Source organism: Polaribacter sp., from assembly GCF_051251875.1.
GTDB lineage: Bacteria > Bacteroidota > Bacteroidia > Flavobacteriales > Flavobacteriaceae > Polaribacter.
The window spans coordinates 57672-115342 of the sequence record NZ_JBPOGL010000008.1; the positions used below are offsets into that span (position 1 = coordinate 57672).

Sequence of the window (57671 nt, forward strand, 5' to 3'; positions counted from 1 at the left end):
GTCTAATGGCGTTGGAGCTTCAATTGTTGAATTGTTACTGCTTCTTGTTAATATTAAACCACCTCCGTCTGACCAGCCATTTGCTGCAGTTTCATCTTGTACTGTACTTGCCATTTGAAAACCATTTGCCCAACCTTCAAGATCTGACTCAAAATTGTACGTTTGCGCATTCATCTGAGCACTTAAAAAGCCCAAAATCGCAAAAAATAGTTTCGCTTTGTTTTGTAAATTTTTCTTCATAATTTTAATAATTTATTAATTTATTTTGTTAAAATAAGTTTACTGTAAAACTACTAATCATGAAGACCTATTATTAGTAAGTTTTTACCACAACTTGGTAGTATTTTAACATTTTTATATGTTAAATTGATATTTTTTCAACCAAGTTAGCTGGTATTCTATTGCCTTAAAATAATCAATAGTGCTCCTATTTCTTAACAGTTTTACCTAAACTTATACTGCAATAGTATCCTCTTTTATAATAATTTTTGTGGTTCTACATCATTTTTATGTAGCTATACGTCTTTTTCTAAAAATTAGGGATTCCTACATACACTCCTTTGCCATTATCTTACCAGTTTACTTAGTTCATTGTAATTTCATGAAATAAATTAACAAGATTAAAAGCAACTTTCAATAACCTAGTTTAATCTCTTATATTATTAAAAAAATACTAAAAGCTAAAAAACCCAACGCCGGATTTAAACCTATGTATTAGATTTAAAACCAACATTGGGAGAATTATCATCATTTGGTAATCTGGACAGAGGAAAACCTTATGCGAACCTGTAAACGCTTCTGTTAATGGGAAGACGGCAATAATTTTAGGTCATTCTTTACTTATTGATAAAATATTTCTATTGAAAGAAAAGTCTAAAAATTTAATATGTCCTTTAATAAATTAAATTTTAATTATTTTCTTTGTTAAAAAGTTTTTGGCTGTTTTTATTTTTACAATATAGATTCCGGTTGGTAAATTGGAAACATCTAATTTTGAGCTACTGGTGTTTGTTTCTTTTACTTTTTTAACTGACTTGCCTGATACTGTGAAAATTTCTATTTCTAATTTTTGAAGTTTCTCTCTAAGGTTTAGATATAAATAATCTTTTATAGGATTGGGATAAACACTAATATTTGAAGAACTTACATCTGATAAACTTAAAGTACCTGCTGTACCAATGTCTCCTGAAACATTATTAGAAGTTTTAGCAAAACTCCACAATTTGTATTCTGTATCTTCAGAAAATGACCAATTACTAACATCGTTAATACTTGCTTTTAATTGTGAAGGTGTACCAGACAAAGCACCTATATACACTCCATAATCATCTTTTTCTCCTACATCATTAGCGTTTACGCCATTTGTTAACGCCGTTGGTAATTCACATGCAGAATTTCCACCACCGTTGCCCCATCCCAGCGCAGTATTAATACCTGTTATCCATGCAGTTGAATTTGCATCTGTAGGTAGCACAAAAGGATCTGCTTGAAAAATTAAAATTCCTTCTCCATTTACAGAAAAATCAAAATCTCCATCACTAGATTCAGCAGTTTTACCTGTATAATCATGAGACGTTGTACCTGCCACTTCTTCTGTATTGTTTACAACATGTTTAATAAGTCCATCATCATCTAACACAAATATGTCTCCAACACTAAAGGCAGCACCTGCAGACCAGGTCCAAATATCATCTACACTATAATCTCCAGTAAATGCATTGGAAGAATTACTCCATGTTCTATTAGAAATTGATACCTTAGTTGTTGCACTAATGTCTTTTAAAAGCATAAATGCTAATTTCCCTTTTCCAGATTTCCATCCAACAATTGCAATATCTCCTGCGGTTAATACTGTAGGTTCTATAACATCAAAAATAGTTATTTCAGCAGGTGTAGTTTCTACAGTTCCAAAAGTTGTTGTTGCTAACGTAATAATAACAGATTCGCTTATTTCATCCAATCCATCTTCTGTAGCAACAATATTAATTTCTGCTGCATTTGTGCCATTTGTAATTGTAACTGTACCAGATAATGCAGTATAATCTGTACCTTCTGTAGCAGCACCACTAACTGTATAGGTTATGTTTATATCTTCAGTAGCCGTAACACCTTCTGGCAAACTTACAGTAAAAACACCATTTACAGTACCTTCTATTGCATCTGTAGTTCTAGCAATTGAAATTCTACTAAGTTCTCCTTCTAGTTTTAATAATGGAGTTTCAAAAAGTCTGTCATACCCTGGTAAAGTACCATCATCCCAAAGAAAACTATGAACATGACCGTCACCTTCACCATCGCCATCTACATCTTCATTATCATTATCATACCAAGCAGGTTTTACGTCTTTAAATTCAACCACTTTTGCTATTGCCTTGTCTAAAATAGTTTGTACAATTTCCTCTCCGTTTGATAAACTATTTCTTATGTTATTTTCTTCACCTGGGTCCGTAGATATATCAAATAAATTCCATTGACCTCCATTTGCGGTTTTTACTATTTTCCAATTTTCATAAGCAATTCCACCATTATGAAATCCATTCTGTGGTCTTAATATAATTAAACCATCATCTGGTCTTGCATCCTCACCTGCAATTAGTTTATCCATAAAATCTACACCGTCAATTACTTTTCCTTCAGGCACTGTTGCTCCTGCTAAACCAACTAACGTTGGATAAATATCTATAGAACTAATTTGATGATTGTAATTAGGTCCGCCTGCTGCAATTTTATCTGGCCAACTTACAAACATAGGCACTTTATGACCACCTTCTTTTACACTTCCTTTTCCTGCATCTAACGGCCAGTTTACAGCACCTTTACTATGTGTATACCCACCATTATCACTTAAAAAGATAAAAACAGTATTGTTAAATTTGGTCATGTCTTTTTTTAGCTCTGCTACAAGTTTACCAATGTTGGTATCCATATTGGTTACCATGGTTGCATAGGTAATACGTGCTTGTACAAACTTTTCTATAAGTTCAGCTTTCTTATCAGGATCAGACTCCTTATTTACGGGGTTAGATTCTGTAATGTATGGGCTATTTCTTATTAATTCTTCAAAATCTGGATTGTCTAATTTAAACTGTGCTTCTTCAGCTTCTGGAGCTTGCAAAGGTGTATGGGGTGCATTGTAAGATAGATACATAAAATATGGATCTATAGACGTCTCTACACTTTTTGCATATCCAATAGCTTCTTCGGTAAGTAAATCTGTTAAGTAATCTTCATTTTCTGCATTACTAAATTCATCTCTAGCTACATACCCTCTATCTCTCCAAAGAGGATCTTGATATTCATTTGTTACAGGATTAGACCCTCCTAATCTGTTGTAAAAACCGTCTTCATAAACATTTTCAAAGTAATTTTTACCACCTCCTAAGAAACCAAAGAAATAATCAAATCCTCTATCTAAAGGTTGGTATGAACCATCTTGAAAACCTAAATGCCATTTACCAAATGCCGCTGTATTATAATTGGCATTTTGTAATACTGTAGAAAAATAAGTTTCGTTTACAGGCACTCCTAAAGTAGATGTAATATCATTAGGTAAATTATATTGAGCGCCAATTCTATGAGGCATCATACCTGTTAAAATTGCAACTCTACTAGGCCCGCAAAAAGGATGGGCAACATGTGCGTTTTTTAAGACAACTCCTGAACTTGCCAAAGCATCAATATTGGGCGTAGGAATTACTCCTCTATCTACAGGGAAACTTGCGTCTCTATTAAAACCAACATCACCATATCCTAAATCATCGGCTAGGATTACAATTATATTTGGTCTTGATCCATTGGTGGTTTGTGCATAACTATAAACTGATATAAACGCAGTAAATACCAATGCACAAAGTTTAACATATTTTTTTTTCATGATTTCTATTTTATTATGATTTTATGGGTTTGTTTTAAATTTTCTGATTTAATTGATAAAAAATAAATTCCTGCTGATAGGTTAGAAACATCTATTCTGGCAGCACTAACAGTACGCTCTTTTATTTTTTTAACAGATTTTCCTAAAGTTGTAAAAATCTCTATTTCTACTGTAGACTGACTTTCTTCAAATTTTATAGCAAAAGAATCTTTTACCGGATTTGGGTAAATAGTTAATTTGTTAGAAGTTAGATTGGCAACATTTAATGTACCTGCAACACCTATATCACCTGGCGTATTGTTTATTGTTTTGTTAAATGCCCACAAATTATATTCAGTAACTTCAGAAAAAGTCCAGTTATTTACATTATTAATACTTGCTCTTAATTCTGCAGGAGTTCCTGTTAAAGCACCTTTATAAACTCCAAAATCATGTTTCTCTCCAACATTATTTGCATTGATTCCATTTGTTAAAGCGGTTGGTAAATCGCATGCAGAGTTTCCGCCTCCAACACCCCAACCTAGGGCTGTATTTATACCTGTTATCCATGCTGATGAATTTGAATTTGTCGGCAACACAAAAGGATCTGCTTGAAAAATTAAGATTCCTTCTCCATTTACAGAAAAATCAAAATCTCCATCACTAGATTGGTCTACTTTACCTGTATAATCATGAGAAGTTGTCCCAACAGTTACTTCTTCATTACCCAAAACTTGTTTTATTTTTCCGTCTGCATCTAACATAAAGATATCTCCCGAATTATAGGCGGCTCCAGCGGTCCAGGTCCAAATATCATCCACAGAAAAATCTCCAGAAAATTCATTTAGAGAATTATTCCAAGTTCTATTAGAAATAGATATTTTAGTTGCTGCTGTAATATCTTTTAAAAGCATAAATGCAAGTTTACCACTACCAGATTTCCAACCAAGAATGGCAATATCTCCTGTGGTTAATTCTGTAGAATCTACGTAGTCCAATATCATAATACTGGCTTCAGTAGTATTCACTATTTTAGAGCTAGAAGATTGTAAAGTAATGGTAACTGTTTCTGGAGTTTCTTCTATACCATCTTCAGTGGCATCAATTCTAATTTCCGATGAATTAGTTCCGCTAGCAATAGTAACCGTTCTTGATAATGAGCCGTAATCTGAACCTTCTGTTGCATTTCCGCCAACAGTATAGGTAATATTTATATCTTCTGTTGCAATTTCTCCGTTAGATAAAGCTACGGTAAAGATTCCGTCGGTTTCTCCTTCTATAGCATCCGCACTACCAATTACTGATAGTTCACCTGATTGTTTTTGCCAAACTCTAATGTATTCTATTTGATATTCTGCTGGTGTTTGTAAATCTGACGCTTCTGGCAAACCTAACCAAGGAAACGTTTCTGAATCGAACCAAACCCAATAAGGAACATCTGTTACCCATCTATCTGGTTCTGTACCATTATTAGTAAGCACAGATTTTAAGATAGTGCCATCTGGATGTAAAACACCATCAATATACACTTTTATATACTCTGCAGTCCATTCAAAACCATACACATGAAAATCGTCTGCGGTATTGTTAGCTGCTTGTATATTTCTTGTGTGTGTGGTTCCTATTTTACCAAGTTCTTTTTGTTCTTTATATATTTCATTATTTGGATCCCAACTAATCATATTAAATTTTAGTCTTTTTTTCCAAGCATCATTGCTTTTATGACCACCAAACATTTCAAACATGTCTAATTCCGATGCTCCACCGGGTACTCCTGGCCCAGGACCTGTAGTCCAAAAAGAACTTGTTATTTCTGCATTTGCTGCTTTCGATTTAATTTCCATATAACCATATAGAAATTGTTTTTTACTTATTACAGCTGCTGTAGTTATATTTTCATAAGGAGCTCCGCTAGCATCATGCGTTGGATTAAAATTATAATCAGGCTCCCATTTTGTTAAGATTTTTAATTTTCCATCTTCTAAAATGGCATTATTTGTAGAAAACTGGGAGGGTGCTCTACCTTTAAAATTCGATTGATATTCTCCGTTTCTACCTTGTATTAACCATTGGTCTTCATCTAAAGAATCGGCTTCAAATTCATCTGAAATTTCAGAATTTAAAATCCAATTTCCCACATTTTGCTGATCTGAAAATGGTAAGACTTGAGAATTACTAGTAGACGTAAAAGCACATAAAAGCATCATTATAATGACACTAAGATTGGCTGTTTTACAATAATGTAATTTTGTTATATGCATGTATCGTTTTTATTAAGTCTAATGTTAGACCTCAAAACTACATGATAATTTAGCATATAATTAAGTCAATATTAACCACAACTAGTTAACTATTATCATACTGCATTTAAAAATAAAGTGGGAATTAAAAGGATGACTTAAAGCTATAAAACACATTAAAAAACTAATTATCAGTTAGATAAGAAAAATATAATATTTAAGGTTTTAAAATACTATAAACAGAATGCGCTTAAATTTTAAAAAAAAGTAATAACCAATTTAAAGCATTTTACCTGTTTAGGTTGATAAAATTTAAAATATAGACAATCGTATTAAATATCTTCTCTAAACTTTTTGGGAGTAGCGCCCATTATCTGTTTAAATTGTTTATTGAAATTTGTAATTGAATTAAAACCTACAATATAACAAACCTCAGAAACTGGTAAGGATTCTTGCACTAATATTCTAGAGGCATTTCTAATACGTATTTCATTTAAAAATTGCGTAAAAGATTTATTAGTCATTTTTTTAAAAAACCTACAAAATGAATTTGTCGTCATACAAGCAACATTAGAAATATCATCTAAACTAATACTAGATGCATAATTATCTGAAATAAATTTTAAAACTGTATCTATTCTTTCGGAACTTTCCGTTGTGCTTTGTCTCATATCTGAGGATGATAAAACAACCCTAGATTTTTTATCAACCAAAGACAATCTATGTAAAATACTTAAAATTCTTATATGTTGTTCTGTAGAAGATAATTTTGGCAGTTCCATAATATCTTTATGAAAATGCTTACTAACTTCTTTACCAAAAGACAAGCCCAATTTACAGTCTTCAATAAGTTTTTTAACTCCATAAAAGTCAGGAATTTGAAATAAATCATTCCCCAAAAAATCTCCAGTAAATTTAGTAACTATTGTTTGTACTTTTTGCGTACTTTCATTTTCATAATAAGAAGGGTCGTTACGCCAAAGGTGAGGTAAATAAGAGCCCACCAACACTAAATCTCCAGGAAAAAAAGGGGCAACGCTATCCCCTACAAATCGTATTCCGTTACTTTGCGAAATATAAAGCAATTCAAATTCTTTGTGATAATGCCATGCAGCATCTAAACAAGGAACGTTTCTTGTATAAATATTTAGTTTTTCACTAACTGGTGTATCTGATTTTTTTAAAACTAGCTTCATTAAAACAAATATAACAATAAATTCATATACTTAAAATTCACGATAGTTATTTAACATATTTTATCTAATTCCTAAATTAAATTAGTGAATTATAAGTAAAATGGAAAATTATACTATAATATCAAAAAATAATTTATTTACTATAGCTGCGCAAAATAATAGTAGTCCATCAAAAAAAAAAAAATCCATATAATATAAAACTTTAGGTAGCCCATACATAATATTTTAATGAGATCATTTAGACCGTTTTGCTATTTTATCAACTAGTAAAAAACTTTAAATTTGTTTTTAAATTATAATATTTTCTCTCTAAACATTTTTGGCGTTACCCCCATAATTTGTTTAAATTGTTTGTTAAAGTTGGTTATGGAATTAAAACCAACATTGTAGCAAACTTCTGAAATAGGACTATTTTGTTGAATTAAAATTCTTGAAGCATTTCTTATTCTAATTTCGTTTAAAAACTGTGTAAACGACTTGTTGGTGGTTTTTTTAAAAAAACGACAAAAAGAATTTGTTGTTAAACAAGCTACTTCAGAGATTTCTCTTAAATCTATTTTAGAGGCATAATTATCTGAAATATATCTTAATACGTTGTCTATTCTTTCTGAACTTTCTTTTGTAGATTGTCTCATATCTGAAGAAGATAAAACAACTCTGTCTTCTACGTCTACTAAAGATAATTGATACAACAAGTCTAACAATTTAATATATTGCTCTGTTCTGGGTAATTTTGGTAATTCTATAATGTGGTTATGCAATCTTTTACTAACTTCTTTACTAAAATATATTCCAAATTTAGCCTCTTCTAAAAGTTTATTTATTTTTTGAAATTCATGAATTTTAAAAAAATCTTGCCCTAAAAAATCTTCTGTAAATTTGGTTACAATTGTTTTTACACAATTAGTTTTATCTGGATTTTCTGGGTCATAATAACTAGGATCACTACGCCAAAGATGTGGTAAAAGCGAACCTACAAGCACTAAATCTCCTGGAAAAAAAGGTGAAACATTATCTCCTACAAATCTTATTCCATGACTTTTTGTAATGTATACAATCTCAAATTCTATATGAAAATGCCACGCCACATTTAAAGAAGGAATTACTCGTTCTTCTATTTTTACTTTATTTCTGAACATATTTCTAAAAATAATAATGCCAATTTTAATTTTTAAATTCTTTTACTTTAAGCTCTTTTTTTTAAATCAACCTTTTCTAAAATTGCTAAGAGGAATTTAAAAATTTAAGTGCTATTGATTTTCTTTTATAGTATTTATAATGTCTGTTAATTTCTCTATAAAAAAATGTATAGGCTCTTATTGTTTTTTATTGAATCAAAAAAATCACCCTAAAAATATATACTATTTTTAGGGTGATTTTTAAAAATAGAATTTAATCAACTTTAAAAGTAACATCAAATTTTGGCATTCCATCTGCTTTCCAATCTTTACCCGTTTTTTCATCATGCCACCAATAAGGCTGAATATGAGAGTTGCTCCAAGTAGCCGCTTCTTTAACCATCTGTTTTAAAATAGCAGGATTAGCGCTACTAATATCGTTTTCTTCAGAAATATCAACATCAATATTAAAAAGTTTCCATTTCTGTTGATACGCTTTTACCGCTTTCCAGTTGTTTTTTCTAACACCTACATCACTAAAACCGTTTCTGTGTCTTAACACATAAATATTTTCATCTGCATGTGTGTTTTTACCTGATAAGAAATCATCCCAAATATTCTTTCCATCCAATTCTTTTCCGGCAGGAATTTTAGCATTTGCTAACCTTGCAAGTGTAGGATAAAAGTCTATAGCCTCTACAGGATTGTCTGATTTTTTACCAGCAGGCACAATGTTTGGCCAATGCATAAACATAGGTACTCTAAAACCACCTTCATAAACACTTCCTTTTCCTTCTTTTAAAGGGTAATTGTTTGCACCCGCTGTTGTTTTTCCGCCATTATCACTCATAAAAATAATTAAAGTATTTTCTAGTTGATTTGTTTCTTTAAGTGTTTCTGTAATCTTTTTTACACCTCTATCTACCGCATATACCATTGCTGCATACGTTCTTCTTTTTTTATCTTTTATGTGAGCAAATAATTTTAAATCTTCTTCTTTTGCTTCAAGTGGTGTATGAGGTGCATTGTACGCAAGATATAAGAAAAAAGGATCTTTGGTTTTTCCAGCATCTGTAATAAAACGAACTGCTTCTCTAGAAAATGCATCTGTAACATAGGCTGTTTCATGCAATTCTTTACCGTTTTGCTCCATAGGATGTAGGTAATCCCAAATTAATTTATTTCCGTTTGCTTTTTGTTGTGCGTACGCTTTTCTATATTGTTCTGGAAAATAATTATGACCACCGCCTAAAAAACCATAAAAATCGTCAAAACCTCTAACATTCGGGTGAAATTCTGGGTTAGATCCTAAATGCCATTTACCAATAATACCTGTATTGTAACCTGCTTCATCTAAAACTTTACTAATAAAAGTTTCCTTTAAAGAAATTCCTTTTTTAATCGTTTCTCCACTATTAGGCGGTAAATTAAATTGCGATCCAATTTTATGAGGATATCTCCCAGTCATTAAAGCGGCTCTACTTGGCCCACAAAATGGATGTGCCACATAAGCAGATGTAAAAATGGTACCATTATTTGCCAAAGCATCTAACGAAGGTGTTATAATATCTTTAGAACCATTAAAACCAACATCAGAATATCCTAAATCATCACAAAGAATAAATAATATATTTGGTTTTTCTGGTGTTTTTGTAGTTTGGGTAATGGCAGTTTTTGTTTTATTTTTTGTGGTTGTACAACTAATTACAATAAGTAAAGCGCAAAGTATAAGTCCTAAAATTGAAGTTTTTTTCATTTTAAATTTATTGGTAAAAGAACGTTATTATTTTAGTTAATTTTAAAGTAAAAAAGGTGTATTCTAAATTAATAAAACTTTAGAAGACACCTTTTTCATTGCAAATAAAATGGTTATTTTACATTTTTAAGCTCATCTCTCATTCTCTTAAAAAACGGAGCCAATTCTTTGTAATTTTTTCCTGTTAATTTAATAACTCCGTTATTAAATGCTTTGCTTGCTGTACCATTTTTAGCCTGCTTTTCTTCTTTAGTAATTGTACCTGCTTTAAATTCTTTTTGCGATTCTCCATAGGCTAGTACCATAACGGTTCTAATTTCTGCAAGCTCTTTTTGTTGTGCTTCATCTAACTTATATTCTTTAGTTGCGGCTTCAACAAAATACTTATTTTGTCTTTCTTGATATTTATTCTGCCCATAAGTTGTTGCAAATGATACTACTAATAATAATGTTAAAACTATTTTTTTCATGATATTTAATTTAAATTTAATTGTTAATTACTGCTATTTTATTTTTTTTGCCAAATTCGTACATACTCTATTTCATAGTCTACTACTCCATCTTCTTTTTTACCTTCAGGACTATTTAATTCTAAATCTTCTTTACTATCTGGAACTCCATGCCAAGGAAAAGTCTCTTGATCTAACCAAATTGAAATTGCAACGTCCATAACCCAACCATTAGGATACCCTTTTTCTTTTGCGTATGCATCTACTTGTTCTTTTGTAGCACCTGTTTTATATACGCCATCTACGTATAACTTAAGTTCATTTTCATTCCATTCAATTCCATATACATGAAAATCATCTGCCACTCTAAAACCATAATCTAAATGTTCTGTATAAACACTTTTTCCTTTGCCTTCTTTAGACCAATCATGTATAGACCACCAAAGCTCTCTATCTTTACCATTTGCTTCTTTAATAGGTTGTCTATGATCTCCAAATTGCTCAAAAATATCTAATTCAGTTTTATTGCCAATTGCCCAAAAAGCACTTGTAATTTCTGCGTCTGCTGCTTTACTTTTAATTTCCATATAGCCGTATTTAAAAAACTTACGACCAATAAAACAAGCTGTGGTTAGGTTTTCAAATTTTGCAACTTCTCCTTCTTTTTTACCCCAAGGTTTTTGTACTTCATCAGAGAAAGGAAAATCGGGTTCCCAACGTGTTTCTAAAATTAGTTTTCCATCTTCTAAACGATAATTTCTTCCAGAAAACTGAGAAGGAGCACGTCCTTTCCAAACTTTTTTATTTGGTAAATCTGGATGTTTGTAAAAAGGCTTACCATCTTTATCAAATTTACCTACAATATACCATTTGTCTTCATCTATGGTTTTTGCGTCAAATTCATCTGAAACATCCGTATTTAACACCCAATTACCCGAGTTAGTAGGATCTGAAAAAGGAAATACTGTAGTTGTTTTTTCTTTAGAAGTGTTCAAGGTACTTTTTTGATTTCCGCAAGCTAGAAATAAAAGAAGTGTACTAAGAAAAAATATTCTTTTTACATTTTTAATTACCATTTTTATTTTTTTTATTAAAACTTAGTTCTTACAAAGAAAAATAAATTTAACGTATACCATTTATTTAAAATTACCCACTTGTAATAAGAATTTATCCTTTAAATGTAATATCTAGATTTCGTTTAAAGGATAAATTATAAGAGAATAAAAGTTAAAAGTACTACTTGTAAAGTGCCTACATAATTAGAATATATCTACTACAAGACAGAATAAATTTGTTGCAAAAAAGTTTCTTTTTTGGTAAAACGTCTTAAAAAAATTTATTGAAAACTATAACTGTTAGATTTCAATTCTTTTGCTACTGCAGAAACAGTTCCGTTTAAAGAATTACCAACTCTTAATAAAACTGTTGCAATACCAGCTTCTGCTTCTATCTTATCCGGATTCATAATTTCTAAATCACCCTTTACAGTAACATTTATTACTTCAGAAAAATCAGGATTTATAGTTCCGTTTTCATCAACAGCTGCTATGTAACAAAAAACAACATCATTAACACCCGGTTGTGGTTTTTTACCACTTTCATCTATCCAAATTTTTAATTTAGTTGGCGCTTGTGGTGTGGTAACTGTCTCTTCAGAAACTTGTTTTCCGTTTACAAAACCAACAGCCTTAAGTGTTCCTGGCATAAACGTTGGAATTTTAAAAGTAAACGGCGGATGACTTAACTTATTGGTATTTTTATCTTGATCTGGTTTTTGAGTAGCAATGAGTTTATCATTCAAATATAATTTAACTTCATTCGCATTTGAGAAAACTTTTACAGCCAATGGCGATTTTTCATTCCAATACGTTGCAATTTCTAAAACATTTCCATCACTAATATCTTTTTGACTTTGGTAAAAATAATATCCAAATTTTGGCAATCTAAAAATATCCATCATTCCAGAATACTCAATATTTGGGTGATATCCTCTATTGTAATCGTACATAACCCAATAACTATCTGAATACGCAACCGTATTTAAATTGTCATTATGAGATTCTTGTAAATTAAAAGCCATATTTAACAACCTTTTTTCGCCAAATGCCCTTGCTTGACGGCTACTTAATTCGGCACGTAAATCGTTTGGTAAGTTATCTTGGTTTAATCCTCCGTTTTTAGAATGATATTCCCAATCTCCATACTCTGAAACAGAATAAGGTTTGTCTTTTAATTCATGCGGATGTAAAATTCTATGCTGGCGCGCTTGTAAATAAATGTCATAAACATCATCCATCCATCCACAAGAAAACACATTTTCTCCAGGATACTCTGCATGCACAATTCTATTTAATTCCTCCATAAAGAAAATTGGCATTTGCGTTTCATTTAAAGAAACTTCCCAAGCCAAAACAGAAGGCCTGTTTCTATCTCTTCTTATTAATTCTGATGCAGAACGGTAACAATATTCTCTAAAAGCATCTGTATCATTATAAAATTGCCAACCCATAATGGCATCAATTACTACAATTCCTAATTCATCACAAGCATCTAAAAATGCTGGCGACTGAGGATAATGTGATAATCTGATATAATTAAATCCGCCTTCTTTTATCTTTTTGGCATCTCTATATTGTGCATTATCAGACAAAGCATATCCTATAAAAGGGTAATCTTGATGACGATTTACACCGCGTAAAAAGGTTTTTTCTCCGTTGATAAATAACTGTTTTTTCTCATTAAAAGTAAATTCTCTAATTCCGAAACGCGTTGTTTTTTTATCTACTTCGTTTTCTCCAATAAAAACAGTGGTTTCTAAATGGTATAAATGAGGATTCTTTGGCGACCATAATTTTGCGTCATTTATACTAAAAGATTCTTTAATTTCAGTATCATTTTGTGCCTCAATTGTAATGGTTGATGATTTTTCTTGCACCAATTTTCCGTCATAATAAATACTATTTACAAGGTTAATTTCCTTTTCAGATTTCTCTTCGTTAATAATATGTGTTTTAATGGCAACTTCAGAAACAGCTTCAGAAACTTTAGGAAAAGTGATAAAAATACCACCTCCTGCTACTTTTTTAGCCAAAACCGCATCAGAAATATATACTTTATCAGAAAAATGCAACCATGCATTTCTATACAAACCACCATACATATTAAAGTCTAATCTCTTTAATGGTTTTGGACCCGTAATTTTATTATCCGTATTGTCTAATCTAATGGCAACAACATTATCTCCTTTATTTACATATTTAGAGATGTCTACTTTTACAGGTAAATACCCGCCATGATGTTCTGAAACCAACATTCCATTAATCCAAATTTTAGAAAAATTCATGGCTGCTTCTAATTCTAAAAACACTTTTTTGGTTGATGGATTTACAGGAATATTAAAATTTTTTCTGTACCAAGCAACACCTTGCCATTGGTTATTTACGGTTTGTGGTTCTATATTTGTTGTGTGAGGCAAACTTACCGATTCCCAAGAGGTAGTGTTAAAATTTGGCTTGCTTAAATCTGTATCAGAAGCAATGGTTTCATCTAATTTTAAAAATTTCCAATTTTGATTGAAATTTACCTTTGCTTCATACGCTTCTTCTTCACAAGAAGTGAAACTGATAGCAATAAAGAGTAAAAAGAAATACTTTAAGATATTTTTTAAATTTGTTTTCATGGGGTTCTTTTTAATTTTTGGTTATTGAATTAAGACTGATTAAAGTTAGACTTGATAATCTTAAATTATTGCAATTCTATATAAATCAATCTTATATTTATTTGTTTTTGCTGTGAACTACTGCTGCAAACTTATTTATGTTTTAACTGTTTTTTATACTCGCTGCTGTACTTTTTATAGCCAACTTCTACGCCATTTTTCATATTTTGATAGGCTCTTGGATGTACTTTACGAAACCATTTTACAAAAGGCTGACCAGGAACATCAACAGGATGATATGCATTGCCAACAGGAGTCATTTCTTTATCAAACTGATTTGTTGCTACACGTAATTTTTCTAAAACATCCGTATACTTGGCATTTGTAGCCAAATTATGTAATTGATACGGATCTTCTTTTAAATTGTATAATTCCTCTTTTGGTTTTGTAGGTTCAAAAAATGGTTTCTGATTCTCATTTAGTTTGCCTTCTTTGTATAATTTTCTCATAATATGCACTGCAGGTCTGTAAAATTCTAAATACGCTTGTTGTGCATCATAAGGTACTTCTGGCTTGTCATTTCTTATATAAGACCAATCTCCGGATGTAACAGCTCTTGATTTTTCTTCAATTTCATCCCATAAATCTCTTGCGCCATACACAAATTTTCTATCAAAATTTTTATCAAAAATTGGTTTTCCGGTCATATAATCTGGAACATCAATTCCTGCAAAATCTACAATAGACGCGGTAATATCTGTTGCAGAAACTACATCTTTTCTAACTTGCCCTCCTTTAAATTGTTCTGGATAATACACTATAAAAGGAATTCTTAAACCTGGATCTTGTAAATATCCTTTTCCTCTAATATTACATCGCCCATTATCACCTATAAAAATTACAATGGTGTTGTCTGCCATTCCTTTTTCTTCTAATTCTTTAAAAATCATTCCAACCTCATTATCCATATATTCAATTTGATCTAAATACTTAGCCCAATCTAATCGAATAGCAACATCATCTGCCATATAAGGTGGCAATGTTACTGTTTTAGGATCTACAGGATGTTCAGATTTTTCTCTTACTTCATTCCACCAATCTCCTCTATGGGTTACTACTAATTGAATTTGCGCAAAAAACGGTTGGTCTTCTTTTGTAAACGTATCATATTTATCAAAAAGACCGAATTCAGTTTTTCCATCCCAATTACCAAGAGGTTCATGTTTAAAATTTACATCAATCTTACGCCCTTTTTTCATTACCCCATGGTTTCCTAGAATAGTGGTATAACCTGCATCTTTTAGTAATTTTGTAAACGGTTTAAATTGTGCATCTAAAGGAACATCTCTATTACTTCTGTGATTGTGTGAGTTTGTTTTAACTTGATGTGTACCAACCATCATTGCAGATCTACTTGGCGAACAAATTGGGTTGGTTACAAATGCATTGTCAAAACGAATTCCTTGGGAAGCCATTTTATTTAAATTAGGCGTTTTTACATTTGGCATTCCATAAACCTCCAAATCTGTACTCATATCTTCTGCCATCAACCAAATAATATTTGGACGCTCTTTTTTAGCTTCAACTTGAGCTACTTTTTCTGGAGTTTTTTTACAAGATACCAGTGTAAAAATGATACAAAGACTAAAAACAATGTATTTTACTAATTTCATAGTTAACTATTTTACGTAATTTTTATGTATTGCATGATAAAAATGTTTTGTTATTCTTAAACACTATTTATTCTTTTTTTTAATTATTTAAAGACGCCTCCAGAATACGGAAAATGTATATTTTTTACACTTTCTCTTTTTAATATTTCATTGGCTTTTTTAACCAATTCTGGATGCTGTTTAGAAACATCATTTTTTTCATATACATCTTCAGATAAATTATACAATTCTGTGCGATAATTATTTCCCATTCTTACCGCTTTCCAATTTCCAAAACGTGTAGCTTGTTTAAAACCTTTTACACTTCTTCCTTCTTGAATTTCGAAATATAAAAACTCATGTTCTGGTTGACTTCCGTTGTCTAGTAATTCTGGTAAAATAGAAATTCCGTCTGTTTTATTTGGAGATGTTGTTCCTGCAACTTCTGCAAATGTTGGCATGATATCATAAAAAGTAGCCGGGTGATTTGAAGTGGTTCCTTCGGCTATTTTATTTTTCCAATAACTTAACATTGGCACCCTAACACCACCTTCATACACATCTCTTTTAAAACCTTTTAAATCTCCAGAACTATTAAAGAATTTATAATCATGATGATTTTCACCAGTTGGTCCATTATCACTAGAAAAAACAATTAAGGTGTTTTCTAATTCGCCACTAGCTTTTAATTTATGAAACAGTCTTTTAATTTGTGCATCTAACATGGTAATTCTTGCCGCATGTCTTCTTTCTATTTCTGGCCACTCTTCTATTCTATCGGCATATAAATCGGTTTTACTTAAAAACAACTCATGTGCATGTGGTGTTCTATAAGACATGTAGAGAAAGAACGGCTTGTCACTAGACTTTTTATCTAAATAATCTAGTGCAAAATTGGTTCTAAACTCATCTAAACACTTGTGCTTATTATAATTGTAAAAAATAGAATCTTGGTTGTTATTTACCCAATGTACACGCTCATCAATCTCTCTTCCATTTACATCTTTTCCCCATTGTTCTTGCACAGCATAATCAAAACCACGCCCTTTTGCCCAGGTAGAAGTATCTTCTGGTACACCCAAATGCCACTTACCAATCATGGCTGTTTGATATCCTGCACTTTGTAACATTTCTCCGATTGTTTTCTCAGATTTTTTTAAGGCAACTCTTTCCCACTTTCCGTCAACATCTCCTTTATTTCCTCGGATATTAACATGCCCTGTGTGTAAACCCGTCATTAAAACGGCTCTTGAAGGCGAACAAACAGCTGTACCTGCATAAAAATCTGTGAAACGTTTCCCAACAGAAGCTAAGGAATCTAGAAAAGGCGTTCTAATTTCTTTTTGGCCAAAAGAGCCCAATTCTCCATACCCCATATCATCTGCTAAAAGGAAAATAATATTTGGTTTTTTTCCTTGATAACTTTCTTTGGAACTTATTGTATTTTCTTTTTGTGCTATTTTATTACAACTAGTATATGCGAATAAACCTACCAGAATAATTGCTATATATTTTAATAACTTCATAAATATTCTTTAATTGTTAACTATTACATTATAATTTCTATGTAAAATTGAACAAAAAAAGGAATATGTTTGTTTTTGCAGATGCGGAAAATGTATTTTAGCGTAAATTAAGTAAGGTAAACTAGCTTTTTAGAGTCTTCTTCTCCTTCTTTACAGCACTGTTTATCTTAAAGGTATAACTTAACACAACATAACGGCCTAAACTTTGCAAATTGGTTTCTTCAAAATAATTTAGAGTACTTCTTCTATAAACATCTATATTTTTATCTAAAAGATCTATTAAAACCAATTTAACAATATTGTTTTTAGGCGTTAAAGAATAAGATATGGCAGCATTCCAAATAGGGATTTCTTGTTTTATTAAAAACTTATTATCAGTATAGACTAAATAATCGAATTGTGTATTGATGTTAAATCTTTTAGAAACATCAAAATCTACCATTCCAAAATACTTTTGTGTGGTAAATTTTCTATCCAAATTATTTTCAATAGAAAAACTGGTATTATTTATCATATAGGTTGCACCAGCTTTTAAATCTACTTTTCGCTTACTATTATTCTGAACCAATAAACTGGTTACATAATCTTTAGAAGCTACATTGTTTAATTCCAGATTTACAATTGAATTTGCTGCGTTGTAAGAAAATTTATTTTTAAGACTAAATCGTACTCCCCAACTATTTACTTTTTTGGTAACATTTAGCAAGGAATTAAATTTTGTTTTTTTTCCACTATTTTGATAACTTATAGTTCTTATATACTCATCATCTATAAATACATTTCTAATAATGGCATCAGAAGCATTTAAGTATTGTAACTTTCCATTAAAACTTACAGATGAGTTAAAATCATACACATTGGCCGTTAATAAAAAAGAATTTGTTTTCTCTGTTTTTAAATCAGGATTTCCCGTAGAAATAGCATAAGGATTTATATCATTATAAAAAGGGTTTGTTTGATTTGCTCTTGGTGCTTTTATCTGTTTTTTATACGTAAATCTAAATTTTTGCCCTCTTTTAGGCTTGTATTGCATAAATAAATATGGATTTAAATACCGTGTTTCCCTTTTAAATTGAACCTTATCTATTTCGCCAAAACGTCTATGTAAGTTTTGTAACTCTAATCCCATAGATGCATTTAAAGTAGCAATATTATAGCTGTAAGAGAATCTAGTTTTAAAACTATTTTCAGCATATTTGTAATAATATTCTATGCCATCTTCTATCGCGGTGGTTTTAATTGTTTTCCTATTTTGATTTGTATTTTCCGTACCTGTTAAAATTTCTGAAGATCCTTCTGTATTAAAATAATGGTTTCCGCCAAGGGGTTCTGTATATTTAAACTTCACAAAAATATTTGCAGAACTTAAATCTTCATCTCTTAGTATTTCTAAATTGGTTGTAGAGGTATTTGTTGTATTTAAGTTTCTTTCTATAAAAGTCTGCTGGTTATTATTTTTTTGATAATTATTAAGAACCGTATTAAAATTGGTGCTAAAACTTCTTCCTTTTTTTGGTAATTTATGATAATAGTTAATGTTTAAATTTCCATATTTCTTTATGTTTGAGTTTGAAGAAATGTTGGTATTTGTAGTCACCAAAACATCGCTTGCATCAAAAAACAAGCCTGCTCTTGTTAAGTTAGATTTTCTATCATCAGCATAAAACTTACCTTTAATTCGTAAACTACTGGTTTTACTAGATTTGTTTTCATAATTAAAATTTAAATTATGATTGTCTGAAGTGTTTAAATAATTATTATCCGATTTGTAATTGAAGTTATTCTTATTAGAAAAAAACACCCTATTGGTATTTGAAATTCCGTTATTTTCAGAAAGATTGTAAAAATAATCGACATTAAATGATTCTCTTTTCTTGATTTCTCTTCCGTAATTGATTCCTGCAACACCTGTTTTTAAGAAACCACTTAAACCTTTTTGAGTCGATGCAATATCGTCATCAGAATCATCATCAGAATCATCTGCAATACCATCTGCATTTTGTAAAAACCCTTGAATATTAGAACCTGTAACATTTATATTGTTAAACTTACCAATGACAGATAATTGCGATTTAGAATTAAATTGATTGTAATTCAAATTACTAAAATATCGATTGTCTAAACCTAAACCCGCAGCAACCTTACCAAATCCTCTATTTTTTTTAGATTTTTTTAAAGTAAAATTAATAACTACTTCTTTATTACCATCATTAATTCCTGTTAACTCTGCCTCATCGCTATTTTTATCGATTACCTCTATTTTAGCAATTGCATCTGCCGATAAATTTTTTAAAACGATGGATGGATCGCCTCCAAAAAACTCTTTTCCGTCAACAAAAATTTTGGTAACTGTAGTTCCTTGTGCAACTATTTTACCTTCTTCCATTTCAATTCCCGGAAGTTTGTTTAGTAAGCCTTCAATATTGTCATCAAAATTTACTTTAAAAGAATTTGCATTAAAACTAACCGTATCTTTTTTAATTTGAACAGGAACAACCGCAGTAATAACAACCTCATCTAATTGACCAATATCTTCTTTTAAAACAATGGTTTTTAAATCTATTAACTCTTTATTGTAAATTATTTTTTTAGAAAATGTTTTAAAACCTAGCAAATCTAATTGCAAAACAATCGTATCTTTTGGAACATCATCTAATAGAAACATTCCTTTTTCATCGGTGGTTGTATAACTTAAAAACGAATTGTCTTTAATACTAATTAACGCCACAGAAACCATTTCTAAAGGAACATTTGTTTGGTCTGTAATAATACCTTTTATACCCGAGGATTGACTTTGAATACGTATTGAATAACAAAATAAAAGCATTGTTAACACTCCTATTTTTAAGTTTATTTTGGTTGAAAACATGATTTTTAGACTACTGTAATTTTAAAAGGTTTAATGTTAAAAGCATAAACTCCTCTGTTTTATTCTAGAATTCATTTAACTCTATAGATGTTCTTAGTTTCTACTTATTTTTTTATTACTGATATTACTTTTGTTTCACCTTCCATGATCATTTTTACCAAATAAACACCTTTTGAAAACGCTTTAAAATCTATTTTTAAATTCTTTTCTTGAGTTTTTAAATTTAGCACTTCTTGACCTAAAATATTGTGAATATGTATATTATTTATAATTTTATTCCCTTTTATATTGATAAATCCTGTGGTAGGATTTGGATAATACTGAAAAGCATCATCTAAAATATCATCATTTGAAAGCGTACTTGATGTTACTTCTAACAATAAAACAGCATCTCGTTTCATTATAAAAGTTGAAGGCACATTTTGTCCTGTTAATAAATTTTTAATAGCACCTATTGTTTTATCATTTCTGTATGATAACTCAACCTCTGTATCTGCTTTCCCCATATTTACAATGGTAATCACTTCTGTTCCGTTTTCTTTTGAAATAGTTCTAGACAAACACCCTTTTATACTTAACGCATTTGTTTCTTCTAACTTTAAAGCGGGTAATTCATTTGCATCAGACAAAATGCTAAAGGCTTTATCCTTAAAATTTGCCATTGATGAAGCTGATAAGATTGTTCCGCTACTTGCATTTAAACTTATTGTATGGTTTTCTCCATATTCATTTTTCTTTAAACTTTCTGCATCTAAAACAACAGTTCCTCCGTTGTCTAAATAGGTTTGCAATGCATTTAATTCATCTACCGTTACAAATGCTGTTTTGTAAATAAGAATAACATTCCAATCCTTATTGTCCTGTTCTTCTATAATCCCTTTTGTAGCAAAACCAATTGGAGTTCCATCAAAATAAAGAGATTCATACAAGTTAAAAACATCGTCTAAATGATTTGTTTTATTGATTGCAGAAGTCTTAGAATAAAAAATACGAATTGGTTTTTTAAGTTTCTGAAAAGCATACACATCCTCTGCATTTGCATTTAAATCCAACACCGTTGCTTCTACTTCATTTATAATTCTTGGTTGTTGATTATTAGAACCAGCATATCCTTTTCCTGCATTATTTCTGATAGAACCATCTGCTTCTCTTGCCCAAAACCAAGTCTGAGAAATATTCATTCCAGAGACATACGCCAACCAATAAGTTGCTCTAGCATACTCGGGTTTTAAGTACAAATCTCTAAATTTTCCGGTTGATAAATAATGAGATTCTGAATTGTAAATAATTTTATTAGGACTCACAGATTTCATAAAATCATAAGACATGCTTAACTCGCGCCAATGAAAAGAATATTTTTCTTCCCAATCTTCGGTACTTCCAAAAAGATAAGAATTCCAACTTTTAGCATCATTTCCAATAATTTCTGTAAGTCTGGTGAGCGCTTCTAAATCGATACCACTGTCTGTTTTATTGTCTGACCATAAATGTGGCATTATTTTAATATGGGTTTTTGCTGAGGAATCGTTTTCTTGAATTTTAGTCTTCAAAAAAGTAAACCAATCTGTTACTCTAAACATATTAAAAGTCATCCAATCATACCAAATTGGAGTTCCTTGTAAATTTTGAGAAATAGGTAGTTGAATTGTTACGGCATCGAAATTTGCAAAATTGGTATTCCACAAAGCGTTTAAAGTTGCTATTGAAGTATGTTTCTGAGCCAACCAAGTTCTAAATTTTGCTTTTGTATATTCTGAAACTCCATGCGCTTCCCAAGTATTTTCTATAGAATTCCAATGAGGTTCATTTGTTAACAAATATCCCATTTTAGAATAATTTTTACCTGCCATTAACGGAACAGTAGCATCCAATAAAAAGGCTTGCATTTCTCTAGCTCCAGGATTATCAATATCATATTCCGTAAATAAAGTTCCGCCTGTTGTAAAGTTATCATAGGTATCAATAGCCCATTGTGGAGGATTTTTATGATTTAAAAAAACGCTTCCAAAAGTACCACTAGGTTTAGATTGTAACTCGTTTAATATATTTAATTTAATAGTTCCTTGCGCATCTACAACATAAGAAGGTGTTAAATAAAAACCATCTTTATTTCCAAAAAATTCATTTAATTCGGTTGTTGAAGGTCTCCAAGTATAATCTGATAAGAATACAGGTTTATTGTTGAATAAAACCTCATTATCTTCTATAGATATGTTTGTCCAATCTATACTTGGTGGTGGTTTACGAATTATAGTTCCGTCAATTACTTGCTTTATAGTTGCAATAGCTTCATCTAACATAATGATAATTTCATTACGTTCAAAGTCTGGAAGATCGGTAGCCATTTGAACAGCATCGTCTTCATATATGGGAACTAACTCGTAATAAGTTGTATTTTCTGCAATATTGTTTTCATCCCAATTGGCATATTTTAAAAAAACTTCTGCCGTTCTAACCGTCATTTTTTCCTTTAAAACATCCAACCCAGCATTTTCTGCTTGCGTAATTCGTTGTTTTAAATCGTTAATTTTGGCTAATGCCGTTTGTTCGAATTGAGCAAACGAAGTTTGAAAAACCCCTAAAAACAAAATTAAATAAACTGTTTTTTTTACAATCATTATTCTTAGGGTTTTGTTGATTCCTTTTTATCTCTTAAAATGGAATTATTTAAATGGAAATAATTCTGATGCAACACTTTCGCTTGTCATCAATGCTTTTAATTCTGATGCAATTTCTGGATGTAAACTAGCTACATTGTTGGTTTCACTTACATCATTTGATAAATCATACAATTCTAATGTACCTTGTTTATCTGCCTTAGCATTTACCTTATACCAAACAGCTTTCCAATTTCCTTTTCTCACTGCTTTTCTTCCTCCTTTGATATTAAATTCCCAATATAAATGAGCGTGTGTTTCTTGAGAATCTTTATTTAATAAAGTTGGTAAGAAAGAAATACCATCAATAGTATCTGGATTTTCTGTATCCGTTATTTGAGTTATCGTTGGTAAAACATCCCAAAAAGTAGACACATGATCTGTTACACTACCTGCTGCAATTTTATTTGGCCAAACAGCGATAAAAGGGGCTCTAATTCCGCCTTCATACAAATCTCTTTTGTAACCTCTAAATTTACTATTGCTATCAAAAAAATCAGGATTTGTTCCGCCTTCAGGGGATGGACCATTATCACTTGCAAACATAATAATGGTATTCTCAGTAAGACCTAATTCTTCTATTTTATCAATAACTTCTCCTACGTAAGCATCAATTCTTGTAATCATAGAAGCATACGTTGCTAATGGTTTATCACAAGGTGCATATTCATGAGGCACAATATTTGGTCCGTAATCTGATGTATATTTATTATCTGCAGTAAATGGTGTTTCTTTAAATTTACCATCATACATTTTAAAAATAGAATCGTTTGGCGAAATAATTTCTGCATGTGGCAATACTAAAGGAACGTATGCAAAAAATGGTTTGTCTTTGTTATCTTCTAAAAATTGAAGTCTATGATCTCTAATTTTATCTGGAGAATAGGTAACTTTATGCGTCCAATCATTGCCTTCTAAAGAATCTATTTTTTGGTTGTGGTTTAAATAAGGTGGATAATATCTATGTGCTAATTTTTGGTCATTATATCCATAAAACTCATCAAAACCTTGGTTGTTTGGGTCTCCTTCGCCAAAACCCAAACCCCATTTACCAAACATTCCTGTTACGTAACCTTCTTCTTTTAAAATTTCTGCAATAGTTACTGAATTCTTAGGTAATGGCACTTGCCCTTCTTGGTTTTCTACCAATTGTCTATTTCCTCTAATGGGCGTGTGTCCTGTGTGTTGCCCAGTCATTAAAGTAGAACGAGAAGGCGCACAAACCGCAGAACCGCTATAATGCTGCGTAAATTTCATTCCTCTTGCTGCCAATTTATCTAAATTTGGTGTATGAATTTTTGTTTGTCCGTAAACACCAATGTCTCCAATTCCCATATCATCTGCTAAAATGTATATGATATTTGGTTTCTTAGTTTCAACTACAACTTTCTTTTTGGCTTTCTGTTGTGCACAAGAAATTAACATTGTAGAAACGAATGCAACAAGTAGCATTATTATTTTTTTCATGAAATAAATACTTATCTAAATTGAACTTCTTTAACTCCTGTTGTATAATCTACACCTCTTAATTTTTGAAAAACTGCTTTTAACTCAGATAGCTTTTCAGGATTAGATTCTGCCAAGTTGTTTTGTTGATTTTTATCTTCCTTTACATTGTAAAGTTGTTCAAAAGGAAAATTCCCTACTTCAATACCTACTTTTTCACGAAAGTTTTTTCCTTTATAATCTGGAATATATACCCAATCTCCACTTCTTAAAGCTGTTTTACCTGTAGCTTCTATAACCAAGTTTTCTCTTCCAGAATCACTTTTACCTAACAAAGTATTTAATAAATCTTCACTATCTGTAGTGGAATCTGTTGTACCCGTTAACGTTGCTAATGAAGCTAATAAATCTATCTGACAAACAATGGCATCTGACACTGCTGGTTTAATAGTTCCTTTCCAATAGGTGATAAAAGGGACTCTTGTACCTGCTTCAAAAATACTGTACTTCCCTCCTCTTAATCCTCCTTTAGGATCGTGTTTACCTAATTTTTCTACAGCATCATCATAATAACCATCATTTAAAACAGGACCATTATCACTAGAAAAAACAACTAATGTGTTTTCTAAAATTCCTTCTTCTTTTAATGTTTTCATAAACTCACCAATCATCCAATCGGCTTCTAAAATAACATCACCTCTTGGTCCTAAACCAGATTTACCTACAAATCTTGGGTGTGGAGTTCTTGGTACATGTGGTTGTTGCATTGCATAGTATAAAAAGAAAGGGTTTTCTTTATGTGTTTTTACATAATTCTGTGCTTTTGCTAAAAAATGATCTGCCATTTCTGTGTCTGTCCATTTTGCAGCATCCCCGCCTTTCATAAATCCTATTCTTGGAATTCCGTTAACGATACTATTGTTATGACCATGATGCCATTTCATAGTAGTCATTTCTGGATTTGTAATTGCTGTTGGTTCTCCTTTAAAATTTTCTTTATAACTTACTTCTATAGGATCATTTTTATCTAAACCAACAACGTTTCCATTATCAATATAAACAGTTGGAACTCTATCTTGAGTAGCAGCTAAAATATAAGATTGATCAAAACCTACTTCGTTTGGTCCTGGAGAAACTCTTTCATTCCAATCTACAATTCCTGTTCCCAAACCCAAATGCCATTTACCAACAATTGCTGTTTGATAACCTTGTTTTTTTAAAACTTTAGGCAATGTTTGTTGTGTGGTACTAATTAATAACGGAGCTGTACCTGGTAAAATTTTAGCATCTTTATTACGCCAAGGATACATACCTGTTAATAAAGCATATCTACTTGGTGTACACGTTGCTGAGGAAGCATAACCGTTTGTAAATTTAATTCCACCATTTGCCAAAGCATCTATATTTGGTGTTTGTAATTCTGTTGCTCCATAAGAACTGATGTCTCCATAACCTAAATCGTCTAAATAAATAACAACGATGTTAGGTTTTTTTGCTTCTTCTACTTTTACTTCTTCTTTTTTAGTTTCAGACTTACAATTGAAAAGTACTATTGTAGTAACTAAAAAAAATATTTTAAAAATTTTCATAATGTATATCAATTATAATTTATGTATAAATTTAAGGAGATTAAAATCTAATATGATTTTAATCTCCATACTTTATTATCTAACTTCAACAATTAACAAGTCAAAACTATCTAACCATAATTTTTGAACTATAGCATCATCTTGACCTGTATTGGAAATATTTAAGTCAAATCTTCCAGAAGAAATATCACCTAAAGTAATTTCTGGTAATGTTAATCTTACCCATTTACCTTTTTCTGTAGTAGATAAATCAAAATTAAAAGTTGCCGTAGGGTCTGCATTAAAATTAAACTGAATAGTATTCATTGTGTTTGAACCATCAAGATAAACCCATACACTAGGCACATAAGTACCCGCTGTAACAGGACTTAAAGTACTAAAGCTACCACCTTGTAATCTTGCAAGAGCAGGAATACCATCTGCAGTAGTTTCAAATTTCATAGAACTTTTACCTTGATATGCTTTAGAATCATCTCTCCAGTAATATAAAGGACCTCCTTCATTACTACCATTATGTTGTGCAAAATATCCTTCTGTATTTGCTTTTTTAAATTGATTACCAGAACCTCCCCATTCGTCTTCATATCCTGTATAACCAGCCACATTCATTGCTCCTTGAAAATCCATTGCTACCGTTTTAGGACCAAAGCTTTCTAAAATTCTAGTGTCTACAGATTGTATATTTCCTGATGTATACGATATTTTAACAATATCACTATTATAAATTGGAGCAACTAATGTTACATCTATTTGAGTAGCATCACTACTATTAATAGCAACTGATTTTACAGCAATATTTTGATTAAAACCTGCTAAAGTATTTTCTACATTTACCGTAAAGTTATCTTTTTCTGATGCCGTTAAAACAGCTATTTCTCCTGTTACATTAAATGAGATAAGTTCTGTTGCGTCTTCTTTTACCCCCCCATTAATTACAAATGGTTTAGTAGACGGAATAACTTTAATTTTTAAAGGAATTAATTTTAAAACTTCTGCTTTTGGTTTCGGATCTTTTCTGATAGAGTTCATACTTCCTGCAACAAAATCCCCTAAACTATTGTATAAAACATCTACAGATTCTGCACTACTTGTCTCTTTGTCTCCCCCACTAAAAGTCCAACTTCTAGAATCTGGTTCACCAGAAGTTGTCATATCAAGATAAGTAAGCTTTTCCCCTGCTTCTACACTAACTGTTTTCCAAGATGCACTATTTGCTATGTTTGGTAAATCTGTTTCTGTAATATTTAATACAACTTCTGTACCTTTAAGTACTTGAAATACTGGCTTTAAATCATCAAAAACGGTTATGGTAAATGCTTTTTCTACCAACCAATTTCCGTCTTCTTGCTTAACTCCTTCTGTTACCGAGTCTTTAAAAATATTTTTAAGTTGAATTTCTTTAATACCAGGTGTGTTAAAAAGTACGTTTATTTGTTTTTCATCAGAATTAACTGGACCCACAGCTTCTATAAATTCTGTATACACCAAATTATCCGAAGAAAATTCCTTATTTAATAAACTTGTACCTTCTGGTAAGTACCAACTGTGACTTATTGAATTATTAGACACATCATACAAACCAATAAATTCATTTAGTGCAACTACATAATCAGTATCTGTAGTACTTTTAGTTGTTAACCAAGAAAAACTGTTAAAGTCTCCATAAGGTGCTTCATATTCATTTTCGCTACAACCTAACGCTGCGATTATTAAAACTAATATAATTCCTATTTTTTTCATTTTTTTCATCTTTAGTTAGAAATCTTTGGGTTATTTATAGTTTCGCTTGCAGGGTAAGGCAAGTAACCATCGGTGTAATTTTCTGATGCCTTTAAAAATTCTGGCTCTATTTGAAAATCGGTAGCATTTGTACTTATACCTTCTCTAACTAAACTAGCTGTTCTAGTAGCTGTACCTGTAGCATCTTCATTTAGATACACATAATCAGTAGCGTAAAAATTTCTTTGACTTAATTCTGTATAACGTGCTTTCGCAATTCCCCATCTTCTTAAATCTATATTTCGTGTAGAATACCCTTCTACACATAATTCCATCGGATATTCAAATAATTGTAATCGAGTTCTTACTTCTTCTTTAGAATCGTAATCTGCGCCTTCTAATACTTTAAGTCCCCAACGTTTACGAATTGCATTTATGTAAAATAATGCACCATTTATATCATCTGTTTCATTTAAACATTCTGCCATCATTAAATAAACACCAGACAAACGATTTAAAATTACATTTTTACCAGATTGCCAACTGTTAAGACCCAGTGTCTGTTCATCGTTTGTGATATCATGATTGGTATACTTTTTAAAGTAGCCATATTTACCTAAAGAATTAAAATTATGTAAAACGGGAGCAGAAACTGACTCATAGTACTCAGTGTCTTCATCATTAACAACGGCAAGCATAGCAGAGTTTCTTAAAGAAACTTTTCTTAATCTAACGGTACCTGCTCTGTCTGTTACTGTGTTTCTCGAGTCATTAGGGTCCATTTCATCACTAGAAAAAGCATGAATTAACCAAGCCGAAGCTGTGAAAGTTTCTAAAACACTAGAACCACCACCAGATCTTGGTGCAGAATATCGGGCACTTCTTGTAATAAAATCATCTTCATTAAAAGCAGTTTCTTCTGCTTTATGTAAACTATAATTAATTTCTAGAATAGATTCTGAATTAAAATCACCTGCTTTTGTAAACATAATACTAGCATCTTGAACTAAAGCATACCCATAATCTTTCTTTTTATTGTTTATAATGTCATCAAAATAATCTTTGGCCAATAAATAATCTCCTTCATACAAATAGCTCATTCCTAAAATAGTACCAGCAGCACCTGCATCTACTCTAGTTTTAGGTTCCATTTGACCTGGTAAATTGTTGTAAGCATATTCTAAATCTTCTCTAAAAAATGCTATAACTTCTGATGATTCTGATGCCGCTTTAGAAAAGTCTGAAGGCTTTAATGGGTTTACATCTCTAATAATAATTTTTCCTTGTTTATAGGTGGAGTGTAAATAAAAATGTGCTAAACCTCTAAAAAAACGTGCTTGTCCCATTTGTAATGTCCAAGCTTCTTGACTTTTTAAATCGGCTGTCATTCCGTATAGTCCTTCAATTACTTGATTTGCTCTAAATATTACTTGATATAAAGCATCCCATCTTAATTGTACTTCATTCGTATCTTCGTCTATGTTTTGTTCGTACCAATTTTTTGCAAAAAGAGATACATCATGTCCATTAGGTAGTCTATCGTTAAAACGATTTCCAGGAAAACCTTCATCAGACCTCCAAGATTCTACACGTGCATTTACTATAAACTCATTTAACATGGCTCCATACACCGAAATTAAATTTGTATCAGACTCGTCTAAAGTTGACCAATAAATATCTGTAGATATTTCATTAGGATTCACTTCTTCTAAATAAGAGTCGCATGAAAATAATGTTAAAAACATTACCATCAAAGAGATTGTTTTAGCTATATATGTTTTCATTTTGTGTGTTTTTAAAAATTAATATTTAAACCGAAACTATATATTGCTGCAAGTGGGTATCTTGAATTATCAATACCTCTTCTGGCAACATTGTTTGAGCCCACTTCTGGGTCATATCCTGAATATTTTGTAAACGTAAGTGCATTTTGTGCTGTTAAAAACAGTCTAAACTTATCTAAACCTAGCTTAGTAGCAGTTTCTTTTGATAAAGAATACCCTAGAGAAATTTGTTTTAATCTTAAATAATCTCCGTTTTCTAACCAATAATCTGTAAGCCCACTGTAATTATAATGATCTCCTGCATCACCTCTAAAAATTGGTATTTGAGAGGTTGGGTTATTAGGTGTCCACATATTTGTTAAATCTTGATGACGCTCATAATTATAAGAAGCAGCTTTATTACCATTTAAAACCTCTGCCCCCACAGTACCGTACCAATTCATAGATAAATCAAAATCTGCAAGACTCCAGTTTAAATTAAAACCATATTCAAAGTCTGGTAAACCACTACCTTTATACACTCTGTCTGCGTTGTTAATTTTTCCATCATTATTTGTATCTACATAAATTAAATCTCCTTTTTCTGCATCTTCTCTACCTTCAAGTAGTTTGTATGCAGCAAGTTGCTCATCTGTTTGTACAACGCCATTTGTTTCATACAAAAAGAAAGCCCCAGCTTCATGACCCACAGCTATAAACGAAACTGTTGCCTGAGCTGTTTCGTTTACCAACCTTACATTATTATTTGGTGTAATAGTTACCCCATCTTGCATTTTTGTAATCTTGTTGCTATTGGTAGTAAATGTTGCCCCTAATTTTAGTTTGCTTTTACCAACATTGCCTTTATAATTAGTAGCAAACTCAAACCCTTGATTTACCATATCACCAATATTTAAAACTAAAAGATTGTCATAATAAGCACCTGCAGAACCAGGTAGTGTTACAGGAAATAACATGTCTCTTTTTTGAGTATTATAATAATCTGCTGTAACTGTAATTTTATTTCTTAAAAAAGATAGATCTATCCCAATATTGTTAGATATTGATGTTTCCCATTTTACGTCTGCATTTGCATAAGATAATATTGTAGTTCCAAATAATTCTCCATTATCATTTTCATCAAAAACATAATCTCCAAAAGGAGCAATAGTACTTGCGTATTCATAATCAGCAAAACTATCGTTACCAACCGTACCGTGACTTAATCTTAACTTAAAGTTATTGATTGTAGCTTTCATTGGTTTCCAAAAATTCTCATCAGAAATATTCCAAGCAGCAGATAAAGAAGGAAAAACACCCCATCTGTATTCAGAACCAAATCTAGAAGAACCATCGTATCTTGCTAATGCAGATAATAAGTATTTTCCTTTATAGTTGTATTGTACTCTTGCTATTGTACCAACTGTTTTTTTATTGTAATTATCGCTAGTTCCATTAATATCTGGATTATAGCCACTATTTACTAATTGATTAACTGTACCACCATCTAAAACAAGTAAGTTATTATTAGAAACTCCTTGAATAGAAGCATCAAATGATTGAAAACTATCTTCTTCTAAAGCTAATGCCGCTGTTGCAGAAACAGTATGTTTGCCAAATTTCTTTTTATAATTTAAACTACCATCCCAACTAAATTTATTGGTTCTAGAAGCAATAGCAATTACACCACTTTTAGTTTCATCAGTAATATCTTCATCATTTTCTAAATCATATAAAGTAAAACTTGGTTTAAAAATATTTCTTATTTCATTTGTAACAGAAACTCCCATTCTTGTGATAAAATTAAAAGAATCGGATAGTTTTCTATTTACACTTAAACTAGCATTTATACGATCTTTATTACTTTCATCTTGTCTCCTAAGAGCTTGATTTAAAGCTACAGAAGGAGTCCTAACACCTCCATTAGTACTACCATCTACAGATTCTTCATTAGGGTCTATTGCAGGAAAATAAGGTCTATATCTACCGGCTTGAACAATCAAGCCATCACTAGACCTTTTTCTTTTTTCTATAGTAAAAGCTAAACTACCATCTATTTTCCAGTTTTCTGTATTATAACTTGTAGTTGCTCTACCATTATATCTTTTAAAATTTGAATTTATAATTGAACCATCTTGATCAAATAAACTTCCTACAAGATTATAGGTTATTTTTTCTGCTCCTCCAGATACACTAAAACTGTAATTTTTTACCTCTGCAGATTTATTTAAAACATAGTCATCAAATTTATTGTCATTATTAATCCATTCTGGAAAACGTACAACTAATGGTTCAAAATTAATACTTGTATATGCATTTCTATTTACCTCATAAAACAATTGACTTTCTGTATTCATTAAAGGAGTTGCTTCGTCTCCAATAGCCTGTAAACCATAAGTATAATTAATATCTATACTCATTTTACCAGCTTTACCTTGTTTTGTGGTTATTAAAACAACACCTGCAGCACCTCTTGCACCATATACTGCAGTAGATGCAGCATCTTTTAGAATATCTATACTTTCTATTTCATTAGGACTTAAACCTGGATCTCCTATTTGAGGAATACCATTTACTACAAAAAGTGGTGTATTAGAACCTATTAAAGAAGTAACTCCTCTAATTTGGATACTAGCTGCTTCACCAGGTTCTCCAGAACTAGCCGTAACATTAACACCCGCAACTTGCCCTTGCAATGCAGAACCTATGTCTGGGGTTATAAACTGTTCTATATCATCTGTTACAACTCTATTTACCGCTCCTGTAAGTTCTTTTTTCTTAACGGTTCCATAACCTACAACAATTATTTCTTCTAAAGATTCTGTATCAGAATCTAAAGAAACTCTTAATTGTGTTGTAGTAATTTTCACATCCTTACTTTGCATACCTAAATAGGCAAAAACTAAAGTTTCTCCAATTTTTGCCTTAATGCTAAAATTACCATCAAAATCTGTACTAGATCCTCTTGTTGTTCCTTTTATAAGCACAGACACGCCTGGTAAAGGTGTATTGTCTGCACTATCTACAACAGTACCTTTTATTGTAGTTCTTTGTGCACTAGCATCAAAACTACAAAACAATAAAGCAAATAAACTGAGTAAGCTATATTGTAAAATCTTGTTTTTTATTAAAAATTTTAATTTCATTGGTTGATTTTTATTCGTTTATATTTAAATTTAGTTTTGGGTGGTTGGGTATTTTTAAATGTATTCTGTATTCATAAATTAAACTGTTTATTTTATTTGTTTTGTGAATTTATTCCACTTTTTTTTTACTTCTATAAAGTTGATATTTTTGTTATGTTTCTTTGTAGATTGTAGTAAATTAAATGTGTCTCGTAGTAAATTCATACACAAAACAACCTTAAACACTTGAATTTAAGAACATTACAATACGAAAATTTTTTTATTTAAATTTATGTTAATTCCTTAAAACAACATAATTACAACGAATATTGAATAAAAAATAGCCCAAAAACAACAAAAGGCAGCAACCTAAAGTTACTACCTTTTTATATTCTTAATAGAGGTAAATTGTTTCTAGAAATTTGGAACCGCTTCTTTTTCCCAATTTGCAATATTGGTTTTTAAGGTTTCTTCAATTTGCAACCCAGTTCCTATTAAATCGTTTTGTTCACTAATATCTTTTGCAACATTAAATAATTGAAATTTCCCTGAATGGTATTTCACCAACTTCCAATCTCCATCAATTACCGATGCGTATTGATCTTCATAACTTCTAAAGAAATACAATTGTCTTTTTGCAAACTCTTTTCCTTGTAAAATGGGTAGTAAGCTTTTACCTTGAATCCAGGCATCTTCCCCTTTTTTACCTGAAGCAATTTCAAGTATCGTTGGATATAAATCGATTGATTGTACCGGTATTGATGTTTCCGTTCCTGGTTTTGTTACTCCTGGGTAATCTATGGTTAACAAAACCCTAGAACCACCTTCTCCTAAAGTATTTCCTCCTTTTTTACCACCACTTAAAGGAGCATTTGTGTAAGCACCACCTTGATCAGAAATTAAAATAATAATGGTATTGTCTGCAATTCCTTTATCTTTTAAAGCTTGTCTTACTTGTCCTACAGAATTGTCTAACACTTCTACCATAGCACCGTGTTGTGCATATTTACCCTTCATTCCTTTGGCTTCGTATTTTTTAATTAAATCTTTTCTACCAATAGAAGGCCCGTGCACTGTGTAGTACCAAAAAGACAACATAAACGGATCTTTTTTATCGTAATTTTGAATAAATTTAGTAGCATGATTGGTTAAAACTTCAGTTAAATAATCTCCTTTTTTTACACCCGATTTTAAAAACCCTTTTGGATCTTCTTCTGGCTTAAAGAATGGGAAATAATAGTTTTTTGGATGTCCTGCATTTGTAGTTCCATACACTTCATCAAAACCTTGTTTTTCTGGGTAATTTGCGGGATGACCTAAATGCCATTTCCCTATAAATGCATTGTAATATCCGTATTCTTTTAATCGTTCTGCATAGGTAACTTCCTCTAAAGGTAAGTAATTAATAGAAGGCATTTGAACCGGGTCATTTGGCCATAAGCTATATTTTTCTTTGTCTGGATCTCCAGCAATATGACGTACCATTTCTAGACGAACAGCTTCTTTACCTGTTAAAATAGAGGCTCTACTTGGGCTACAAGTAGGTGTAGGAATGTAAGCTCTATTAAAATTTAAACTTTCTTTTTTTAATTGATCTATGTTTGGCGTTTCAAAAAGAGGGTTTCTAAAACCAACATCTGCCCAACCCCAATCATCAACAAATAATAAAACAATATTTGGTTTTTTAGCCGTTGTTGTATTTACAGAATCATTTTTTACTTCTTTACTTTTACAAGCAAAAGCTGTAATTATAATCACAAGTAAAAAAAATACACTTCTTTGATTTTTTAATGTACGCATTGTAAAATTATTTAATTATTATTTTTTTTGTAATTGTTTTTTTGTCAGCTTTAAAATGGATAATGTACATTCCATTAACCAGTTTACCAACATTCACCGTAGTATTGTTCTTAAAATAAGGCACTTCTTTTACCAATTGCCCAACTATATTGTAAATTTTAAGGCTTCCATTAAAAGGACTCTCAATTTTTAAATCTCTTAAATTTTCTTGCTGATAGACAACAATATTCGAATCTTTTATAAAATCGTTAACATCTAAAACTATTGCTTCTGTAGAGGTTTGTAGTGGGTTTGGAGTATTTTTATCTTCGTTCTTTATCCAAATTGGTGGGCCATCAATATCACAACCTTCAAAATCATTTTCTCCTCCATCTGTAATTAAACCATCTGCTCTCACTTCTGTTGAAAAACCAGCATGCGTTACGTTGTCTAGTACAACTTTATATCTTCCACTTGGGTTTCCCAAAGAAACATAATCTTCTAAGGCTAAATAATAAATGGGTGCTAATGATGGTGATTGATAAGATTCTTCATCAGGATTTATTTCTTCTAAATTGATGTAACCTCTTAAAGCACAAGGCACATGCCTTAAACGTGCCGCTCTTACTTGTGCAAGTATGCCATAAGTAGCATTAACATTTGCAATGACAGATTCTTCAGAAAAAGTACCTGAACTATGACCATTTATTGGATTTCCATTTTCATCTGCTTGCCCTTTTGATGCTGATAAAAAACCAAAATTTATGGAGACAACAGCCTCGCAACTTTCACCAGAAATATCTCTAACATCTACCACGCCTTGGGTTATAGTATGAGGAGATAACATTACTGCATGTGCACCATTTTTACACGAAATATTTCTTGCATAAATATTATTAAGAACAAGTGTTTTATCGGTAAGATACATATCTGCAAGACCCTGAAAGCCAGATTCTAAACGCAAAGTAACTCCTCCTTCTCCAGATAAATTTCTAAATAAGATATCTTGTGCAACTTGATTTTGAGTTAAACCATATCCATAATGTGCATTCTTTATATCAAGGTTTTCGATGATGCCAAATGTTGGAAATTTTGCTGGTGAATCACCAACAGCACCTGAAGAAATTCCATTGAATTTTGTATAATTATCTAAAATTAAAAAATCTGCCAATTTAAAGTTGGTACAATTTCCTAATTGAAAAGCTCTAATATCTTTTGTAGGTTGTAAATCTGAAAAATCGAAAGTAAATTTTTCTCCATTTGTACTGGTAAAACTCCAATTGCTAACATTTTCAAAATTATTATCATAACCTGCTCTAAATAATGCATTTCTTGGTAAGGATTTAAAAGTTACCTCTGGATGAACGCGAATATGTACACCCGTTTTCATGTGAATTTGCTCTAAAGTATAAGTCCCTTCATTTATCGTTAAAACACCTCCACCAGAAGCAGATAAATTATCAATCATTCCTTGAAGTGCCGCTGTAGAAGAATTTCCGCTAGGAAAACTCATTTGGTTTGCAGTATTGATTATTGGATTGTAAAAATAACTATCCGCAGGAAGCACTCTATCCATTGGGTTTTGTGCAAATACAAGACTGGTGCAAACAAAATAAAACCAAAATAAAAATCTCTTTTTTGATGCGTTCATTTAAATATATATTGATTTTAATTCTTGATTAATTTATTAATCCTTTATTCTTTTTAATCTTAACCTTGCTATTATTATCTTTTATTGCTGATGTAATAGAGAAATTGAACTTTTTATATTGATTTTTTTCAATGATTACATCTTCACAAAACTCTAAATCTATGGCTGGTAATACAGAACCTGTAGGATAATCGGTACTTATTTCAATGATATTATCAGAAACATTTAAACCTTTTACAGACATAGCAAACACTAAATGTCCATTAAAACTTTTAATTACATTGTTGGTAAAATTAATATTCTGATGAAATTTCTGATCTCCTAATTTTTGTTCTGAAGTAAATAAAGGTGAAGCTATTAATGGATAAGAAATACCGTTTCCGTAGCCAATGTTTTCAAAAGTATTATTTCTAATAGTAATATCTTGTACGCCTCCAGACTCATACCATTTGTTATTGTCTCCCTCAATTAAAATACCATGCATTTGTGATGAGAAATAGTTGTTTTCAATAAGTACTTTTCCTTTTGTAGTAATCAACGCACTTCTTGCTCTGTTTTCTCTGATAATGTTTTTATTCATGTAAAGGTCCGGATACCAAGTAAGGTTTTCTAATGAAAGTTTTCCTTCTGGCATTTTAGTCGGAACCTCATTAACCGTAATTAACATTCTTCTTTCATTTAAAATCTTTACTTTTTTAATTTTAGTTTTAAAAATTGGTAGAATCGTTTCTCTAGAAATCATCATAACTTCATCGCCCTTTTCACCAAACAAAAATCCCCATTGTTGCACATGACTTGTTTCGCATAAAAAGGTATTTTTACCCAAGTATTTTTCTACTTTTACATAAGCTCCATGCACGTTTATACCATCATCTAACATATGTTCTAACAAACAATTTTCTAAGGTAATGCTTCCTTTACAACCTAAAAAATGAGTAGCATCTGCTCTTGTAGAAATTGTTCTATCTTCTCTAGAAGTAACAATAAATGTATCTAAAGAAATGTTTTCGCATCTTTCTGCTATTAATGCCATTCCTCCTGCTGCTAAAACAGTTATATTATTTAAAGTGTTGTCTATAGAGTTAGATAAATGAATGGCGGGCACAAATCTATTTGCTCCCGGACTTTTGCCATAAGTTGCAAATACGGTACCGACTGGTGGCGTTACTTTTGTATAATTTGTAAACTTTGCGGTCTTATTATCAATTTTTATAATTTTAGCTGTTGTCTTAGGCTGAGGCTTTAAAAAATAGTTTTTAGTTTGCCAAATAGGTGATTTTGTAGCTGGATCGAAAGCCATATTCTGACCTATTTCATCTTGCCAATCGTAATGATTAAACAAAATCTGATTGTTATTCACTTCAAAACCAAATTTTTCATTGGCAACCTCAACTATAAAAGAATTTTCTTCTTTATTATTTTCAGTAACCGTTAATTCATTTACAAAAGATTTTTCCCAATCTATCGTAAAGTTTTTTAATGTTGTATTTCTAGATCCTTCAACAGTAATTGGTACAATTTTACCATGAAACATAAATGTAGATCCGTTTCCGTCTAAGGTAAAATCATCGAAATTATAAATAGGAAAAGCTATTTTCTTTAAACTATTATCATGGTTTGTAACCGCTCTATAAGTTTCAAATGCATTCTCTGGATAAAACTCATATTGTCCTTTTGGAAAAAATAGTGTTACATTTTTTTTACCTTCTAAAGAATTTAGTAGTTGATATACTTCTAAGGTAACATCTTTGCCTGGTTTTATTCCGTAATCTGCAACATTTACGGTTTTATTTTGAGCACATGCATTAAATACGAAAAGCAATACTGTAACAAAAGCGAAAAATTTTTTCATAAACATATAATTATCTAAGGTAAACCTAAGAACATTATACGGCTATGCTGTATTTCTGAGTATAAAGTATGTATTTACAAGTTTAAGAAACTATAAAGCCTCTTATAACCCTATATTTTGTACAAGATTTACAACAAAAGATTAAAAATTATTATTTCCAAATTATTGGCATAAATACAGTCATTTCACTTGTACCTCTATTGCTCCAAGCATAATACGGTATAAAAGTAGCGTCGTATTTTTTAAAATTTTGTGTTTCTAAAGTTCTGTACATTTTAGTATCATTATCAGATGTTAATAAAACAGTCCCTTTTAAAGTTGTTAGTCCTCCTAAAAAATCAACTTCTTTTTTTGTAGTTAACTTTATATCCGAAGGAATATAAACGTCTAAAACATTTGTCTTTTTTGGTAAATCTGGTGTTTCTACACAATACACAACCGGACCTCTTTTTATTGCCGCTTGGTTTCTAACTTCTTCAATATTTCTATGTCCAACAACCAATTCTGACTTCATTGGCATCTGTAAAGAAATTACATCGCCTTTTTTCCATTTTCTATTGATGGTTACAAATGCGCCTTCTTTAAGTTTTTTATTTTCATTTTTTCCATTTATGGAAATTGAACTTTCTTTTGCCCATTCAGGAATTCTTAATAAAATATCAAACGCATCATTTTTACATGCATCAATTTTAATGGTTATTGCTCCATCCCAAGGGTAATCTGTTTTTTGGGTTAATTTAATTTCTGAGCCATCTATCAAATTTGTTGCTAATTTATTTCCTCCATATAAGTTTATGGCAAGTCCGTTATTTGTTAAGCTATAAGACCAAGTTGATAGTTTTGCAATGGTTCTTACTAAATTTGGCGGACAACAAAAACAAGGAATATATGGCACTCTTGTTGGGTAATCTGTTCCTCCCATTTTATGATCTGCAGTTCTTCTTAACGGGTTTGTATAGAAAAAATTGGTTCCTCCTAAATCAATGCCAGATAAAGCACTATTGTACATTACTGTTTCAATAATATCTGCATATTTAGATTCTCCTTTAATGCTCATCATTCTATAATTAAACATGGCGTTGCATAAATTTGCGCAAGTTTCATTGTAAGAATGCGCATTGTGCATTTCATAATCTATGGTAAATGCTTCATGTACAAAATCTCTGTGAGACGAACCTCCATCATGTTTTTGTCCACAAGCTCCCGTTATAAACATTTTCTGATTTACAATATTTCCCCACAAACGATCTAAAGCATCAATTAATGCTTGCTCTCCCGTTTCTGCATACACATCTGCTGCTCCTGCATAATAATACAATGCCAAAACCGCATGACCAACGGCTTCCTTAGATTTTCTTAACGGAATTCGTTCTTGCGTCATATCACCAATATTTCTGAAACGTACAGAAGAATCTGGTATCACTTTCGATTTACCTCGCATATTTATAAATATTTCTGCAAGCTCTAAATATCTTTTATCATTTGTAGTTCTGTACAATTCTACCAATCCCATAATTTGCACTTGATTAAAGCCAAATCTTGCTAATTCTTTTGGTTGAGGCTGAAAAACATCATACAAATTATTTGCATTTTTTATAGCGATATCTAAAAAATTTCGTTTACCTGTTAATCTATAATGTGTAAGTGCAGCAATATATAAATGACCACTGTTATACATTTCATGATATTTTCTTTCAGAAAAAACTTTTTTACCCGGAATTGTTACTTGAGTTTGTAAATACCCGTTTTCTAATTGTGCTTTGCCAATAATAGCTATATAATCATCTAATTCATCTAAAATTTTTTGATCTTTATTCATAGCATAGATGTATAAAGAAGCTTCCATCCATTTGTAAAAATCGCCATCATGCCAAAACATTCCTTCGTGTTTTCCTTCTTTTAAACCTGCAGCTATTTTAAAATTGTTTAAAGCAAAACCAGTATCTCCTGTTAACAATTTTCCCATACTTGGCACCATTACTTTTTCTGCCAACTCAAATTTATCTGCCCAAAAACCATCTGTCCAAACACAATCTCCAATATTTATGTTTTTAAAGGTAACATGTTTACTATTCGAATAATCGACACTTCCTGCAATTGGATTTTTAGAATCCGTAAAATTATCAGTGTTGTTAACTTCTGCTAATTGCCCTTTTATTTCTGATTTTAAAATTTTATTTTCATCATTAACTTTTGATGAACAAGAAGCTAAAACAATTGTAAAAATGATAAATAATATCGCTAGTTTTTTCATTGGATTATTTTGTTTAATTAAAGATAAATTCGAAATTATATTTTCCAGAAGGGATTATATATTTGGGTAAGGTTTCAGACAACGTTCCATTCACACTCATTTGAATTAAATGCAAATTCAATGTATAAAAACCTTGTTTTTTTAAATCAAAAGGATGTTTCGCTTCTTGAATATTTTTAGGCGAATAAGGCCATATTGAAAAACCAAACGATGGCGATCCTTCAATTTTTAAATGGCTCTTTTTATTCTCTGAAAGTTGCAACCATCTTACATCAGAACGGTTTCCGTTTTCTTGCGGAAAAATATAATCTGTAAATAAATCATCGGTATTAAAAGTAAATTCATCTACTTCTGTTCCTCGTTTTCTATCTATGTAGTTTTCCCAAGGTCCTTTTCCGTAAAAAGTAGTTTTTGTATTCGCTTTAGAAACTCCTAAAGTAACCCCGAATTTTACCAAACCTGGTAATTTTTTATCAGCATCTAACTCCATTTTTACCACAACTCTTCCATCACTTAAAAAATGATAATTCATCATTAATTTTACTTCATCTTTATATGATTTTTCAATTAAAACAGTAGTTTCATTGGTTTTATCAGAAATTACTTTAACCCATTTTGTCTCTAATTTATCATTTAAAAACTCCCAATATGCTCTCGACTTTCTAAAATCACCACTACTTGCACCACGTAAATCATTGTCTATTGGTGGTCTAAAAAAGTTTGGTTTTAAAGGTGATAAAATCTGTTCTTTTTCGTTTTTGATGAAAGAAATTAATGCTCCTGATTCTTTAGAAACTTTTGCTATGTATTTTTTTCCTGAAATTGTAATTTCCGAATTCGTTTCTTTTAATTGAAGCTTAGATTTTGATAAAGAACTATAACTTTCTTTTTGCGTTTTCTTTTTTAATAAGATTTGATCTTTAGCAATTTCAAACCCTTTTTCTGCCCAAAAAGCAGCTTCTTTTTCCTGCACAGAAATATGCAACCAATATTCATTTTCATCCTTAAAACGAACTTTTTTAAACGGAATTTTTAATTCTTCGGATGAATTTGATTTTACATCTACATTTTGTAAAAATCCAGATTGCAATTCTTTTCCGTTTTCGGACAACGTCCATTTTACATCATATTTATTTAAATTGGTTTCGTTTAAATGATTGATTGCCAAAACGGTTCCTTTTTCAATTTCAATATTTTTAAAATTAAAAGGTTGATGAATGTATTTTACTTCCCAAGCATGCGGATTTGGTTTTCCTTCAGGGGAAAAAACACCATTGATACAGAAATTTTTATCATTCGGATAATCCTCAAAATCACCTCCATAAGCATAAAAATCATTTCCTTTTTTGTCTTTTTTAACCAAACCTTGGTCTTTCATATCCCAAATAAAACCACCAATTAAATTCTTTTTCGAGTTAATTAAGTCCCAATATTCCCCCAAACCACCAATAGAATTCCCCATGGCATGTGCATATTCGCACATAATAATTGGCCTGTTAATATATTTACTTTCAGACATGGCTTTTAGCTGATACAACTCTGGATACATTCTACTTAAAACATCTACATAATTAGGATCATCAGGATTTGCATGTGCTGTTCCTCTAAATACTTTTTGCCCTTCTTCTCCTTCTTTATATTCGGGATGTGTTGGTTTTCCTTGCGCTCCTTCATAATGAATAAAACGAGAAACATCATAATCTTTTATCCAACCTGCAGCAGCAGCAAAAGCTGGTCCTGTTCCTGCTTCATTACCCATAGACCAAGAAATTATGGAAGGATGATTTTTATCTCTATCAACCATTCTCATAATTCTGCTTAAAATAGGAATCGCTAAACTTGGTTGTTGTGGCGCATAACTACCTAAATGATGGGTTTCTATATTTGCTTCGTCCATCACGTAAATTCCGTATCTATCACACAAATCATAGAAATACGGATCATTCGGATAATGAGAAGTTCTTACAGCGTTAAAATTGAATCTCTTCAACAGTTTTACATCGTCTTCTAAATCTTTTCTTGTTAATGCTTTTCCTCTAATTGGATGATGATCGTGACGATTTACACCTTTTATTTTTACTGGCTTTCCGTTGATTAATAATTCATTTTCAGTTGAAAAACCAATTTGTCTAAATCCAACTTTCTGACTTCTAGATTCTACTATTTTACCTGATGCATCTTTTACATCAAAAACCAAGGTATATAAATAAGGATTTTCAGACGACCATTTTATTGGGTTTTTAATGTTCGCTTCTAAAAATGCAAACTTTGTAATATCTCTTTGTGGCCATCTTTCAAAAAACACATCTTCAATATTACAAGACATTGCTTTTTCTAATACTTTTTGATGATCAGCATCATATAAATCAGCTGTAATTTCCCAATCTTTTAAGCTCTCTTCATTTCCTTTCATCCATAAATGAGGACGAACTTCTAACTGTGCATTTTCTAGTTTTTCATCGAACTTTGTTCTTACAAAAAAGTCATTTAACGCTATTTTTGGTTGTGATAAAAGCAAAACTTCTCTATGAATTCCGCTTAAACGCCACATATCTTGGTCTTCTAGATAACTCCCATCACTCCATCTAAAAACTTGCACAGCAACTCTATTTTTTCCTTCGGATAAATAGGCTGTAATATCAAATTCAGCAGCCAATCTACTTCCTTGGCTATAACCTACTTTTTTACCATTTACCCACACATAAAATGCCGATGAAACGCCGCCAAAATGTAAAATTACAGATTGATCTTTCCAATCTTTTGGAATTGTAAAATCTCTGTAATAACTCCCAACAGGATTGTCTCTATACTTTTCTATAAATGGAAACTGCGGCGGATGTGGTCCCATATAATTGAAATTCCTTTTCCCTCCATTTTTAATATCTGGCGTAAAAGGATAAATAATATTGGTGTAAATGGGTTGTCCAAAACCTTGCAATTCCCAGTTTGAAGGAACAAGAATATCACTCCAATTTTCACCTTTAAAATCTTTTTTGATGAAGTCTGTTGGTCTATCTTGTGATTTACCCACATAATTAAACTTCCACGTTCCGTTTAAAGATTGCATTCTAGATTTATCTCTATTTCCAATCAACGCATCTGCATGATGTGTATAGGAATAACTTGGCACTCGTGATCGAAGTTTGTTCTGCTCGAACATCAATTCGTTTTCCCAATCGTTTTGGGAGAAACAGAATTGAGAAATTAATACTAAAAAAAATACGATAGAGTACTTTAAATTCATTTTATAATTATTTTTACTTAATTACACATCTAACTCCAATTAAATTCATTACTATTTTACTGGTTAAAAACATGTTTTTTGAGAGAAGTCTTAATCCTATAAAGATAAATAGGATTCTTCAAAATGTTAAAAAACAATTTATCCAAACCCTACTCAATTTTACCTTAAAGAATTGTATTTATTCTGTAATATATTTCTGATTCATCTTTAAACCAGGTTCATCATATTCATTCATTTGCTTAAACAATTCTGTTTGCATCTTTTTTGCAATAGCAGCATATTCTTTATCGTAATAGAAGTTTATCAACTCATCTGGATCTTTCTGTAAATCGAATAAATATGGTTTTTCTTTTTTATCAATCACCAACTTATATCTATCAGTTACTGCTGCTGCCCACCATCCGCCAGACTTGGCGAAATAGGTAATCCGATCACTAGTAATTTCTTTTTTATTGTTTGTATAATCATCTGAAGTATCTAAACCTTGGAATTTAGCATCGGTTTTTACATTCATCAAACTTAAAATAGTTGGTGCAAAATCTACATTGGTATATGCTGTATTTAACACTTTTCCTGAAGGAATTTTCTTTGGATAACGAATTAAAAACGGAATTCTGGCAGATCCTTCATAAGGCACGCCTTTGTTACGTCTGTTATGTTCAAAAAACATATCCCCGTGATCAGACGTAAATACTACAATGGTATTTTCTGTTAGATTGTTGTCTTCTAAAAACTGAAGAATTCTACCAACACTATCATCAATATGACTTACCATACCAAAGTATTGCTTTAACGCATTTTTCTCTTTCGTAAATGCTTTTTTACCAATCGCTTCATTGTTGTCGTTTTTGTTTCCTCCACCTGCCCAAGCTGGTTTAATTGCAGTATATTTTGGCCCCATTGTTTTAGGAGCTTCAATTTTTAAATCTTTATACATGGTATTGTAAGGAGGTTTTGCATAATCTGGCGTGTGCGGATCTGGAATAGAAAGCATTAATGCAAAAGGTTTGTTTTTATCTCGCTCTAAAATTTCTAAGGTTTTATCTGTAAAGAATTCTGTTAAATGAATTACTTCTTCTTTTGGTAATTTAGCAGCATTATTTTCATTGATTCCTTTAAATTTTCCATTTTTTATATGAAAATAAGGTGCATGCCCACCTCGCATCATATACTGATTATCTTCAAAACCTGCTTTGTATTTAATTCCGAAAGTGTATTTTTCATGACCTGCCAAATGCCATTTCCCTACATAAGAAGTTGCATAACCTTGATCTCTTAAAATTGTAGCAAAAGTTGGAATATCTTCACTAATATGCATTCCGTTTTTTGGTGCTCCTGTAGCTCCTGGATGCAAACCTGTAACCAAAGAAGCTCTTGATGGCGTACAAACAGGTGCTGCACAATAATAACTTGTAGCAATCGCTCCTTCATTTCCTATTTTATCAATATTTGGTGTTTTAGAATTGTTTCCTTTTCCCCAAACAAAAGCTTGCTCTTCCGGTAATAACTTTTGATACGCACTTATGGTTCTAAAGTTATGTTCATCTGTATGAATGATGACTAAATTGGGTTTTTGAGCTGTTTTAGAAACAACATCTTTTTTACTTGTAACTGTTTTTTGACCAGTACAACTCACAAAAGAGATTGCACAAACCATAGAAAATACTAGTATTACTCTTAATTTCATTTCTTAAATTATTTTATTATTATTTAATAAGATACTGTTGCTGCTTTCGTTTTTCTTAATTCTTTAAATTTTGCAAGCATTGTTACAACCCTAGTTTTACACTTCGGATTATCAAGTAAATTTTTAGATTCATCTTCATTTAAATTATCTTTTAAATTGAATAAATGTGTTGGTGTTAACTTTGATAAAATAACTCCTTTACTTTTTACTTCTTTACTTGTTTTCCCTTTACTCCCTAAGTTCATTATCAACTTAAAATCGCCATCTCTAATTGCATAAGTTGGCCCTCCTGCAGATTGGTGCATTAAATATTGATGCGCTTTTCCATCTGATTTACCTAAAAAATATGGTAATAAATTCGCAGAATCAAAGACTTTGGTTTTATCTAGTTCTTGATTTGATAATGCTGCAACTGTCGCTACAATATCATGTCCAATAATTGGCTCATTAGATTCCGTATTAGGTGTTATTTTCCCTGGCCAACTTGCAAAAAACGGTACTCTATGTCCACCTTCAAAAATAGACCCTTTTTTACCTTCCATTCCATTACTAGCATCGTGTCCAGCTTTTATCATTCCTTTATCAAACCCTAATCCTCCATTATCCGAAGTAAAAATAAACAAGGTGTTTTCATACGCTCCAGATTTTTTTAAAGCTTCAACAATCATTCCTACTTGTAGGTCTAATTCATAAATCATATCTTCGTGATAACCTGGTGTACTTCCTTTTACCTTTTGATTATTAAAACTAACTGGTGGTGTATGCGGAATATGAACTGCTTGACTACAGTAATACATATAAAAAGGAATATCACTTTTTTGTCTTTCAATATATTTTACAGCTTTATCCGCTAAAATGAATCCAACATCTGCAGGATTCCAATTAGAATCTCCAATACCACACCTCTTGTTTTGTGTTTTTTAGCATACGCATAACCTGTTTGAACAGCATCCAAATCTTTTAAAACTGAATTCGGTTTTAATTTCATCCATTTTTGATTCTCATAAAAAGCATAAGGTTCATTTTGTAATCCTTCAGGTAATTCTAGCGCATAATCAAATCCGTATGTTAATGCACCTGCATTTTCTTCAGAGAAATCTACTTTCGTCCCTTTTTCTTTTATCCAAGAACCCCCTAAACCCCATTTACCAAAGAAAGCAGTTGTATAACCTCCACTTTTTGCAATTCTTGCAACTGTTGTAAAATTATTAGAATCAATTAGCGCATCTGCATCTGGAGTCCAAACGCCAAAAGATCTTTTATTTCTATACGTATAATTCCCTGTTAACATAGAAAACCGTGTGGGTGCACATAATGGTGCTGGCGAATGTGCATCTGAAAAACGCATCGATTCTTTTGCTATTTTATCTAAATTAGGAGTTGGCACAACAGGAGTTTTACCCGTTCTAATTTTGCTATAATAACCAATATCTCCCATGCCAATATCATCTGCCATAATAACAACAATATTGGGTTTCTTTTCTTGCCCATTCATTTGAATACTATAAATGAAACAAAAAATGATAAAAAATTTAAAACTAAATACTTTCATAATTCTCTTTTAATAAGTGATATCAATAAAACGTAATGAACCCCCAGGAACCGTAGTTTTAATTAATTTTTGGTGTATTTTTAATTCTTCTTTACTTAAAACATCCATCGCTCTTTTAGGTTGTTTTGTTTGAAAAAGGATCGTTACTTCTCTTTTTTGTGGATCTAAATACCCTGGATCTACCAAAATAATTCTTGCATGATTTTCATCTAATTTAAGCACACTCCAAGAAGCTCCTTTTACCACAATTGCCAAGTTTTTTTCACCTTTAGAAACCGTGCTTTTTATTATTACACCAAATTGATTGGCAGGAATTTTTTTATCACCATTAACACCAACTTTTCCATTGGAAACAAAATAAGGTTTGCCTTGTTTTTCAACCATGGATTTTGATTCAATTGGAGCAATAGGAACCATTCCATGAGGCATTTCTGGCATATAACTTAACCAACGATATTTTACACCCAAAGCTGCGTTTGAATAGTCATATTCTGGAATGTTAGTTCCTGCCCAATGCATTTGTCCGACAGAAAAAATAGCATTGTCATCATCCTTTTTGTATTGTTTTAAATTATGATGATTATCAACAGAATGAATTAAATGTTCATCCACTTCTTTTATCAAATGCCAAGAACCAATTGAAAGTATATCTTCTTTATCAACAATTGGCAAAACTCCAGATTTCATTAAGGCAAACAACACGTTTAATCCAGGTTCTTCTGTAAAATTATTGTTTGCTACAATTCCGTAACGCGCACCATAAGCAGCCATGATAACGCCTTGTCTTAAATAAGGAGATATTGAATTTTGTCCTCCAGGAGATAATGGTCTCCAACTTGTTGGATTGTCGTCAATCAAACGCATTGCAAAATCATTTACATATCCTCCAGAATGCATTCCTACTCGTCCTGCTAAATTTAAATCTTGAATACGATTGCTTGTATCTTCCGATGCTGGAACCAAAATATCGCTATATTTTCCCGAGAAAAACATCTCTTTCCAAAGTGGTAAATGCGAAGTTGCCGCCCAAAACATATTTTTATATCTGAAATATAATTTAGCTTTATTATTTTTTCTGATGGCTTTTGCCAAACGAGGCAAATATGCATTTACAAAATGTTGTACTCTTGGATCATCTACATTATCCATTTCTGCATACACAAAACCATAGCAAGTAGTTGGTGCAACTTCTAAGATTTGTTCTAAAGTTTCTATTTGAATGTAAAAAGGGTCGTTTCCATGACCTGCCCAAAATGTAAAAGGCTGACCTTCTTTTTCATATTTTCTAGCCATTTGCACAATGTCTTCTCTAGAATCTTGGTATTTGCCTCGTTTGTCTTTTTTTAATGCGTCTTTACCTATAATTTTCACTAAATAAGCACGATCTGTGCTTTCTTTAGGTGCTTTCTGAATTACGAATTTAATATCTTGTCCATCTAGTTTATTTACTTTCTCATCAACTTCTTTAGAAGTAATCATTACCCAATCTTTGTCTGATTTTTGTTGATATGTAGGCGTTTTAAAATTTAAAGTTTGTTGGTATAATGTATTTAAGTTTTGTTCAACTTCTAACATTCTACCTTGTTTTTTCTGATTGGCATTCCACCATTTATTTTTACTTACATCATAAAAATAAACCCCATTTCCTCCATCAACTTCTCCTGCAGCTATTAATTGATTTGATTTTGAATCAAAAACAAAATCGCTATAAACCATGCCTCCATATCTTTTCCCTGAAGTATCAATTAGTTTCCCCTTTGCATCCAACACAAACAAAATACCTCCATGTTGAAACATAATTTCTTTTCTGTTTGATAAAAATGTTCCTTGTGAATGACCGTAACGTTGAGATTCTTTTTTTGTCGCTTTAAACTTTGCCAAGACATTAAAATCTGAATCTAAAGCCGTCATAAAAGGTGTGAAAGAAATATCTGCAAAAAACAAAACATCGTCTTTTTTATCGTTGTTGATATCAGAAATGGTGATATCAGTTACCATGGCTTTTCGTAAATCTTGTAATCTTTTATCATTATAAGTAACATTTTTAATTACTTCTTTGCTTTCAGCATCTAGAAAACCCATAAATTCCCAACGAAATTTATCATGATTATACGTCATTAAAAACAATGATTGTTTCTCTGAATCAATAAAATTTCCGGCTTCTATTTTTCGAACAACGCCTTCTATCTTTGTTTTCGAAACTAATTTTCCTTCATCATTTAACTCGTACAATGTATAATCATTTCCACCAGCAAAAACTTGAACCTTATCATCGTTATTTACCACTGCAATTTCAGAAAATCGGACTTTATGACCTGGATTGAATTTCCATAATAATTTACCTGAACTATCCCAACAGTAAATATTTCCATCGCCACTTGCGGCTAATAAATCGTCATTTTTATCATTATTTACATCAACTGTATTTATTTCGAAAAGAACAGCAGGTTTGTCTGTTTTAGCTTCCCATATTTTTTTTCCTTCAATAGTATATGCAGAAATAGTACCTGCTAATTCAGAAAAATAAAGTACTGTTTTTCCGTTTACATTTGCAGTAACAGCATTTCTGATTCCATTGCCTTCTGTATGAAAATTCTGAGCAAACAATATATTTCCTGTAAATAAAATTACAGTCGTGAGCACCGATTGTATCCATTTTGAGGAACAAAAACAAGAAGTTTTTTTGATATCCATTTTTTGTATTTTAATTTCTTCAAAGATCAAATACATATTCACTAAATATGTGTGATTGCGTAAAAGAAATGTATTTGTGAATTTATATTCAAAATTTAGACTGCTAAAAACAGAAAAGGCTTAACTCCTCTTTGAAATTAAACCTTTTGTATTTTAAAAATTATTTGTTTTAAAACGGAATTTACATTCCTTTATTTTTCCTTTTGAAAGCTGCTTTTTCAACGTCATAATTCGGATTTTCTGTCATCATTTGTGCACCAACAGCAATTCTCCATTCTTTTAAATTTTGAAGTAAATTCGTTGCTATTTCAGGTTGATTTATAGCCAGATTATTCGTTTCGTTTGGATCTACTGAAAGGTCGTATAATTCTAATTTTCCATCTTCAAAAAATTCAATTAATTTAAAATTTTCTTTACGAATAGCTCCATAAGGTTTGGTTCTATGATAATGAGGATAATGCCAATAAAAAGTGTCTCTATCTAATTTTTTTGAAGTTCCATTGAGCAAAGGAAGCATGCTTATTCCATCTTTATGATCATTTGGACGTAATGGTAAATTAGCAACATCTAAGAATGTTGGATAAAAATCTGTTCCAAGAACTACCTCATCACTTACAGAACCTGCTTTTGTTTTTCCTGGCCATTTTACAAGTAAAGGTTCTCTAACGCCACCTTCATGTGAAAAACCTTTATAACCTTTTAAACCTCCAGTTGTCTCATCAAAATTACCACCATTATCTCCAGTAAGCACAATAATTGTGTTTTCTGAAACCCCTAATTCCTCTAACTTTTTAACAAGTCTCCCCACACTATTGTCTAATGCTTCCACCATTCCTGCTCTTTTAGGATTGATGTATTCATTTTTTGAATTGGTTAAATTTGTAGCTTTTTCTTTATATTTTTCTTCTAAATTAGGCGGGCACATAATAGGCCCGTGCACTGTGTAATAAGAGAAATACAATAGAAAAGGGTTCTTTTTATTTGTAGTATCTATAAAATGAAGCGCAGCATCTGTTAACTTATCCGTTAAAAAATCTCCAGGCTTACCATCATCTAAATTAGGCATTTCAAAAGGAGAAAAGTATTTCCCTTTTCCTTTGGGTTGTCCCCATTCTTTTCCGCCAACATTAATGTCAAATCCGTGATTGGTTGGGTAATGTTCTTCAAAATCAGGCTGATTAGAAGGCATTAAATGCCATTTTCCAAAAAAAGCTGTTGCATACCCTCCTTCTTTTAATGCTTCTGGTAAGGTAGTTAATTGATGTTCAATTCGTGTATTCCAATCAGGAACCGACAACTTTGCATTTGGAAACTCGTGTCCTGTAATCCAATCTGTAAGATGGGTTCTTGCAGGATATTGTCCTGTTAAAATAGCGCCTCTAGAAGGCGAACAAACTGTGGCAGCTGCATACGCATTGTTAAATAACATACCCTGACTTGCTAATTTATCTATGTTTGGCGTTTCATTAAATTTAGCACCATAACAGCCAAAATCTGCAAAACCTAAATCATCAACCAATAAAAAGACAATATTGGGTTTTTCTTGACTAAAGCCAATTATTGTAAACAAAAATAAAATTGAGAATATTATATGTTTTTTCATTTAAATAATAATTAAATATTGAATTGACAATTACTTTTTATACTCCAAAATAGCATATTTCTCTAGAATAATATAGGTGTATTAAATTTTATTTATTCGTCTTTTATTTTATGCAGCATATACTTATCAAAAGCCTTTCCATCAAAAGGAACAATTACAATTTTACTTCCACGGTTATCTTTTGGTCTGTCTTTTCCTTTATTTACATCAATTACTGAAAATAAAAAATGCGTTGGATGCCCATTTTCAACATAAAAAGTCATTCGCTGAACTATTGCCCAATCATTTACAGTTCCGTTTGTGTTTTTAAAAATATCTGCACCTTTTTTAAAAGCGATTCCTCAACTTTTCCAATTATGAATTCCATTTGGTGCATCAAAATGAATAAATTGTTCTTCTCCAGTCTCTAAATTTATTGCCATTACAGATCCTGTTATAGGTAACAAACATGCTGCCAAAACACCTGTTGCTCCTTTTTTAAAAAAATCTCTTCTTTTCATAATAATCAAGTTTCTGTTTACACTTCATCAATATTAGGAGAATATAGAAGGTTTATTGTTTTTGTGGATACTTTTTATGTGTCTGTAAATAATTTTAAATAAAAAACCCAACAAAATCATAAGGTCTTTTTGGGTTTATTCTAACGATAATTCTTTTTAAAAAGGTAAAACTGAATTTGGTGGTAATGGAACTTTGTTTGCCTTTCTCCAAGAAACTAATTCTCCTAATAAATTTTGAGTCGTTTTTAATTCGATATTTGATAAATCTTTTGATTCTTTCGGGTCATCAACCAAGTTGTATAATTCTAATTTTCCGTCTGCCAAAAACTGAATTAACTTATAATCTCCTTTTCTAATTACAGAACATGTTCCGTGTTTATAACGACTTGCTAAATGCCAAAACAATGGTCTTTCTGATAGTTTTTTATCGTCTTTAGCAAACAAATCTGTCATTGAATTACCATCTAAAGTTCCATTAAAATCATGAATATTTGCTAAATTCATTAACGTTGGAAAAACATCCAATCCACTCACAGCAACATCACTTCTTCTTGGACTAACTTTGTTGGGATAATTAATGAACATTGGCACTTTAATTCCGCCTTCATAAATAAATCCTTTTGCTCCACACATTAAATCATTGGCACTTGCCATGCTATGAAATCCGTTGTCTGATGTAAAAATAATCACCGTATTTTCTCTAAGATTATTCGCATCTAAGTAATCTACAATACGTTTTATATTATCATCTACAGATTCTACCATGGTTGCATAACTTGCAAAATATTCATGCTTCTTTTTCTTAGTATGCAAACCCTGACCCGTAATTGAATCACCCGGTTTGTCAAAGTATTTTTGATACAATTCTTTACTTCTGTATCTAATAGGTCTGTGAACTGCGTAATAATTTAAATTGATTAAAAAAGGACCTTCTTTGTGTGCATCCATAAAGGCAATGGCGTCATCAGTTAACCGATCTGTAAGCCAATTATCTGTAGGTTTTTTCTCTATAAACGGATTGCTAAAAGGCGCCCAATAACCACCAGCTACACTTTTATAACCACCTGCTTCTAAAGCTGGATCTCCTCTAAAAGTTCCACCTACATTTTTTAAAAAACCTCTTCCTTCTGGATAATATTGTTGAATTCCTGGTGTTTTATGAGTTGCCACCCAAGAGTAATCTCCTGGATCTGGTTGATTTAATTTTTCTTTTAAAGGATATTCTTTTGCCAATTCTTTCTTCGGATAAGGGCCAACAATATGCCATTTTCCTAAATGAATCGACTTGTAACCTGCTTCTGCCAAAGGTTCTGCATAAATAGGATGTTCTTTACCAACCGTCCAACGAGAAAAAATATTTTCTTGATCATCTCCTTTTTCTAAAACCGGCACTGTATAAACGCCCGTTCTAAAAGATTGTTTTCCTGTAAAAATTGCAGTTCTAGAAGGCGAACAAGTTGGATACATATACGCATTATCTAACACCAAACTTTCGTTTGCCAACGCATCTATATTTGGCGTTTCAAAATATGTTGAGCCATTAAAACCAACATCTGCATAGCCTAAATCATCTACCAAAACAAAAATAATATTGGGTTTTTTAGATTCTTTTGATGTTTCTTTTTTTAAGCTATTACAGGCTACAAAAAAAGTTATGAGGACTATACATAAACTTATATTTCTTAAATTTTTAATCATTTTAAAATGGTGTGTGGTGAATATTATTTCAAAATATTTTTTAATGCTGCTCTAAATTTTTCTATCGTTATTTTGTTAGTAGCAATTTGGGCAATATTATGCCATTCATTTGGGTCGTTTCTATGATCGTACAACTCTTCAAAACCATCCTTATAAACTGTATATCTGTAATTTTTATTTCTTAAACTGTGTAAACCTTTGTCTTTAGATGTTAACACATATTCTTTAACTTCTTTGGTAGGATTTTTCACCAAATCGTACATACTTTTACCTTCCAAGTCTTTTTTCTCTGGTAAATTTGCCATTTCAACTAACGTTGGATACACATCTAGTAAAGAAACAATTGAAGTACTTACTTTACCTTTTCCATCTCTTGGATCAAAAATTAATAAAGGAGTTTTTGCAGAACGTTCCCACAACACATTTTTAGACCAATGTTCTTTTTCTCCTAAATGCCACCCATGATCTCCCATTAAAACAATAATGGTGTTTTTTGCGTATTTACTTTCATTGAGACCGTTTAATAAATGACCAACACAAGCATCTGCAAAAGAAATATTTGCCATATAAGCTCTTACTGCTTCTTTCCATTTACCATGTTCTACTACAGATTGATGCACAGATCTTTTCGACATTCTTTGTCCCATTTTACCAACATCATCCAAATCATTTTTTAAAGTTTCTGGAAGTTTAATATCTTCTAAATGATACATGTCAAAAAACTACTTTGGAGCAAACCAAGGTAAATGCGGTCTAAAAATTCCACAAGCTAAAAAGAAAGGTTTATCGTGTTTTTCTTGTAAGAATTTAGCAGCATAATCTGCCGATTCAAAATCATTATTGTCTTCTAAAGAAACATCAACAGGAAACCAATCAAAAGATTTTAAGAAAGAACCTTTTACACCGTATTTTTTAAGATTTAAACCATGAGATTGCAAGTCTTTTTTATCCGGATAAGTGCCACCTAAACCACCTTTTCTTTCTTGTTGAAAAGAACCAGGATCACTACCTTCTTTGGGTTCTTTTCCATTTCCTCTCGGACTGTGAAATATTTTTCCTGCTGCTGCAGTTTTATAACCATTTTGCTCAAAGTATTGTGGAATTGTAACTGTTTTCTCAAATCCATGTACCTCTCTAAAAACTTCTGAATTTCCATAAACGCCAGTTGTTGAGGGTCTATAACCCGTCATGATACTAGTTCTAGAAGGATTGCATAAAGGTGCAGCACAATACGCGTTTTTAAAAATGGTGCTCTTACTTGCTAGTGCATCAATATTGGGAGTTTTTGTCTGAGGATTTCCACCAAATGCACCTACCCAATCATTTAAATCATCTACCATAATAAACAATACATTTGGTTTTTCTGATGTGTTTTGACTAAATGTAGAAAATGTAAATAGTAATAAAGCTATTATACAAACATTTTTGATGCGCTGAGATTTCATATTTGCATTATTTAATTTTTAACGAAGAAACTTCAAAATATTAAAATAGTTGTATGTATACGTTTATAAAATGTCTTTATTAGTAGAAAAATATAATTTTAACGCACAAAAAAGAATCGCATTTACAACGTTTTTGTAAACACGATTCTCTTATAAACTTGCGTTCTTACGAAGTTCTTTCCTTTTATTTTTTAAACTGATCGTATTCTGGGTTTACTTTTGCATCACGAAATCTTGGTCTGTCTTTCCACATGTCATACGTTGCTTTTAATTGTGCAGAATCTTCAGGAAACTGCCCTTTATCACCTGTTTCTTTAATCCAATTCTCTAAAACAGTTCTATGTTCTTTTAAGACTTTATCAAAATCAGCATTCAACGCTAAATTATTCATTTGATCTGGATCTTTCTTTAAATCATACAACTCTTCTGTAGGACGAACTCCAAACCAAAACTCATCTTGATAAGGTGTTAATGCTCCTTTTTCGTGCAACGCTCTTAAGTCTTTTACAATTTTTTTATTGTCTCTGTAACCTGCTTGTAACATAGGTCTATCCGGAAAATAGTTACGAATATATCGGTAATCTTCAGAAACCACAGATCTAATTCTATCAATAGTATAATCACATCTATCTCTTGCTCCAATTACATATTCTTTTTCTTTATAATTCTTAGCAAATAAATCTTGTCCTACTAAATAAGAGGGCATTTTTGCTTTACCTAAAGCCAATGTAGTTGCAGAAACATCTAATAAAGAAACCAAATCATTTCTTACAGTTCCTGCTTTTAAAGCAGGATTATTTCCCTTTATAATTAAAGGAACCAACAAACCGCCTTCATAACAAAATTGTTTGTGTCTTAAGGACGAATTGCTTCCGTGATCTGAAAAGAAAAATATAATGGTATTTTCGAATTCTCCATCTGCTTTTAATTGTTTAATGATTTTTTCCAAAGTTACATCAGAGCCTCTATTGGCATTATAATGTTGAGTCCAAGCTTCTCTTTGAGATTTTTTATCCGGAAAATACGTTGGCATTGGCACACTATACGTATCTAATTTTTCGCCTTCTCTTACGTATTGGTAATCTTTTTTACCACCCATAATTTCTACTTGTCCAAACCAAGGTTGATTCTTATCTTTTCTTGCATTCCAGACATGGTCATCAACAGTCATGTAATCAATAGCAAAATTTCCTTGCCATCCATTCATTCCTGCCTTGTAGTTTTCTTTTGTTCCAACATCATACAACGCTCTTCTATCATAATGAAAATTATAATCATCTTTACCACTATTAAAAGTAAAGTATCCAGCTGCTTTCATCAATTCCGGAATTGTTTCCATGTCTTCTGGCAATCGAATTTTTAAATTATCTGGTACAATTTCGCCATCGGTATATCTATTTGACCTATGATTGTGCGTACCAGTTGTAGTTTGATAAACACCCGTTATAAATGCAGATCTACTTGCAGAACATACTGGTGCAGTTGCATAAGCGCGTTTAAACAAAACACCTTCCGCTGCTAATTTATCAATTACAGGCGTGTGCCCTTTATTAATAGAATCTCCATAAACGCCCATAAATGGGGATAAATCTTCTGCAATAACCCATAAGATATTAGGTTTTTTAACTTCTTTTTCCTTTTGACTGCAAGCAGTAAAAGTTGTTGCTAACATTAGAATACATAAAATTCTAAGTGCAAAATAAGAATATTGTTTTTTCATTTTATTATTTATTTGATAGTTTTATTAATTCTTTAGCAAAGGCAATTCCCAATCTTTTTTGTCCTTCGGCATTGTAATGCACATTATCCGAATTTTTTGGAAAATCTGACCAACTTGTGTCTGTTGCTGTTTTTATCAAGCTAACATGAGGAAGCATTTCTGGTACTTTTTCCATTTGAGCTCTCACGGTTTTTGCACCATCTTTTACTCCGTATCTAGAATTAATTTGTCCGAATACAAAAGGCATGTTCTTCTCATTAAAAGTAGTTCTGTATTTTAAAATTAACTTTTTTAAATTTTGAGCATAACTATTTGCGGCAACTTCTAAAATAGCATCATTTTCTCCTTGCATCCAAGTCATGCCAATAATTTTATAAGACTTCCCTTTTTCTTTTAAAATGGTTAAATTTTCATTGATGAAATTAAAGTATTGTTGCACTAAATTCCAGCTTTGTTTTTTTTCACCTTTTTCAATTTCTTTCGCTTTTTCAAGAGTCCAATCTGGATTCCAAGCACCATACAAAGCAGTACCTCCTTTTGCGTGTTTTATCAACAAAAATTCTTTCTTCGGATATTTCTCTGCCAACGTTAAGCCTATTAATAATTCCGGCCCAAAACGCTTCTTGAATTTGTATTTTTCACTCGGTTTATTTTTATAATATGATAAAGGTGTTTGTGCAGTATTAGATTGACTCACAAAAACCCGATCAGACACTTTGTCTATTCTTTTTTTAATTGCATCATCTAAATCATCAAAATTTCCTGCGCCTGCCATATTAGATTGTCCTGCTAATAAAACAACCTGTACTTCGTTATTTTCTTGAGAAATAGTAGTACAAGAAAACAATATAAACAACAAAATGATTGGAAAAAATGTATCTTTTTTCATATTTTTATTTTTTAGAAATTACCTCAACAAAATAAACTTCATGTGGTTTTAACGTTGGTGTTGATGAAACCGGTATTCCTTTTATTAAATCTTTACAAATAATATTTGTACTTCCTTTTAAGGTTATTTTTAATGAAGCATCTGATTTACCCACATTTACAACCGACAACACATCGTTTCCTTTTTCATTTTTCACCACTTTCCAAATACAACCTTTTGTACCAATGGCATTTGTTTCTTCGAGAACAACATCAGAAAGTAGATTTCTTTCTTTTAAGATTGATAAAATTTTGTTTCTCATTTTATCAACTGAATTCAATTGAACAAGCGTTCCTTTACCTTCAGTTAAACCAGAAAGTTCTTTACCATATTCATTTTTTAGTAAACTTTTATCATCAACAAGTACGGTTCCTCCATTATTTAAATAGGTTTGTAGTACTTTTAATTCATCATTTGTAACAAAAGGAGTTTTAAAAACAGCCACAAC

Annotated in this window: 34 protein-coding genes and 1 pseudogene (2 of these 35 cut by a window edge); all 35 read right to left on the bottom strand. The window is 31.3% G+C overall.

Translation table 11 applies throughout. The annotated features are described in order from the left end of the window. Window positions 1–240, bottom strand: the beginning of a protein-coding gene (locus tag ACSHW5_RS05740) for a T9SS type A sorting domain-containing protein (RefSeq protein WP_435675156.1). The gene continues 2532 nt to the left of window position 1, outside the view; 240 of the gene's 2772 nt are visible here — the first part of the coding sequence; the start codon lies at window positions 238–240; its stop codon lies off the left edge, out of view. Window positions 241–901: 661 nt separating this feature from the next. Then, window positions 902–3874: a sulfatase-like hydrolase/transferase gene (locus ACSHW5_RS05745; protein ID WP_435675157.1), complete on the bottom strand. Its 2973-nt coding sequence runs from the start codon at window positions 3872–3874 to the stop codon at window positions 902–904. Between the two features lie 5 nt (window positions 3875–3879). Beyond that, entirely contained in the window at window positions 3880–6114 is a 2235-nt protein-coding gene (locus ACSHW5_RS05750) for a T9SS type A sorting domain-containing protein (protein ID WP_435675158.1), read from the bottom strand. A 311-nt stretch (window positions 6115–6425) separates the two neighbouring features. Further along, window positions 6426–7289 (bottom strand): AraC family transcriptional regulator, encoded by an 864-nt coding sequence (locus ACSHW5_RS05755; RefSeq protein WP_435675159.1) that lies wholly within the window; start codon window positions 7287–7289, stop codon window positions 6426–6428. Window positions 7290–7582: 293 nt separating this feature from the next. Next, entirely contained in the window at window positions 7583–8428 is an 846-nt protein-coding gene (locus ACSHW5_RS05760) for an AraC family transcriptional regulator (RefSeq protein ID WP_435675160.1), read from the bottom strand. 253 nt (window positions 8429–8681) lie between these two features. Next, a complete protein-coding gene (locus tag ACSHW5_RS05765) occupies window positions 8682–10163 on the bottom strand; it encodes a sulfatase family protein (protein ID WP_435675161.1) in 1482 nt (493 codons plus the stop codon). A gap of 113 nt (window positions 10164–10276) precedes the next feature. After that, window positions 10277–10633: a hypothetical protein gene (locus ACSHW5_RS05770; protein WP_435675162.1), complete on the bottom strand. Its 357-nt coding sequence runs from the start codon at window positions 10631–10633 to the stop codon at window positions 10277–10279. A 38-nt stretch (window positions 10634–10671) separates the two neighbouring features. Then, the gene (locus tag ACSHW5_RS05775; RefSeq protein WP_435675163.1) at window positions 10672–11607 is read right to left on the bottom strand and encodes a family 16 glycosylhydrolase; all 936 of its coding nucleotides are present in this window, start codon (window positions 11605–11607) and stop codon (window positions 10672–10674) included. Window positions 11608–11948: 341 nt separating this feature from the next. Next, window positions 11949–14291, bottom strand: a complete 2343-nt coding sequence (locus tag ACSHW5_RS05780; protein ID WP_435675164.1) for a glycoside hydrolase family 2 TIM barrel-domain containing protein — start codon at window positions 14289–14291, stop codon at window positions 11949–11951. 131 nt (window positions 14292–14422) lie between these two features. Then, entirely contained in the window at window positions 14423–15943 is a 1521-nt protein-coding gene (locus ACSHW5_RS05785; RefSeq protein ID WP_435675165.1) for a sulfatase family protein, read from the bottom strand. Between the two features lie 83 nt (window positions 15944–16026). Beyond that, window positions 16027–17448 (bottom strand): sulfatase-like hydrolase/transferase, encoded by a 1422-nt coding sequence (locus ACSHW5_RS05790; protein WP_435675166.1) that lies wholly within the window; start codon window positions 17446–17448, stop codon window positions 16027–16029. A gap of 121 nt (window positions 17449–17569) precedes the next feature. Next, a complete protein-coding gene (locus ACSHW5_RS05795) occupies window positions 17570–20317 on the bottom strand; it encodes an outer membrane beta-barrel protein (RefSeq protein ID WP_435675167.1) in 2748 nt (915 codons plus the stop codon). Between the two features lie 104 nt (window positions 20318–20421). Further along, the gene (locus tag ACSHW5_RS05800) at window positions 20422–22935 is read right to left on the bottom strand and encodes a T9SS type A sorting domain-containing protein (protein ID WP_435675168.1); all 2514 of its coding nucleotides are present in this window, start codon (window positions 22933–22935) and stop codon (window positions 20422–20424) included. A gap of 45 nt (window positions 22936–22980) precedes the next feature. Continuing rightward, the gene (locus ACSHW5_RS05805; protein WP_435675169.1) at window positions 22981–24441 is read right to left on the bottom strand and encodes an arylsulfatase; all 1461 of its coding nucleotides are present in this window, start codon (window positions 24439–24441) and stop codon (window positions 22981–22983) included. 11 nt (window positions 24442–24452) lie between these two features. Then, window positions 24453–26009 carry a sulfatase family protein gene (locus tag ACSHW5_RS05810; protein ID WP_435675170.1) on the bottom strand — a complete coding sequence of 519 codons (1557 nt, stop codon included), beginning with the start codon at window positions 26007–26009 and terminating at the stop codon, window positions 24453–24455. Window positions 26010–26084: 75 nt separating this feature from the next. Continuing rightward, window positions 26085–27749 carry a hypothetical protein gene (locus tag ACSHW5_RS05815; protein ID WP_435675171.1) on the bottom strand — a complete coding sequence of 555 codons (1665 nt, stop codon included), beginning with the start codon at window positions 27747–27749 and terminating at the stop codon, window positions 26085–26087. Between the two features lie 11 nt (window positions 27750–27760). After that, the gene (locus ACSHW5_RS05820; protein WP_435675172.1) at window positions 27761–29512 is read right to left on the bottom strand and encodes a RagB/SusD family nutrient uptake outer membrane protein; all 1752 of its coding nucleotides are present in this window, start codon (window positions 29510–29512) and stop codon (window positions 27761–27763) included. Between the two features lie 11 nt (window positions 29513–29523). After that, window positions 29524–32637, bottom strand: a complete 3114-nt coding sequence (locus ACSHW5_RS05825) for a SusC/RagA family TonB-linked outer membrane protein (RefSeq protein ID WP_435675173.1) — start codon at window positions 32635–32637, stop codon at window positions 29524–29526. A gap of 393 nt (window positions 32638–33030) precedes the next feature. After that, window positions 33031–34416 carry a sulfatase gene (locus ACSHW5_RS05830; RefSeq protein WP_435675174.1) on the bottom strand — a complete coding sequence of 462 codons (1386 nt, stop codon included), beginning with the start codon at window positions 34414–34416 and terminating at the stop codon, window positions 33031–33033. 7 nt (window positions 34417–34423) lie between these two features. Continuing rightward, window positions 34424–36046: a T9SS type A sorting domain-containing protein gene (locus tag ACSHW5_RS05835; protein ID WP_435675175.1), complete on the bottom strand. Its 1623-nt coding sequence runs from the start codon at window positions 36044–36046 to the stop codon at window positions 34424–34426. A 28-nt stretch (window positions 36047–36074) separates the two neighbouring features. Further along, entirely contained in the window at window positions 36075–37898 is a 1824-nt protein-coding gene (locus ACSHW5_RS05840; protein WP_435675176.1) for an alpha-1,3-galactosidase-related protein, read from the bottom strand. A 151-nt stretch (window positions 37899–38049) separates the two neighbouring features. Next, entirely contained in the window at window positions 38050–40152 is a 2103-nt protein-coding gene (locus tag ACSHW5_RS05845; protein WP_435675177.1) for a glycoside hydrolase family 127 protein, read from the bottom strand. A gap of 13 nt (window positions 40153–40165) precedes the next feature. After that, entirely contained in the window at window positions 40166–43396 is a 3231-nt protein-coding gene (locus tag ACSHW5_RS05850) for a glycoside hydrolase family 2 TIM barrel-domain containing protein (RefSeq protein ID WP_435675178.1), read from the bottom strand. A 178-nt stretch (window positions 43397–43574) separates the two neighbouring features. Then, entirely contained in the window at window positions 43575–45083 is a 1509-nt protein-coding gene (locus ACSHW5_RS05855) for a sulfatase family protein (RefSeq protein ID WP_435675179.1), read from the bottom strand. 23 nt (window positions 45084–45106) lie between these two features. Continuing rightward, window positions 45107–45880 carry a sulfatase-like hydrolase/transferase gene (locus ACSHW5_RS05860; protein WP_435675180.1) on the bottom strand — a complete coding sequence of 258 codons (774 nt, stop codon included), beginning with the start codon at window positions 45878–45880 and terminating at the stop codon, window positions 45107–45109. 53 nt (window positions 45881–45933) lie between these two features. Then, window positions 45934–46578, bottom strand: a complete 645-nt coding sequence (locus ACSHW5_RS05865) for a sulfatase-like hydrolase/transferase (RefSeq protein ID WP_435675181.1) — start codon at window positions 46576–46578, stop codon at window positions 45934–45936. A gap of 66 nt (window positions 46579–46644) precedes the next feature. Further along, window positions 46645–49329 carry a hypothetical protein gene (locus ACSHW5_RS05870; RefSeq protein ID WP_435675182.1) on the bottom strand — a complete coding sequence of 895 codons (2685 nt, stop codon included), beginning with the start codon at window positions 49327–49329 and terminating at the stop codon, window positions 46645–46647. Window positions 49330–49510: 181 nt separating this feature from the next. Continuing rightward, complete coding sequence (locus ACSHW5_RS05875) at window positions 49511–50932, bottom strand: sulfatase (RefSeq protein ID WP_435675183.1); 1422 nt, start codon at window positions 50930–50932, stop codon at window positions 49511–49513. A gap of 92 nt (window positions 50933–51024) precedes the next feature. Beyond that, window positions 51025–51195 (bottom strand): hypothetical protein, encoded by a 171-nt coding sequence (locus ACSHW5_RS05880; RefSeq protein ID WP_435675184.1) that lies wholly within the window; start codon window positions 51193–51195, stop codon window positions 51025–51027. A gap of 78 nt (window positions 51196–51273) precedes the next feature. Further along, entirely contained in the window at window positions 51274–51432 is a 159-nt protein-coding gene (locus ACSHW5_RS05885) for a hypothetical protein (protein ID WP_435675185.1), read from the bottom strand. Window positions 51433–51588: 156 nt separating this feature from the next. Further along, window positions 51589–53130 (bottom strand): sulfatase, encoded by a 1542-nt coding sequence (locus ACSHW5_RS05890; RefSeq protein ID WP_435675186.1) that lies wholly within the window; start codon window positions 53128–53130, stop codon window positions 51589–51591. A 23-nt stretch (window positions 53131–53153) separates the two neighbouring features. Beyond that, window positions 53154–54575 (bottom strand): annotated as a pseudogene (locus ACSHW5_RS05895) (sulfatase). Window positions 54576–54759: 184 nt separating this feature from the next. After that, window positions 54760–56295 carry a sulfatase family protein gene (locus ACSHW5_RS05900; protein WP_435675187.1) on the bottom strand — a complete coding sequence of 512 codons (1536 nt, stop codon included), beginning with the start codon at window positions 56293–56295 and terminating at the stop codon, window positions 54760–54762. 4 nt (window positions 56296–56299) lie between these two features. After that, on the bottom strand, window positions 56300–57184 hold the full coding sequence (locus tag ACSHW5_RS05905; RefSeq protein ID WP_435675188.1) for a sialate O-acetylesterase: 885 nt from the start codon (window positions 57182–57184) through the stop codon (window positions 56300–56302). 4 nt (window positions 57185–57188) lie between these two features. Further along, a protein-coding gene (locus ACSHW5_RS05910; protein ID WP_435675189.1) for a beta-galactosidase crosses the window boundary here: on the bottom strand, window positions 57189–57671 show its 3' end. Its footprint extends 1836 nt past the window's final position; 483 of the gene's 2319 nt are visible here — the last part of the coding sequence; its start codon lies beyond the right edge, outside the window; the stop codon is at window positions 57189–57191.

Excerpts from the sequence above, each read along its gene's own strand:
- ACSHW5_RS05745 (WP_435675157.1), bottom strand. The coding sequence starts at position 3,874 with ATGAAAAAAAAATATGTTAAACTTTGTGCATTGGTATTTACTGCGTTT.
- ACSHW5_RS05750 (WP_435675158.1), bottom strand. The coding sequence starts at position 6,114 with ATGCATATAACAAAATTACATTATTGTAAAACAGCCAATCTTAGTGTC.
- ACSHW5_RS05755 (WP_435675159.1), bottom strand. The coding sequence starts at position 7,289 with ATGAAGCTAGTTTTAAAAAAATCAGATACACCAGTTAGTGAAAAACTA.
- ACSHW5_RS05760 (WP_435675160.1), bottom strand. The coding sequence starts at position 8,428 with ATGTTCAGAAATAAAGTAAAAATAGAAGAACGAGTAATTCCTTCTTTA.
- ACSHW5_RS05765 (WP_435675161.1), bottom strand. The coding sequence starts at position 10,163 with ATGAAAAAAACTTCAATTTTAGGACTTATACTTTGCGCTTTACTTATT.
- ACSHW5_RS05770 (WP_435675162.1), bottom strand. The coding sequence starts at position 10,633 with ATGAAAAAAATAGTTTTAACATTATTATTAGTAGTATCATTTGCAACA.
- ACSHW5_RS05780 (WP_435675164.1), bottom strand. The coding sequence starts at position 14,291 with ATGAAAACAAATTTAAAAAATATCTTAAAGTATTTCTTTTTACTCTTT.
- ACSHW5_RS05785 (WP_435675165.1), bottom strand. The coding sequence starts at position 15,943 with ATGAAATTAGTAAAATACATTGTTTTTAGTCTTTGTATCATTTTTACA.
- ACSHW5_RS05790 (WP_435675166.1), bottom strand. The coding sequence starts at position 17,448 with ATGAAGTTATTAAAATATATAGCAATTATTCTGGTAGGTTTATTCGCA.
- ACSHW5_RS05795 (WP_435675167.1), bottom strand. The coding sequence starts at position 20,317 with ATGTTTTCAACCAAAATAAACTTAAAAATAGGAGTGTTAACAATGCTT.
- ACSHW5_RS05800 (WP_435675168.1), bottom strand. The coding sequence starts at position 22,935 with ATGATTGTAAAAAAAACAGTTTATTTAATTTTGTTTTTAGGGGTTTTT.
- ACSHW5_RS05805 (WP_435675169.1), bottom strand. The coding sequence starts at position 24,441 with ATGAAAAAAATAATAATGCTACTTGTTGCATTCGTTTCTACAATGTTA.
- ACSHW5_RS05810 (WP_435675170.1), bottom strand. The coding sequence starts at position 26,009 with ATGAAAATTTTTAAAATATTTTTTTTAGTTACTACAATAGTACTTTTC.
- ACSHW5_RS05815 (WP_435675171.1), bottom strand. The coding sequence starts at position 27,749 with ATGAAAAAAATAGGAATTATATTAGTTTTAATAATCGCAGCGTTAGGT.
- ACSHW5_RS05820 (WP_435675172.1), bottom strand. The coding sequence starts at position 29,512 with ATGAAAACATATATAGCTAAAACAATCTCTTTGATGGTAATGTTTTTA.
- ACSHW5_RS05825 (WP_435675173.1), bottom strand. The coding sequence starts at position 32,637 with ATGAAATTAAAATTTTTAATAAAAAACAAGATTTTACAATATAGCTTA.
- ACSHW5_RS05830 (WP_435675174.1), bottom strand. The coding sequence starts at position 34,416 with ATGCGTACATTAAAAAATCAAAGAAGTGTATTTTTTTTACTTGTGATT.
- ACSHW5_RS05835 (WP_435675175.1), bottom strand. The coding sequence starts at position 36,046 with ATGAACGCATCAAAAAAGAGATTTTTATTTTGGTTTTATTTTGTTTGC.
- ACSHW5_RS05840 (WP_435675176.1), bottom strand. The coding sequence starts at position 37,898 with ATGAAAAAATTTTTCGCTTTTGTTACAGTATTGCTTTTCGTATTTAAT.
- ACSHW5_RS05845 (WP_435675177.1), bottom strand. The coding sequence starts at position 40,152 with ATGAAAAAACTAGCGATATTATTTATCATTTTTACAATTGTTTTAGCT.
- ACSHW5_RS05850 (WP_435675178.1), bottom strand. The coding sequence starts at position 43,396 with ATGAATTTAAAGTACTCTATCGTATTTTTTTTAGTATTAATTTCTCAA.
- ACSHW5_RS05855 (WP_435675179.1), bottom strand. The coding sequence starts at position 45,083 with ATGAAATTAAGAGTAATACTAGTATTTTCTATGGTTTGTGCAATCTCT.
- ACSHW5_RS05860 (WP_435675180.1), bottom strand. The coding sequence starts at position 45,880 with ATGTATTACTGTAGTCAAGCAGTTCATATTCCGCATACACCACCAGTT.
- ACSHW5_RS05865 (WP_435675181.1), bottom strand. The coding sequence starts at position 46,578 with ATGAATGGGCAAGAAAAGAAACCCAATATTGTTGTTATTATGGCAGAT.
- ACSHW5_RS05870 (WP_435675182.1), bottom strand. The coding sequence starts at position 49,329 with ATGGATATCAAAAAAACTTCTTGTTTTTGTTCCTCAAAATGGATACAA.
- ACSHW5_RS05875 (WP_435675183.1), bottom strand. The coding sequence starts at position 50,932 with ATGAAAAAACATATAATATTCTCAATTTTATTTTTGTTTACAATAATT.
- ACSHW5_RS05880 (WP_435675184.1), bottom strand. The coding sequence starts at position 51,195 with ATGACTTTTTATGTTGAAAATGGGCATCCAACGCATTTTTTATTTTCA.
- ACSHW5_RS05885 (WP_435675185.1), bottom strand. The coding sequence starts at position 51,432 with ATGAAAAGAAGAGATTTTTTTAAAAAAGGAGCAACAGGTGTTTTGGCA.
- ACSHW5_RS05890 (WP_435675186.1), bottom strand. The coding sequence starts at position 53,130 with ATGATTAAAAATTTAAGAAATATAAGTTTATGTATAGTCCTCATAACT.
- ACSHW5_RS05900 (WP_435675187.1), bottom strand. The coding sequence starts at position 56,295 with ATGAAAAAACAATATTCTTATTTTGCACTTAGAATTTTATGTATTCTA.
- ACSHW5_RS05905 (WP_435675188.1), bottom strand. The coding sequence starts at position 57,184 with ATGAAAAAAGATACATTTTTTCCAATCATTTTGTTGTTTATATTGTTT.